At 70.6% G+C, this 56,863-nt stretch carries 51 protein-coding genes, 2 tRNA genes and 1 pseudogene (1 of these 54 cut by a window edge); 19 read left to right on the top strand and 35 right to left on the bottom strand.

The genetic code is table 11. The features are described from left to right. Window positions 1-248: 248 nt before the first annotated feature. Window positions 249-1,310 carry an FAD-dependent monooxygenase gene (locus AB0B66_RS35350; protein ID WP_360538279.1) on the bottom strand — a complete coding sequence of 354 codons (1,062 nt, stop codon included), beginning with the start codon at window positions 1,308-1,310 and terminating at the stop codon, window positions 249-251. A gap of 55 nt (window positions 1,311-1,365) precedes the next feature. Between AB0B66_RS35350 and AB0B66_RS35355 the strand changes: the two genes are divergently transcribed. Next, window positions 1,366-1,923, top strand: coding sequence for a TetR family transcriptional regulator (locus tag AB0B66_RS35355; protein ID WP_360538281.1), 558 nt, complete (start codon window positions 1,366-1,368; stop codon window positions 1,921-1,923). Between the two features lie 52 nt (window positions 1,924-1,975). On the opposite strand, the gene AB0B66_RS35360 is transcribed toward AB0B66_RS35355, so the two are convergent. After that, on the bottom strand, window positions 1,976-2,656 hold the full coding sequence (locus AB0B66_RS35360; protein WP_360538283.1) for a VOC family protein: 681 nt from the start codon (window positions 2,654-2,656) through the stop codon (window positions 1,976-1,978). Between the two features lie 71 nt (window positions 2,657-2,727). Between AB0B66_RS35360 and AB0B66_RS35365 the strand changes: the two genes are divergently transcribed. After that, window positions 2,728-3,654: a site-2 protease family protein gene (locus AB0B66_RS35365; protein ID WP_360538285.1), complete on the top strand. Its 927-nt coding sequence runs from the start codon at window positions 2,728-2,730 to the stop codon at window positions 3,652-3,654. Between the two features lie 149 nt (window positions 3,655-3,803). On the opposite strand, the gene AB0B66_RS35370 is transcribed toward AB0B66_RS35365, so the two are convergent. From AB0B66_RS35370 to AB0B66_RS35420, 11 genes are all read right to left on the bottom strand, one after another. Then, complete coding sequence (locus tag AB0B66_RS35370) at window positions 3,804-4,013, bottom strand: DUF397 domain-containing protein (RefSeq protein WP_360538287.1); 210 nt, start codon at window positions 4,011-4,013, stop codon at window positions 3,804-3,806. 114 nt (window positions 4,014-4,127) lie between these two features. After that, on the bottom strand, window positions 4,128-4,328 hold the full coding sequence (locus AB0B66_RS35375) for a DUF397 domain-containing protein (RefSeq protein ID WP_360538289.1): 201 nt from the start codon (window positions 4,326-4,328) through the stop codon (window positions 4,128-4,130). 48 nt (window positions 4,329-4,376) lie between these two features. Next, window positions 4,377-5,270 carry a helix-turn-helix transcriptional regulator gene (locus AB0B66_RS35380; RefSeq protein ID WP_360538291.1) on the bottom strand — a complete coding sequence of 298 codons (894 nt, stop codon included), beginning with the start codon at window positions 5,268-5,270 and terminating at the stop codon, window positions 4,377-4,379. A 144-nt stretch (window positions 5,271-5,414) separates the two neighbouring features. Continuing rightward, window positions 5,415-5,840: a DUF6232 family protein gene (locus AB0B66_RS35385; RefSeq protein ID WP_360538293.1), complete on the bottom strand. Its 426-nt coding sequence runs from the start codon at window positions 5,838-5,840 to the stop codon at window positions 5,415-5,417. A 316-nt stretch (window positions 5,841-6,156) separates the two neighbouring features. Continuing rightward, window positions 6,157-6,528: a hypothetical protein gene (locus AB0B66_RS35390; protein WP_203698751.1), complete on the bottom strand. Its 372-nt coding sequence runs from the start codon at window positions 6,526-6,528 to the stop codon at window positions 6,157-6,159. Between the two features lie 41 nt (window positions 6,529-6,569). Beyond that, entirely contained in the window at window positions 6,570-6,950 is a 381-nt protein-coding gene (locus AB0B66_RS35395) for a roadblock/LC7 domain-containing protein (protein WP_360538295.1), read from the bottom strand. A 53-nt stretch (window positions 6,951-7,003) separates the two neighbouring features. Continuing rightward, the gene (locus AB0B66_RS35400; protein ID WP_360538297.1) at window positions 7,004-7,969 is read right to left on the bottom strand and encodes an ADAM 12 protein; all 966 of its coding nucleotides are present in this window, start codon (window positions 7,967-7,969) and stop codon (window positions 7,004-7,006) included. A gap of 8 nt (window positions 7,970-7,977) precedes the next feature. Continuing rightward, entirely contained in the window at window positions 7,978-8,355 is a 378-nt protein-coding gene (locus AB0B66_RS35405) for a hypothetical protein (protein WP_360538299.1), read from the bottom strand. A 402-nt stretch (window positions 8,356-8,757) separates the two neighbouring features. Next, window positions 8,758-9,129 (bottom strand): hypothetical protein, encoded by a 372-nt coding sequence (locus AB0B66_RS35410; protein WP_360538301.1) that lies wholly within the window; start codon window positions 9,127-9,129, stop codon window positions 8,758-8,760. Between the two features lie 168 nt (window positions 9,130-9,297). After that, entirely contained in the window at window positions 9,298-10,089 is a 792-nt protein-coding gene (locus tag AB0B66_RS35415; RefSeq protein WP_360538303.1) for a class I SAM-dependent methyltransferase, read from the bottom strand. A 28-nt stretch (window positions 10,090-10,117) separates the two neighbouring features. Beyond that, window positions 10,118-11,302, bottom strand: a complete 1,185-nt coding sequence (locus AB0B66_RS35420; RefSeq protein ID WP_360538305.1) for a branched-chain amino acid ABC transporter substrate-binding protein — start codon at window positions 11,300-11,302, stop codon at window positions 10,118-10,120. 225 nt (window positions 11,303-11,527) lie between these two features. Between AB0B66_RS35420 and AB0B66_RS35425 the strand changes: the two genes are divergently transcribed. Then, window positions 11,528-13,516: a bifunctional diguanylate cyclase/phosphodiesterase gene (locus tag AB0B66_RS35425; RefSeq protein WP_360538307.1), complete on the top strand. Its 1,989-nt coding sequence runs from the start codon at window positions 11,528-11,530 to the stop codon at window positions 13,514-13,516. Between the two features lie 48 nt (window positions 13,517-13,564). Here the strand turns inward: AB0B66_RS35425 and AB0B66_RS35430 are convergent, their stop codons facing one another. After that, window positions 13,565-16,018: a glycosyl hydrolase family 28-related protein gene (locus AB0B66_RS35430; protein WP_360538309.1), complete on the bottom strand. Its 2,454-nt coding sequence runs from the start codon at window positions 16,016-16,018 to the stop codon at window positions 13,565-13,567. Between the two features lie 428 nt (window positions 16,019-16,446). Between AB0B66_RS35430 and AB0B66_RS35435 the strand changes: the two genes are divergently transcribed. The 6 genes from AB0B66_RS35435 to AB0B66_RS35460 all read left to right on the top strand — a co-directional run bounded on the left by AB0B66_RS35435 (window position 16,447) and on the right by AB0B66_RS35460 (window position 22,387). Further along, window positions 16,447-17,331, top strand: a complete 885-nt coding sequence (locus AB0B66_RS35435) for an alpha/beta hydrolase (RefSeq protein ID WP_360538311.1) — start codon at window positions 16,447-16,449, stop codon at window positions 17,329-17,331. A gap of 42 nt (window positions 17,332-17,373) precedes the next feature. Beyond that, entirely contained in the window at window positions 17,374-18,558 is a 1,185-nt protein-coding gene (locus tag AB0B66_RS35440; protein ID WP_360538313.1) for a glycoside hydrolase family 3 N-terminal domain-containing protein, read from the top strand. 144 nt (window positions 18,559-18,702) lie between these two features. After that, window positions 18,703-19,899 carry a serine hydrolase domain-containing protein gene (locus AB0B66_RS35445; protein ID WP_360538315.1) on the top strand — a complete coding sequence of 399 codons (1,197 nt, stop codon included), beginning with the start codon at window positions 18,703-18,705 and terminating at the stop codon, window positions 19,897-19,899. 103 nt (window positions 19,900-20,002) lie between these two features. Continuing rightward, on the top strand, window positions 20,003-20,575 hold the full coding sequence (locus tag AB0B66_RS35450) for a dienelactone hydrolase family protein (RefSeq protein WP_360538317.1): 573 nt from the start codon (window positions 20,003-20,005) through the stop codon (window positions 20,573-20,575). Window positions 20,576-20,708: 133 nt separating this feature from the next. Next, window positions 20,709-21,641 (top strand): ATP-binding cassette domain-containing protein, encoded by a 933-nt coding sequence (locus AB0B66_RS35455; RefSeq protein ID WP_360538319.1) that lies wholly within the window; start codon window positions 20,709-20,711, stop codon window positions 21,639-21,641. Then, the gene (locus tag AB0B66_RS35460) at window positions 21,638-22,387 is read left to right on the top strand and encodes an ABC transporter permease (protein ID WP_360538321.1); all 750 of its coding nucleotides are present in this window, start codon (window positions 21,638-21,640) and stop codon (window positions 22,385-22,387) included. Before AB0B66_RS35455 ends, AB0B66_RS35460 begins: the two co-directional genes overlap by 4 nt. A 133-nt stretch (window positions 22,388-22,520) precedes the next feature. Here AB0B66_RS35460 and AB0B66_RS35465 read toward each other — a convergent pair whose 3' ends face one another. Then, the gene (locus AB0B66_RS35465; RefSeq protein WP_360538323.1) at window positions 22,521-28,703 is read right to left on the bottom strand and encodes a S8 family serine peptidase; all 6,183 of its coding nucleotides are present in this window, start codon (window positions 28,701-28,703) and stop codon (window positions 22,521-22,523) included. 248 nt (window positions 28,704-28,951) lie between these two features. Continuing rightward, a complete protein-coding gene (locus AB0B66_RS35470; protein WP_360538325.1) occupies window positions 28,952-31,906 on the bottom strand; it encodes an AAA family ATPase in 2,955 nt (984 codons plus the stop codon). Between the two features lie 154 nt (window positions 31,907-32,060). Between AB0B66_RS35470 and AB0B66_RS35475 the strand changes: the two genes are divergently transcribed. Continuing rightward, entirely contained in the window at window positions 32,061-32,606 is a 546-nt protein-coding gene (locus AB0B66_RS35475; protein ID WP_360538327.1) for a helix-turn-helix domain-containing protein, read from the top strand. Further along, a complete protein-coding gene (locus tag AB0B66_RS35480; protein WP_360538329.1) occupies window positions 32,603-33,493 on the top strand; it encodes an MBL fold metallo-hydrolase in 891 nt (296 codons plus the stop codon). The genes AB0B66_RS35475 and AB0B66_RS35480 overlap by 4 nt, the downstream gene beginning before the upstream one ends. Before the next feature lie 120 nt (window positions 33,494-33,613). Here the strand turns inward: AB0B66_RS35480 and AB0B66_RS35485 are convergent, their stop codons facing one another. The 4 genes from AB0B66_RS35485 to AB0B66_RS35500 form a co-directional block, all read right to left on the bottom strand. After that, window positions 33,614-34,045, bottom strand: a complete 432-nt coding sequence (locus AB0B66_RS35485; RefSeq protein WP_360538331.1) for a PIN domain nuclease — start codon at window positions 34,043-34,045, stop codon at window positions 33,614-33,616. After that, complete coding sequence (locus tag AB0B66_RS35490) at window positions 34,042-34,248, bottom strand: type II toxin-antitoxin system VapB family antitoxin (RefSeq protein ID WP_360538333.1); 207 nt, start codon at window positions 34,246-34,248, stop codon at window positions 34,042-34,044. The genes AB0B66_RS35485 and AB0B66_RS35490 overlap by 4 nt, the downstream gene beginning before the upstream one ends. 390 nt (window positions 34,249-34,638) lie before the next feature. Next, entirely contained in the window at window positions 34,639-35,313 is a 675-nt protein-coding gene (locus tag AB0B66_RS35495) for an alpha/beta hydrolase (protein WP_360538335.1), read from the bottom strand. Window positions 35,314-35,328: 15 nt separating this feature from the next. Next, a complete protein-coding gene (locus tag AB0B66_RS35500) occupies window positions 35,329-35,688 on the bottom strand; it encodes a DUF1330 domain-containing protein (RefSeq protein WP_360538337.1) in 360 nt (119 codons plus the stop codon). A gap of 171 nt (window positions 35,689-35,859) precedes the next feature. Between AB0B66_RS35500 and AB0B66_RS35505 the strand changes: the two genes are divergently transcribed. Further along, complete coding sequence (locus tag AB0B66_RS35505) at window positions 35,860-36,459, top strand: TetR/AcrR family transcriptional regulator (RefSeq protein ID WP_360538339.1); 600 nt, start codon at window positions 35,860-35,862, stop codon at window positions 36,457-36,459. A gap of 466 nt (window positions 36,460-36,925) precedes the next feature. Next, entirely contained in the window at window positions 36,926-37,855 is a 930-nt protein-coding gene (locus AB0B66_RS35510; RefSeq protein ID WP_360538341.1) for a hypothetical protein, read from the top strand. 111 nt (window positions 37,856-37,966) lie between these two features. Here AB0B66_RS35510 and AB0B66_RS35515 read toward each other — a convergent pair. Next, a tRNA-Ile gene (locus AB0B66_RS35515) sits at window positions 37,967-38,043 on the bottom strand. A 155-nt stretch (window positions 38,044-38,198) separates the two neighbouring features. Between AB0B66_RS35515 and AB0B66_RS35520 the strand changes: the two genes are divergently transcribed. Next, entirely contained in the window at window positions 38,199-39,008 is an 810-nt protein-coding gene (locus tag AB0B66_RS35520) for a serine/threonine protein kinase (protein ID WP_360538343.1), read from the top strand. 57 nt (window positions 39,009-39,065) lie between these two features. Here the strand turns inward: AB0B66_RS35520 and AB0B66_RS35525 are convergent, their stop codons facing one another. Both AB0B66_RS35525 and AB0B66_RS35530 read right to left on the bottom strand, forming a co-directional pair. Next, window positions 39,066-40,523, bottom strand: a complete 1,458-nt coding sequence (locus AB0B66_RS35525) for a hypothetical protein (protein WP_360538345.1) — start codon at window positions 40,521-40,523, stop codon at window positions 39,066-39,068. 173 nt (window positions 40,524-40,696) lie between these two features. Further along, a tRNA-Asn gene (locus AB0B66_RS35530) sits at window positions 40,697-40,772 on the bottom strand. Window positions 40,773-40,940: 168 nt separating this feature from the next. On the opposite strand from AB0B66_RS35530, the pseudogene AB0B66_RS35535 reads away from it, so the two are divergent. Continuing rightward, window positions 40,941-41,138: pseudogene (locus tag AB0B66_RS35535) on the top strand (hypothetical protein); the annotation flags it as partial. Between the two features lie 28 nt (window positions 41,139-41,166). Here AB0B66_RS35535 and AB0B66_RS35540 read toward each other — a convergent pair. From AB0B66_RS35540 to dnaG, 6 genes are all read right to left on the bottom strand, one after another. Further along, window positions 41,167-42,090, bottom strand: a complete 924-nt coding sequence (locus AB0B66_RS35540) for a hypothetical protein (protein WP_360538347.1) — start codon at window positions 42,088-42,090, stop codon at window positions 41,167-41,169. A gap of 163 nt (window positions 42,091-42,253) precedes the next feature. Continuing rightward, on the bottom strand, window positions 42,254-43,075 hold the full coding sequence (locus tag AB0B66_RS35545; RefSeq protein ID WP_360538349.1) for an ABC transporter permease: 822 nt from the start codon (window positions 43,073-43,075) through the stop codon (window positions 42,254-42,256). A gap of 11 nt (window positions 43,076-43,086) precedes the next feature. Continuing rightward, the gene (locus AB0B66_RS35550; protein WP_360538351.1) at window positions 43,087-43,842 is read right to left on the bottom strand and encodes an ABC transporter permease; all 756 of its coding nucleotides are present in this window, start codon (window positions 43,840-43,842) and stop codon (window positions 43,087-43,089) included. After that, window positions 43,842-44,756: an ABC transporter ATP-binding protein gene (locus AB0B66_RS35555; protein ID WP_360538417.1), complete on the bottom strand. Its 915-nt coding sequence runs from the start codon at window positions 44,754-44,756 to the stop codon at window positions 43,842-43,844. Before AB0B66_RS35555 ends, AB0B66_RS35550 begins: the two co-directional genes overlap by 1 nt. Window positions 44,757-45,068: 312 nt before the next feature. Next, the gene (locus tag AB0B66_RS35560) at window positions 45,069-45,578 is read right to left on the bottom strand and encodes a hypothetical protein (RefSeq protein ID WP_360538353.1); all 510 of its coding nucleotides are present in this window, start codon (window positions 45,576-45,578) and stop codon (window positions 45,069-45,071) included. Beyond that, window positions 45,578-47,422 carry a DNA primase gene (gene dnaG, locus AB0B66_RS35565; protein WP_360538355.1) on the bottom strand — a complete coding sequence of 615 codons (1,845 nt, stop codon included), beginning with the start codon at window positions 47,420-47,422 and terminating at the stop codon, window positions 45,578-45,580. Before dnaG ends, AB0B66_RS35560 begins: the two co-directional genes overlap by 1 nt. Window positions 47,423-47,477: 55 nt before the next feature. On the opposite strand from dnaG, the gene AB0B66_RS35570 reads away from it, so the two are divergent. Further along, window positions 47,478-48,302: a hypothetical protein gene (locus AB0B66_RS35570; protein ID WP_360538357.1), complete on the top strand. Its 825-nt coding sequence runs from the start codon at window positions 47,478-47,480 to the stop codon at window positions 48,300-48,302. A gap of 55 nt (window positions 48,303-48,357) precedes the next feature. Here the strand turns inward: AB0B66_RS35570 and AB0B66_RS35575 are convergent, their stop codons facing one another. The 3 genes from AB0B66_RS35575 to AB0B66_RS35585 form a co-directional block, all read right to left on the bottom strand. Beyond that, complete coding sequence (locus AB0B66_RS35575) at window positions 48,358-49,575, bottom strand: deoxyguanosinetriphosphate triphosphohydrolase (protein ID WP_360538359.1); 1,218 nt, start codon at window positions 49,573-49,575, stop codon at window positions 48,358-48,360. 74 nt (window positions 49,576-49,649) lie between these two features. Further along, window positions 49,650-50,405, bottom strand: coding sequence for a hypothetical protein (locus tag AB0B66_RS35580; protein ID WP_360538361.1), 756 nt, complete (start codon window positions 50,403-50,405; stop codon window positions 49,650-49,652). A 3-nt stretch (window positions 50,406-50,408) separates the two neighbouring features. Further along, complete coding sequence (locus AB0B66_RS35585; protein WP_360538363.1) at window positions 50,409-50,672, bottom strand: hypothetical protein; 264 nt, start codon at window positions 50,670-50,672, stop codon at window positions 50,409-50,411. Window positions 50,673-50,885: 213 nt separating this feature from the next. Between AB0B66_RS35585 and AB0B66_RS35590 the strand changes: the two genes are divergently transcribed. Further along, window positions 50,886-52,274, top strand: a complete 1,389-nt coding sequence (locus AB0B66_RS35590; RefSeq protein WP_360538365.1) for a carbohydrate-binding protein — start codon at window positions 50,886-50,888, stop codon at window positions 52,272-52,274. An 86-nt stretch (window positions 52,275-52,360) separates the two neighbouring features. Here AB0B66_RS35590 and AB0B66_RS35595 read toward each other — a convergent pair whose 3' ends face one another. The 3 genes from AB0B66_RS35595 to AB0B66_RS35605 all read right to left on the bottom strand — a co-directional run bounded on the left by AB0B66_RS35595 (window position 52,361) and on the right by AB0B66_RS35605 (window position 55,374). After that, complete coding sequence (locus AB0B66_RS35595; protein ID WP_360538367.1) at window positions 52,361-53,014, bottom strand: hypothetical protein; 654 nt, start codon at window positions 53,012-53,014, stop codon at window positions 52,361-52,363. A 21-nt stretch (window positions 53,015-53,035) separates the two neighbouring features. Beyond that, window positions 53,036-54,295 carry an FAD-dependent oxidoreductase gene (locus tag AB0B66_RS35600; protein ID WP_360538369.1) on the bottom strand — a complete coding sequence of 420 codons (1,260 nt, stop codon included), beginning with the start codon at window positions 54,293-54,295 and terminating at the stop codon, window positions 53,036-53,038. Between the two features lie 71 nt (window positions 54,296-54,366). Further along, window positions 54,367-55,374: a ferric reductase-like transmembrane domain-containing protein gene (locus tag AB0B66_RS35605; protein ID WP_360538371.1), complete on the bottom strand. Its 1,008-nt coding sequence runs from the start codon at window positions 55,372-55,374 to the stop codon at window positions 54,367-54,369. Between the two features lie 291 nt (window positions 55,375-55,665). Between AB0B66_RS35605 and AB0B66_RS35610 the strand changes: the two genes are divergently transcribed. Together AB0B66_RS35610 and AB0B66_RS35615 are read left to right on the top strand one after the other, a co-directional pair. Next, entirely contained in the window at window positions 55,666-56,388 is a 723-nt protein-coding gene (locus tag AB0B66_RS35610; RefSeq protein ID WP_360538373.1) for a DUF4142 domain-containing protein, read from the top strand. Window positions 56,389-56,453: 65 nt separating this feature from the next. Further along, window positions 56,454-56,863: the beginning of a DUF1996 domain-containing protein gene (locus AB0B66_RS35615; RefSeq protein WP_360538375.1), read on the top strand. It continues 724 nt past the right edge of the window; the window shows 410 of its 1,134 coding nt (coding positions 1-410); it begins with the start codon at window positions 56,454-56,456; its stop codon lies beyond the right edge, outside the window.

Here is a 56,863-nt window from a genome sequence, read left to right on the forward strand (position 1 = left end):
GGGCAGCACACACCACCGGCTGAAGCAGCGGCCCAGTCATTCGACCCCTCCCCGCCCCTCCCCGCCCCGCCCCGCCCCGCCCCGCCCCGCCGCGTTGATCATGAACTTAAGGACGTGATGGACGGCGTGTCTCCACCCCCACGCCGTGATCACCAGGGCAGGTCCCGTCGATCACGGCTCTGGGGTAGCGACACACCGGCGAACACGTCCTCAAGTTCATGATCAACGCAGCGGGGCGGGAGGAGGGGTCAGGCGGGGGGGCCGAGGGAGAGGGCGAGGCGGAGGGTGGTGTCGCGGAGGGGGAGGAAGCGGCGGGCCTGGGACATGCGGTTGGTCAGGAGGGAGGCGGTGGCCAGGCGCTGGGTGGGGCGGCGGCGCTCACGGTCGTACGCCCGCAGCCCGGCCGCCACGTCCTCGCCGGACAGGCACCGGGCCAGCGCGACCCCGTCGATGATCGCCTGACACGCGCCCTGCCCCAGGTCGGGTGTCATGGCGTGGGCGGCGTCGCCGAGCAGCGCCACGTTGCCCGCCGTGTACGACGGCAGCGCCGGGGCCAGGTGGTGCAGGTCGTGCCGGATGACGTGCGAGGTGGCGTACCGGTCGAGCACGGCCGGGATGGGATCGTGCCAGTGCCCGAAGACGCGGCGCAGCTCGTCGGGGTCGTCGAGCGCGGGCCGGTAGCCCTCGGGGGCGGTCAGCACGGCGTACCAGTTGGTGCGACCCGGACCCTGCGGCGTGATCCCGAAGCGGGCGCCGACACCCCACGTCTCGCCGCCGAGCTCGATGTCCAGGTCGGCGGTGCCGCGCCAGACGGTCGCGCCCGTGTAGCGCAGGCCGTGCCGCTCGCCGAACAGCGCGGTGCGGATCCGGCTGCCGATGCCGTCGGCCGCCACCACCACGTCGTTGTCGCGGCGCAGCTCGGTGATGTCGCCGACGGCGTGGCCGAAGTGGACCACCCCGTCCGGCAGGGCCTGGCTGAGCACGCCGAGCAGAGCGGGCCGCGCCACCAGGTGGACCGGCTCGCCGTGGCGCTCGCGCACCTTGTCCATGTCGAGGGTGACGATGCGCGACCCGTCGGGCCGGCGGATCGCCCCGTTGCGCTGCGGAAGCCCGGCCGCCCGCACGTCAGCGCCAATGCCGATCTCGTCGAGCGCGCGCAGCGCCGAGGGCCAGATGCCCAGGCCGGTGCCGGTGGTCGGCAGGGTGTCGCTGCGCTCGTACACCTTGACCTGCCAGCCGGCGGCCCGCAGGCCGATGGCGGTCACCAGACCGCCGATGCCGCCACCCACGACGGCTGCTGTTCTCGTCATGCCCCGAACGTACTACAGCTGTAGTAACTCTGACTACAGCTGTAGTATGAATCTCATGTCCGACCGCCGGGAGCAGATCCTCGACGCAGCCATCGCCGTACTCGGCACGAAAGGGCTGCGCGCGCTCACCCATCGCGCGGTCGACGCCCAGGCCGGACTGCCGGAAGGCTCGACGTCGAACAGCTTCCGCACCCGGGAAGCCCTGGTCGGCGGCATCCTCGACCGGCTCGTCGAGATCGAGACAGCGGTGTGGTCACGCCTCGCCGGACAGCGGCCGCCCCGCTCACTGGAGCAGTTCGCCCGGCTCATAGGAGACATGGTCGGCGAGGTGACCGGCCCGGCCAAGGCGTTGACGCTGGCCCGGCACGCGATCTTCCACGAGGCGGCGTTCCATCCAGGGCTGCAGGAGAAGATCCGCGCGGCACGGAATCGGCTGGCGGCGTGGGGCGAGCCATGGCTCGCCCAGTTCGGCTCCACCGCCCCCGCCGCCGACTACCTGACCGTGCTCGCCCTGATCGACGGCCTGGTCGCGATCCAGCTCGCCTGCCCCGAACCCGACTTCGACCCGACCCCGTCCATCCTCACTACACTGCGCGGCATGACCGCCGCCTGACCCGCCGGTCGAACGGCCGCTCGCGGCGCCGACAGCGCGCAAAGGCCGGTCGTCAGTCGCGGCCGAGCCAGGTCGTCACGCAGACCTCGTTGCCCTCGGGATCGGCGAGCACCCGGAACGCGGGGGCTTCGTTGTCGTACACCACCCGCCCACCGGCGGCGACAGCCGCCGCGACACGCCGGTCGGCTTCGTCGTGCGGCACGGAGATGTCGAGGTGGATGCGGTTGCGCTGGACTCGCGGGGAGTCCATCTGCTGGAACCACACCGCCGGACCCTGGCCGTACGGGTCGACGACGGCAGCGCCCGGATCGTCGCCCACCTCGTCGTAACCGAGGACAGCCAGCCAGAACGGGCGCACCGCGGCGATGTCGAGGGCGTCCACCGCGATCTCCAGCAGCTGCACGGCGCGCTTCGGCCCGCCGACCGCGTCGGTGGCGTACCCGGCCTCGGTCAACGCGGCCGACACCCGTACCGCCAACGCGGTCTCCCCGCCGGTCACCCGCATCGCGCCGGGCACCTGCACCGTCACCAGCACCCGGTCACCCCGCAGGTCGAGCAGCAGCCGATCCTCGGCACCGGGGCCCGCGGCCGCGACGGCGAGCGCGGCCACCTCTGCCGCCTGCGCCAGCGACGGCACCGCCACGGCTGTACACAGTGAACCGAGCACGAACCGCCAGCCGTGACCGGTGACCGCCTCGGACGCCTGCTGCCGGGTGAGGACCGTTTCGCTCATGACCCGATGCTGCCAGGGCACGGGGCGCGGGTACAGCGTTCATGGGGTCGGCTCGGGTAGCCTTGCCCGCCATGAGCGCTGGGCACGGGCAACACGACGATCCACTCGACCGGCTCGCGGCCGAGGAGGACTGGAGCAAGCGCGCCAAGGCGATCGAGAACCAGGTCATCCGTCAGCGGCGCATGCCCTCGCTGCGGCCGGCGCGCACGCCCCGGCCCTGGCGCGCGCATGAACCACGGGGCGGGATCTCGCTCATCTTCGTCGCGCTCGTCGTCGTCATGCTGGTCAGCGCCGGCGCGATGTGGACCGGTGTCGGGCACCCGTCCCTGGTCGTGTTCTTCTTCGGGCTGTCGGGCTGGCTGGTCACACTCTGCCTGCACGAGTTCTCCCACGCGCTGACCGCCCACCGGGGTGGCGACCACACCGTCGCCGAGAAGGGCTACCTGCGGCTCGACCCGCGCAAGTACGGCCACCCGGTGCTCACCCTGCTGCTGCCGATGCTGTACCTGCTCATCGGTGGGCTGCCGCTGCCCGGCGGTGCCGTGATGATCGAAAGCCACAGGCTGCGCAACCGCTTCCGCGACGCCCTGGTATCGGCGGCCGGTCCCGCCGTGAACATCGTCGCCTCGGTCGGGCTGCTCACGGTGCTCGCGTTCGCGGGCCCGACGTTCCTCGACTGGGCGGACACCCACCTGGTGTTCTGGTCGGGGCTGGCCTTCCTCGCGTACCTGCAGGTCGCGACGGCGATCCTCAACCTGCTGCCGGTGCCGGGCCTGGACGGGTACGGGATGATCGAGCCCTACCTGTCCTCCAGTGCGCGCCACGCGGGGAGCAAGATCAAGCCCTTCGGCATCCTGATCGTCTTCGCTCTGCTGTACATCCCGCTGGCGCGAGACCTGTTCGGCGAGGCGACCATCTTCTTCTTCGACGTCTCCGGCGTGCCGGGCAGCCTGGCCGGCTACGGCGGCCACCTGTTCCAGTTCTGGAAGAGCTGGTGACCTGCGAGAACTGACCACTCACGAGAACCGGCGGGGTGACCGCGCCGTCACCGCGCCGAGCCCTCAGCGGCTACGCGTGCAGGAGCCAGGAGCCGTCCTGCGTCTCGCCCTGTACAGATGGCATGCACGACCGAAAGCTGGCACGGTCGTCAACTAAGATCAAATTCTCCAGCTCGGGCAGATCTCAGGAATGCCGACCATTCCTCATGCGTGAACATCACAACAGGACTCTCGGAACGAGCTCTGCGCACGAGCACCTCATCAGGTCCTATCCCGATCTCCACGCAGGCTGCGGTGTCACAGAATGAACCTATCCGCCACACGATTTGCTCACCGTCCGATGCCATACATCCTCCCATCGGTGATTGGCCACCAGCGTACAAGGACGCGCGGAGGAGTCCCGAATATTCTGGCAGGATTGGCACAGCAAAGGGCCCGCCCCGGTCGACCGGAGCGGGCCAGTACGGCAACAGTCAGTTGAAAACGAAGTCGCCCGCCTCTACCCCGGCAACGAAGGCGTCCCACTCCTCGCGCGTGAATTGCAGAACAGGCCCTTCGGGGTTTTTGGAATCCCGGAGGGCGATGTTCGAGTCGATCATTGCTACCTCGATGCACGCAGTGGTGTCGCACCTCTTGCTCTTGCGCCAACTGACGGCCGTCTTCGCGGTGGTCACTTGATGTACAGTTCCTTCCTTATTTGAAGTGGCTGTGCCGGCGGTCGTCTACTGCGCGAGCCTGGCGAGGAGAAGAGCCACCCTAGCCTTGACCAGGTGAATCGACTTCTCCTCGGAACAAGTCTGCGCCAAGGTTGTATCGAAGATGTCGCGGTGCCATGCCACGATCTCATCATCCTGCACAATCTCGTCAGTATTCACGATCTCCCGATACAGAATTACGTCATCCTCGGTGTCCAGACTGAGCAGCGTGAACCCACCGATCATCGTCGCCGACACTCCCGCTGTAAAAGGCACGACACGCAGAGTCACCTTGCCGTCAGAAACGCAACGGAGCAGATGCTGGAGCTGCTCCACCGTCACATCCGGACCGCCGACTTCGCGGTGCAGCACCGACTCGTCAAGAATCAGCAGGTACGGCGGTTGCCCAGCATTAAAGATGTGTTCGTGGCGGCGAAGACGCACCTCAAGCCGGACCGCCCGCTGTTCGTGCGTGATGCCGTTGCCACCACGCTGACGATTCCAGTACGCGAGCACCGCCTCCGCATGACGCCGGGTCTGCAGGAGACCTGGAACCAAGCCGGGTGAATAGACTCGAATCGCTGACGCTTGACCCTCGAACTCAAGCAACTTGATCATGGCTGGGGTCAGATTGGCACGATAACGCGCCTCGTCCCATGGACCGCGCCTTCGAGCTGCCTTTGCATCTGCGACGAAACGATCGACGACCGACAGGTCTGCGACAGCGAGCAGCTCCAACAACGCACGCAGGTCAGTGCCGGAGATGGTCACATCGCCGCTCTCGATCCGCTGCACCTTCGACAGCGACCAGTCGAGCGCAGCGGCAACGTCCCCCTGCGTCAGCTCGGCTGCCTCTCGACGGGCCCGGAGTGCGATACGGAGGCGGCGGCGGGCAACTGCGGGCGAATCACCCGAGACCATGGTGGCCCTCCCGACCGCTTCCCGTTTCTGATCGCTTCCGTTCGTGATCTAGCCGTATAGCAGATAGGGATGCCGCTATGTGGCGCAAAGCCCAGACGTTACACGGCGGCATCCCGATAGGACACCATCACCGAGAAGGTGATGTCATTTCGTGTCCGCGTGGTACTCCATCGCTCGCACCAGACCACGCCTGACCTGCTCGAACATCCGCTCGTCGGTCGTCGCGAACAGCAGCTGGTAGATCCCTCGATAGAGCCCGTAGAGCTCGAACGAGTGAGTCCTGGTCCCCCAGCACCCGCGGGCTCCGACCAGGATCGCCGCGGCGACGGTCGCCGCGACCGACATCGCCCCCGTCCCGAGCGCCGGCCAGACGGTCGCCACCGCGACCCCGGCGGTGCCCGTCGCGTACAGCCGCGTGGTGGCTCCGCCACCGCCGCCCCGCCCGGACGGAACGCAGACGATGTGCACCCCGTGCAGTCCGCCCAGAGCGAACCTGCGGGGCTCAGGCTCGAACACCTCGAAGTATCGGTGGTCGATGTGGGCGCAAGGGCCCCGGTAGTAGACGGGCATCCTCTCTCTCCCTCGAACAGCCCTTGCAGGGAGAGAGTTGCATTCGTAAAGTTGACATGAGTCAGTCCTCCTTCCCTGCGCGGGACGAGGCCAAGAACGGCGCTCGGTGCCAGCCGGGCGCTGTTCCTGTTCCAGGAGGCAGTTCTGCTTCCTTACTGCTCAGTATGAGATGGACGCACGTTGATCGCCATACCGCACTCTGCGGTACCGCAGATTTGAACGAACATTAAAGTGAATCACGTCCCATCACGACCGCCCCACCGCCGATGGCCTGACACACAACGGATTCGGCCATCGGCGATGCGTTCGGCGGCGGTCACATCTGCAGGCCCTCCTCGATGGTCTTGAGCTTGTGCCGCGCCATGGCGAGGTTGGCCCGAGACCGTGCGAGCACCAGGTACAGGAACAGCCCCTGCGTATTGCGGCTGGTCAGCGGCCTGATGACGTGATACTGCACGCCGAGCGTGATCAGGATGTCCTCGATGGTGTCCTTGAGCTTGAGCATCTCCAGGGTGCGCAACTTGGCCCGGACCACGTCGGTATTGCCGGCCGCGGCGATGGTCAGGTCCATCTCCTTGGAGCTGCCGAGCGCGCCGAGCGCCATGCCGCTGGTGTAGTCCACGAGCGCGACGCCCACCGCGCCCTCGATCTGCATCGCTTCCTGCAGCGAGCTTTCCATGTCAGCCATGGTGGATCCTCATTTTCGTTCGACGAAGGATGGTCGGTTGTTCAGCGGGTCTCGACGTGCTGGACGAGTTCCCCGATGCGTGCGGCCACGGGCCGTGCCTCGTGGTGCAGTCGGGCGACGTTGAGTTCGCGCCCGGCGATGACGGTGAGCAGCGCCGACGCGCCGGCGGCGAAGATCGCGACGTAACCGTTGCTGGCGGTGGTCACGGTCTCGCGGAACTCCCCCGAGCGCACCGTGGCGATGATCTGCTGCCCCAGGCCGAGCTGCGCGGCGGACATCGCCGCGAACACCTCCGGCTCGACACATTCGGCGTCGTGCGCGATGAGCAGCCCGTCGACGCTCGCGACGAGTACGCCGACCACGTGTGGCAGCCGCAGGCGCAGCTCGCGTATCTCGACGAACACCAGACTGTCTGGGGCCAAAGGGACGACTCCTCTCCTCCTACCGCGTAGGACCGATCTCAGAAGGTCTCGCATCACAGCGCACCCAGCCCCGCGATGAGTCGGGTGAGGATCTGCTCGGACACACGGGTGTCCGACATGCCGGCGAGTTCGGGGCGCGGGGCGGGCTCGTGGCGCAGGGCTCGCCGCGGCAGCGGGACGTGTGGAGCCTGCGCGGCAGGCGGATCGGGAGTGCGCTCGGGTTCGGGTTCGGGCCTCGCGTGTCGTGCCGACTGCACGATGGGCAGCGCGGTCGTGGCCACGTCGGCGGCGGCTTTCGCGCGCACCGTGGCGACGGACTCGGCCGCCGCGGAGCCGCCGGGGCGTCCAGGCTCGACCAGGCCGGTGCGCGCCATCCGGCGCACCTCGAGCATGACCGTGAACGTGTCGCGGCCGAGCAGCCGGGCCAGGTCGATGGGGCTGCGGCGGCGGTCGGCGTTGGCCACCACCTCCCACTGCAGCGCGGTGAGCGCCACACACTGGGAGCGCAGCCGTCGCTGGGGCAGCACGGCGGCGGTGTCGATGGCGGCGTCGGGCCAGGCGTCGGCGAGCAGCCGCTTGCGCCGGTCCACCTCCTGGCAGACCGAGCGCAGGTCGAGGGTTCGCAGGTGGCCGACGGGGTGCCGGGCGCGGTGTTCGAAGTGCGCCGACACCACGAGGTCGAACAGGAAGAACGCCGCGTCGTGCAGGGCGATCACACCGAGGGCTTCCAGCTCCGTCTGGGTGACCAGGCCGGCGTCGACGAGTTCGGGACCGATGCGGTGCTGGGCGCGGCCCGCGGTGACGGCGGCCCGCCAGGCGTCGGCGGGCAGCCGACCGGAGGCGGTGAGCAGCCGTTCCACTCCGGACGCGACGGGGGTCTCGGCGTAGGCGATCCGGCCGTCGACGACGTACACGACACCGCCGGGCGGGTCGAGGACACGCAGCGCGCCCGTCACCCCCGCCGCGCACCACGGTTCCAGGGACTCCCGCAGCAGCGGCGGGCGTGAGCTCTTCGACATGCGCCGGGTCAGTTCGCGCTGAACTGGGACGCGATCGCGCTGAGCTGCCGCTGCGCCATGACCAGGTTGCCGACCGCCCGGTCGAGCCAGACGTAGAGCACCAGGCGCGCTTCGACCTCCGTCGAGAGCAGCCGCATGACGTGGTATCCGTTGCCCGCTGTGATCACGATGTCCTCGACGTGAGCGGGCTGGCCGACCGTCGCGAACGCGGCGGTCTGCATGGTCGCGTGGATCATGCCGACCGCGTCGGCCGGGGTGTCGTCGCGACTGCCCGGCCCGCGCCCGGCCGCGCCGATGACCGAGCCGCTGGGGAAGTCGATGAGACTGGCGCCGTGGACGCCCTGGAGGGCCATCAGACGGTGAAGACATTCGTCGATGTCAAGCACACCCGCTCCCCAGAAGTTCATGACGCCACCCACGATTCACGTCGCCACCGAACACACGAAAACGCCACGGCGGTAACGATTAGCTCGGTGAAGACTACAACAGGTGACCGCGATAAAGGATGGTTCAGGTGAGAAACTATTCGTTCGCAACTTCTGCCCGAAAGGCCATTGAAGTCGTATATAGACAGTCCGACAGCAGGAATGCCGGGAGCCTCACCAACTCCCGACCGCTCGGCAGGTTACGCACGTTCCACCTCGACGAATCGCACAAGCTGTCCGTCACCACGGGGTTGCGTCGCGCAACGGACTGTCCTATGGCGACCAGCGCCGTGCTCCACGCAAACAGCGGGCGGGCCGTGTCCGGTGACACGGCCCGCCCGCCTGGTACGGCACTGCTCGCGATCAGTGAGACCGCTTGGACTTGCGGCCCAGCCACCAGACGGCGGTGACCACCGCCGCGCCGATGAGCCAGGGTCGCGGGTTGCGGCGGACGCTGTGCATCACGTCGCGGCCCATCTCCTCCCACTCCTGCGAGCTGGACGGCATCCGGTCGGCCAGGTCGTGCACGACCTCGCCGGCCCTGTCCTTGGCCAGCACCGCCGTCGCAGCGACCTGGTCCTTGACCTCACCGGCCTGCGCGGCGACGGTGCGGCCCGACTCGGCCAGCGTGTGCCCGACCTCACCGGCCTGCGCGGCGACCGCGCGGCCCGACTCGGCCAGGGTGTGCTTGAGCTGCTCCGCCGAAGCGGCGACTCCGTTGCTGTTCTTAGCCATTGAGCTGCCCTCCTCTGTCGCGCCGAGCACGCCTGAAGGGAACGGCGGCCCGTCGCGAACCGGATACCCGCTCGGCGCGCCGCTAACCTCCGTCCGGAGGGGACATAACGGCGCGCGGCAAGCGGGCGGCTGGGCCCGGACGACCGCCGGGCGGATGGTCCGTCCAGGTCAGCTGGGGCGTACGCCGCTGACGGCCCAGGCCCGTGCGGGCAGTGTGATGGATCCGTCGGCGGCGACGGGCAGCGCGTCGTGGAGCCGGTCGCGCAGCGCGTCCCGGTCGGCCGCGGACAGCGTGGCGACGTGACCGGGTGCGGGACCCTGCCCGCCGAGGAACGGCGTCCACAGGTCCGCGAAGTCGGTGAACACGGCGACCAACTCGACCGGGCGCACCGTCACGGCGGCCAGGCCCGCACGGGTCCACAGGTCCGACAGCGGCTCGGGTCGGCACAGCGGGAAGCGGCGGCCCTCGTCGAGCGGTGCGGCGGCCGGGTCGCCCGCGGTGGCCGCGTCCCAGAAATGCCGCAGCAGCGCCATTCCCTCGGCGTAGTCCCAGACGTAGGCGGCCACCACGCCGCCCGGCGCGGCGGCGCGCACGCACTCGCTCACGGCCTGCTCGGGCTCGGGCACGAAGTTGAGCATCAGGCCGCTGACCACGGCGTCGAAGGAGCCGTCGGGCACCGGCAGCGACCGGGCGTCGCCGCTGTAGAACGTCACCCGCGGATCGGTGACGCGGGTGCGCGCGTGGGCCAGGAAACCCTCCGCGGGATCGACCCCGGTCACCCGGGACGGCTCGGCCCGCGCGAGCACCGCGGCGGTCAGCGCGCCGGTGCCGCAGCCCACGTCCAGCCAGCTGCGCCCGGACGGCACCGCCAGCAGGCGCACGAACGCGTCCGCGATCCGCGCGCTCCACCGGCCCATGTAGACCTCGTACGCAACGCCTGCCGTCCAGAGATCCGCCACGCGATCGAGGATACGACCGCCGTCCGACTCAGCTGACTTCGCGGACCAGTGTGAAGGCCCCGTTCTTGATCTGCAGCAGGACGAAGGTGGGGTTCGGCTGGGTGCCGTTCGCGCTGAACTGCGCCGGCCCGGAGAGCAGTTCGATGTCGCCGGGTTTGGTGTCGGCGATCGCCTTGCGTACGGCCTCGCGGTCGGTCGTGCCCGCGCGCTGGATCGCGTTGGCCGCCAGGCGTACCGCGTCGTAGCCCTGCATGGTGAACGGCCCCGGCTCGTGGCCGTACGAGGCCCGGTACTTCGCCGCCCAGGCGTCGGCCTTGGGCTCGAACTGCGCCAGTGGCAGGGTGATGCCGTAGACGCCCTCGGCCTGCTTGTCGTCGAGCACGTCGAACAGGGTCGGGTCGGTGCCCGCGTCGGACAGCATGATCGTGTCGCGGTAGCCGCCGTCGCGCAGGTCGCGGATCATCCGGCCGGCCTCGGGGTAGTACCCGGTGAAGAACACGAGGTCGGCGTCGACCTCTTTGACCTTCTCCAGCACCCGGGGGTAGCTGGTCGCGCCCTGGCTGACCTTCATCTGCCCGGCCAGGGTCAGCGGTCCGCCGTCCTTCTCGACGCTGGCGACGGCCGCGGCGGCCATGGTCTGCGGGAAGCTGGTGCCGTCGTCGATCACCAGCAGCCGGCGGCGGCCGAGCTTCTCCATCGCGTCGACGGCGCGGTCCGCCTCCATCGTGGTGGTTCCGGCGAGCAGGAAGACGCTGTCATAGCCGGGAGCGAGCAGGTCGGTCGAGTTCGCCGCCGGGATGATCATCGGAATGCCGGCGGTCCGGAAGACCTTGAGCGTCGGCACCGCGGCCACACTGCACCCGCCGCCGACGGAGACGGTGATGTCCCGCCCGATCATCTCGTTCGCCTTCACCACGGCGGTGCCGGGGTCGCAGGCGTCGTCGCCCACAGCCAGCTCGATCTTCCGGCCGAGCACCCCGCCCGCGTCGTTGACGTCCTTGACCGCTATCTGGAACGCCTCCAGCAGGCGCTGCCCGGTGGGCGCGTTGTCGCCGGTCAGCGGGACGAGTGCGCCGAGTCGGATGACTTCGGGCGTTTTGTCCGCTTCCTCGGGCTGGCTGCAGGCGGCCACACCGCCCAGCAGCAGGGTGGCCAGCAGCGCCACCGCCGTACGCAGCCGCCGCGGCATTCGCGGTCCGTGGAGGATGTCCATATCGTGAATTATTATCAGAGTTCGCGGGATAAGCCGGAATTGCCGCGTTGAAGATCGCGTTGACTACCGGACAAGACCCGAACGGAGCGGTCGCCAGGTCGCTCGGAGGAGGACCCCCGAAAAATGCACTGGCCGTCTTGGAGGCGGGCCGTCGAACGGCTCGGCAGGCGAGGCAGGGCCGCCCGCCGGGCCGATCCGGTGCTGCGGCCTCGTCGCAGCCTCGGTATGACCGCCGCGCTCGCCGCGGTGCTCTGCGGGCTGGGCGCCTTCACGCTGTGGGGCACGCTGCAGGCCACCCGAGCCACCGAGGTGCAGAGCCAGGCGCTCGTGCTCGACGCCATCTTCAGCGAGGCCAGCGCCGCCGTGGCAGTGCAGGAGATGCAGGCCCGGCACTACCAGCTCGAACCGTCGGTGGCCAGCCGCGCCCGCTACCTGGAGTCGGCCGCGCAGGCCGACGCCACACTGCGCCGGGCGGTGGAGCTGAGCACGGGGCCCGCGCTGGAGGACGCGCTGCGACTGCAGGCCGAGCAGTCGGCGTACCGGCAGGCCGCGGATGAGTTGATCATCATGGTGACCGACCGCAACCCCGAGGCCGTCCAGCAGGACCGGCTGGAGGTCACTCCGGCGTACTACACACTCCAGCACGACATCACCGAAGTCGCCCGAGACCACCACACACAGGCCCAGAAGCTCGTCGCCGACTTGCGCAAGGTGCAGACCCGGATGTTCGCCGCGACGGTCGTCGGGTTCGCCGTCGGCCTGGGCCTGGTCGCCGCGATCTGGCGGGTCATGCTCGGCTACCAGCGCCGCGTGCTCCAACACGCCGAGGTCAGCCAGTACCAGGCCCTGCACGACCCGCTCACCGGGCTGGCCAACCGCCTGCTGTTCCAGCGCAGGTTGGAGGACGCCCTGGACCCGGCCCGGCCTGACGCCGAACAGCTCGCCGTGATGCTGATCGACATGAACGGGTTCAAAGCCGTCAACGACACCCTCGGCCACCAGGCCGGCGACGACGTGCTGGTGGAGACCGGCCACCGGCTGCGCAAGGTGGTCCGCGACGGGGACACCGTCGCCCGGCTCGGCGGCGACGAGTTCGCCGTGCTGCTGCCCAGCGTCACGTCCGCCGAGGGGGCCGTCGAGATCGCCGAGCGGGCCACCGGCGCGCTGCGCCGCAACTACCTGCTGCCCGCGGGCTCCGCGGCCGTCAGCGGCAGCGTGGGCATGGTGCTGGGCCGCCCCGGCACGTGCGCCGAGGACATGCTGCGCCACGCCGACGCCGCCATGTACCGGGCCAAGACCAGCGGCAAGGGCGTCGCCCTGTACGACCCGGAGGTCGACACGGACCAGCCCGGCCGGATGGCGCTGTTCGGCGACCTGCGCGCACTGCTCACCGACGGCGACCCCGACGGCCAACTGGTGCTGTACTACCAGCCCCAGGTGCGCCTCGCCGACGCCACCGTCAGCGCCACCGAGGCGCTGGTGCGCTGGCGGCACCCGCAGCTCGGGCTGCTGTCGCCGGGCGCGTTCCTCGGCGTCGCGGAGACCGGCGGTCTGGAGATCCCGCTCACCTACCACCTGCTGCGCATCGCGGTGAAGCAGGCCGCGCACTGGTGCGCGCAGGGCCGGCCGATGACCGTGTCCGTCAACGTGTCGCCGAACTGCCTGCTCGACGACGCCTTCGTCGGCGAGGTGCGGTCGGCTCTTGCCGAGCACGGGCTGCCCGCCACGCTGCTGCGTCTGGAGATCACCGAGAGCGGCATGACCACCGACCCCGGGCGGGCCCAGGACGCGCTGCGCCGGGTACGCCGGGACGGGGTGCAGGTCTCGATCGACGACTTCGGCACCGGCTTCAGCTCGCTGAGCCAGCTCAAGCTGCTCGCCGCGGACGAGCTGAAGATCGACCGGACCTTCATCCACGATCTGGCCACCGACCCCGGCGACGCCATCCTGGTGCGCAGCGCCATCGAGCTGGCGCACAACCTCGGCCTGTTCGTGACGGCCGAGGGTGTGGAGGATCTCACCGCGCTGGCGATCCTCGACGACCTGGGCTGCGACCAGGTGCAGGGTTTCGCGCTGGCCTACCCGGTGCCGGCCGACGAGCTGATGGCGGAGATCCGCAAGGCGCAGGACACCGCCCGGACCACGCTCAAACCGCCCACCCGCCGTGGTACCACCACGGTGCAGACGCAGACCGCGGCGGCCCTCAATCCGTGACCGCCGCGCCCGCCGCACCGGTACGGGCACGGCGGACGCGGCGCGCGGTCAGTGCGCGTAGACCTCGAACTCGGAGATCTGCGCCGCCGGCCACCCGGTGTTGGCCGTGAACGTCAGCGTCAACTCCCGGGCCGTGACGGCCGGGAAGGTGATCGTGACGACGTTGCCGGTCTCCGGGGCGAACAGGTGCTCGGCCGCGTCAACCAGCGGTGCGCCGTCGGCCGAGACGGCGATGGTCTGCCACCGGCCGCCCCAGTTGGCGGGCAGTTTCAGCACGATCCGGCTGACCGACACCTGGTGGCCGAGGTCCAGCGTGACGGTCTGCGGGAAGGCCCCGTTGAGGCTCTCGAAGTACGTCGACTGGTCGCCGTCGACCAGGTTCGGCGGCGCGATCCACCAGCCGGCCTGCGAGCTGGACGTGATGTCGCGGCCCAGGGCGAGATTGCCGTCGGGGTCGAACCCGATGCCCTTCAGTCCCACCACGTACGGACCGGCGGGTGAGGTGCTGTGGATGGTCAGCAGCCCCGCGTAGTTGCCCGAGGCCGCGGGCGCGAAGCGCACCTGCAGTGTGCAGGTCGCGCCGACCGCGATCACGGCGCAGCCGCTGTCGACGGCGTACCCGCGCGGCGGCACGACAGCGTCGACCGTGATCGGCAGCGGGCCCGGGTTGGTGATCGCGACGGGCCGCACGGCCTCGGTGCCGATCGGCTGGAAGCCGTACTCGACCCCGGTGGCCTGGGCGATCTCCAGCTGCCCGGCAGGGGCGAAGCCGCAGCGGACGCCGTTCCAGCCGAGGTTGCCCGCGCCGCGGGTCACCGTGAAGCCGGTGGCGCAGTCGTGCACACCGGTGCCGCCCAGTCCGAACGCGACCACCTTCGCGAACGAGGCCGCGCCCGGCGACTGCAACTGCAGGGCGACGGTGCCCGCCCCGGCGACGGTCACCCGCTCCACCGACACGTTCGTGATCGACTTGCCGAAGAACTGCAGCCCGGCGTACGAGCTGTCCAGCAGCGTGGTGTCGCGGACCCGGACGGCCCCGGTCATCGGGGCGTCGGCGGCCCAGAACCAGAGCGCGGCGATCTGCGTCGGCTCGTTGGGCACCAGGCTGCCGGTGCGCGCCAGCAGGTTGCCGCTGATCGTGGTGGTGCCGGCGAGCGGGCTCGCGCCGAAGCGGTTGCCGACGTGCACGCCGCCGCCCTGGGTGACGGTGTCGGCGGCGACGTTGTCGCTGACCGTGTTGTCGCGGCCGCCGTACACCGCGAAGCCGTTGGCCAGCAGCGGCGCCGAGACCGTGTTGCGGGTGAAGGTGTTGCCCGTGTCGGCGTTCGCGGCCGACCACATCGCCATGCCGTCGTCGCCGGTGTTGCGCACGAACAGGTTGGTCACGGTGCTGTGGCTGACCCCGTTGTGCAGGTTGAGGCCGTCGGCCCAGACGTTCTTGACGCGGCCGCCGTCGACCGTCAGGCCCTCGGCCGGGCCGTCGAACCACATGCCCACCTTGACGTGCTCGACCCATACGTTGCGGATCGTCGAGTCGCTCAGCGAGCCGCCGAAGCCGCTGTCGATGGTGGCGTCGTCACGCACCACGGTCTCACCGAAGACGGCGAAGTCGGACAGGTGCACCGCCGTGCTCGGGTTCGGCGCGGCGTTGCCGAACACGCCGACGCCCGCGCCGCGCAGCACGGTGCGCCACGGGCCCGCGCCGCGTACCGTCACCCGGTCCACCTGGAGGTGACGGGTCACGGCGTAGTCGCCCGGCGGGATCCACAGGCCCCGCCGCTGTTCGCGGGCGGCGTCGATCGCCGTCTGCAGCGCCTGACCGGAGTCGGCCGCGCCGCTCGGGTCGGCCCCGAAATCCAGCGCGTTCAGGTAGCCCGCGGGCGCGGCCGGGGCGGGGGCGACGACCTCGAAGTCGGCCAGGTCGACCACGGCGGCCGCGATGGCCTTGAACCGCACCCGGGCCCCTGCGGGCAGCGTGCGGCCGAACATGGTGCGCGCGTCGTCGAAGTAGTGGTGCTGACCCCGGTCGGCTGGGTCGTCGGTGTACGGGAAGTTGCCGTACACGTGCGCGTACTTCGAGGTCAACGCCAGTTTCCCGGCCGGCTTGCCGTCGGCGGTCACGGTCAGCGCCGCCGTCGTGCCGTCGGGCACGGAGTAGCGCACGTCGACCGCGTTGGCGGGCTTGGCAAGGGTGAACTCGACCCACTCCCCCGCGTCGAGGGCGACCGCACGGCGGCCGGACGCCTCCGCGGCGAGCTGAGTGAACGCGCGGGTCGCGGCGAGCACGCGGCCGTCGGTGCGGGCGTGCTCGGCTTCGTACTCGGTGAACGGGACGGCCGCGCCGCGCGCGCCGTGGAGGACGGGCAGCGGCAGGGCGGTGCCGGGCAGGGTGGGGACGGTCGGGACGGCCGGACCGGCGAGCGCCGCCGTCGCGTTCGTGGCGGCCAGGACGCCGGCCGCGGCGAGCGTCGTCGCGGCCAGCAGGGCGGTGCGGAGCTTCATCAATGGCTCCTATCGGGATGATCTGCGCGGATGTGGGCGCACTGAAGGGTTCGGGGGCATGGGAGTCGCGGCCGGCACGCGGAGCGGGCGGTGTTCGGCGGCTGTTTCGGACACGTCGCGAGCGTGTCCGAAGACGTCAGCAGATTAGGGCCGCCACCGCCACCACGTCCAGAGGTCAACGCAAAATTCAAACAAAGGTCCAGCGCGCTCCGGCGGGGCCACCTTGGTGGGCATAGCTCCCCTTATCCCTGATCAGACAATGTATTTGACGCTTGCTCGAAGCATGGCAGGCTGAACGGCGATGCCGAATCGGGCACCGTGACGGCCCGATGACAGCAGCGTTTACGCAATTAACCCGAAGAGTTGTGCAATTCTTTGCACTTCTCGGCCGGTCCACACTGGATCTTCAAGAGGCGGATGATGGCGCAATGACCGAGACGGTGCGCGCAGACGACGAGACGCCGCTGTGGACCCGCCGCACAGGCAGCGGCCCCCCGCTGGTGCTGTGCCACGGCGGGCCCGGACTCTGGGACTACTTCGACGCCCCGGCCGAGCTGCTCGACGAGGAGTTCACGGTCGTGCGGTGGGATCAGCGCGGCTGCGGCCGGTCGCCCTCTCCAGGCCCGTACACGATCGAGCAGAGCGTCGCCGACCTGCACGCCGTCGTCCGCAGCACCGGACCCGCACCGGTCGCCGTGCTCGGCCACTCCTGGGGCGGGCTGCTGGCGCTGCGCTACGCCCTGACCCACCCCGACCACCTCAGCCACCTGGTGTACGTGTCGGGCGTCGGCGTGGACCCGAATGCCACCTGGAAGCCCGACTTCGTGACCAACCTGCGCGCCCGGCTCGGCCCCCGCCTGCCCCGCTTCGACGAGCTGGACGGCCGCGAGCGCACCCCCGCGCAGGAGCGGGAGCTCGCGGTGCTGCAGTGGTCCGCCGACTTCGCCGACCCTGCGACGGCACACGAGCAGGCCGAACGCTTCGCGACCCCGTTCCTCGGGATCAACCGCGACTGCCACGCCGCGCTGGGCCGGCAGACCGGCGAATACGTGGACTCGGGCGCGGCGCTCGCCGCGATCGCGGACATCGGCACGCCCACGCTGATCATCGACGGCATCCGGGACATCCGTCCCCGCCGCAGCGTGGACTCCCTGGCCCGGTCCCTGCGCAACGCCCGCCGTATCAGCCTCGACGCCGGCCACCTGCCCTGGGTCGAACAGCCGGCGGCCTTCACGGCCGCGGTGCGAGACTTCCTCCGCGCCGACCGGGCAGCCCATGACGGCACTGGCGAGCGATCGGCGGAAAGGACCTGATAACAGACCTGAGCAGGCGTGCGGCTCAGTAACGTGGACGGCGTGACAGGCGACGGGATCACCCGACGCGGGCTGCTCACCGGGGCGGGGGCCGCACTGGTCGCCACGGGGCTCGGCGGCTGCGCCAAGCGACCGGGCGCGACGACGCCTGCGGCCGCGGTCACCACGCCCGCCCCCGCGACCAGTCCCGCCCTGGACGAGGCCGCGCTACGCAAGAAGATCGCCCGGATGATGATCGTGGGTTTCCGCGGCGCCCAGGTCGGCCCCGGCGACTGGATCATGAAGGACATCGCCGACCGCGGGCTGGGCGGCGTCATCCTGTTCGACCGGGACCAACTGACCGGCGAGAGCCGCAACATCAACTCCCCGCCGCAGGTCACCGCGCTGATCAAGACGCTGACCGGGGCGGCCCCGCACGGGCTGATCGTCTCCATCGACCAGGAGGGCGGCAAGATCGCTCGGCTCGGTCCGCAGAACGGCTTCCCCGCCACGAAGTCGCAGGCCGAGATCGGCGCGCTCAACTCGCCTCCGGCCACCCGGGCCTGGGCCGGGGGCATGGCGCAGACCCTGGTGCAGATCGGCGTGAACTTCAACTTCGCCCCCGTCGCCGACCTCGCGGTGAACCCGGACAACCCGGCGATCGCCCTGCTCGGCCGCAGCTTCTCGGCGAATCCCGACGTCGTGGTGTCCTGCGCGACCGACACCATCGACACCTACCGCAAGGCGAACGTGCGCACCTCGATCAAGCACTTCCCCGGGCTGGGCAGCGCCACCGGCAACACCGACTTCGAGGCCGTCGACGTGACCGACACCTGGACCCGGGCCGAGATCGTCCCGTTCCAGCGCCTGATCCAGTCCGGCACGGCCGACACCGTGATGGTCACCCACTTCCTGAACCGCAAGCTCGACCCCGATCGGCCGGTGTCGCTGTCCCATGCCGTCGTCACCGACCTGCTCCGCGGGCAGCTGGGCTGGGACGGCGTGGTGGTCACCGACGACATGCAGGCCGTCGCGATCACCAGCCGGTACGCCCGGGACGAGGCGACCACGTACGCCCTGGAGGCCGGGGTGGATCAGCTCGTCTTCTGCAACCAGGCGGTCTACGACCCGGCGATCGTCACCGAGACCGTCGAGCACGTGCTCGGGCTGGTCCGCGCCGGCAAGATCCCCGCGGCGCAGATCGACCGGTCCGTGGCCCGCATCGACGCCCTGTGGCCACCACGCTGAGCTGCCGGAATGATGTCGCGGGCGGCCAGGGACTCGCCGTGGGCAAGGACGCCGTCCGTGGCTGCCCCCGGCTGCTCCGCTGCCTGAACCGGACATCCGGCCAACCGGCATGCCGCGCCCGCGCCGCTGCATAGGGTGGTTGCTGTGCCGAGGAGAGCCGTACCGGCTGTCGTGCTCGCCGCCCTGATGGTCCTGTCGGGGGTGGCCGCGTGCGGCACGCTGACCGCGCGGCCGGCACGTGCACCGTCACCCGACGTCGCCACCGGCCTGACCGCCCGGCTGGACGCGGCCGTGCGGCAGACGATGGGCGAACTCGGCGTGCCCGGTGCGATCGTGGCCGTCGCCGTGCCCGGCGTGATCGACCACACCAGGGCGTACGGGGTCGGCGACAAGGCCACCGGCGCCCCGATGAGCGTCGACGACCACATGCGCGTCGGCAGCGTCACCAAGACCTTCACCGGCACCGCCGTGCTGCAGCTCGTCGAGCGGGGGCGCATCGCGCTGACCGACCCGATCGCCAAGTACGTCGCGGGCGTGCCCGCCGGTGACGACATCACGCTGCGCATGCTCGGCGACATGCACAGCGGGCTCGACTCGTTCGAGCAGGACCCGGAGTTCGCCACCAAGGTCCTGGACGAGCTGCCGAAAGGCCCCGACGCAGGTGCGGTCACCCCGCGGGAGCTGGTCGACATGACCGCCCGCCATCCGCTGAACTTCGCGCCCGGCAGCCGCTTCCAGTACTCGAACGTCAATCTCGTGCTGCTCGGCATGGTGGTCGAGAAGGCCGGCGGGCAGCCGCTCGCCGAGTACTTCCAGCAGCACATCTTCGACCCGCTGCGGCTGTCCCGGACCAGCTACCCGTCCTCGGGGGAACTGCCCTCCCCCTACGCGCACGGTTACACCCTCGGCCCGGGCGGCAAGGAGACCGACGCCTCGCTGTGGAACCCGGCGTGGGCGGGAGCCGCCGGGGCGATGGTGTCCACCGTCGCCGATCTGAAGACCTGGGCACTGGCGCTGGCCAAGGGCACCCTGCTCACTCCGCAGCTGCAGCGGGTGCGGCTGGAACAGGTGGACCGGACCGGCATGGGGGCGCTGTACCGGTTCGCCGTCTTCGAGGTCGCCGGCTGGTGGGGGCACAACGGCAGCATCCCCGGCTACAGCACGGTGGTGGTGGCCATCCCGGAGCGCAACGCCACCCTGGTGGTGCTGGCGAACACCGACATCCCCGCCCAACACGCCGCGGGCCGGATCGCCGAGGTGGTCACCCGGCTCGTCACGCCCGACAACGTGTACGACCTGGCCGCCCCGGCGCCGCAGACCACGCCGACCCCGGGGCGGTGACCGAAGCTCGGAACCTGCGGCGCGCGGCGGTTCCGGACGCAGAACGTCCGCAATGGGTTCTAGGGTGCCACGAGACACTCCCCCGACCGACGAGGAGCTTCCCATGGCCGAAGTGCTGCTGTTCCACCACGCACAAGGGCTGACCGAGGGCCTGCGGGCCTTCGCCGACCGGCTGCGCCAGGCCGGGCACACCGTGCACACGCCGGACTCGTACGACGGCAACGCCTTCGCGACGCTGGACGAAGGGCTGGCCTACGCCCGCGAGACCGGGTTCGGCGAGGTCATGGAGCGGGGGGTACGGGCCGCCGACGGGCTGCCCGCCGAACTGGTCTACCTCGGCTTCTCGCTCGGCGTGATGCCCGCGCAGCGGCTGGCGCAGACCCGGCCCGGCGCTCGCGGTGCGGTGCTGCTGGAGTCCTGCGTGCCGCCGTCGGAGTTCGGCGGAACCTGGCCCGCGGCGGTACCCGTGCAGATCCACGGCATGGACGCGGACCCGTTCTTCGCCGGCGAGGGCGACATCGACGCGGCCCGCGAGCTGGTCAAGGAGGCCGCCGACGGAGAGCTGTTCGTCTACCCGGGTGACCGGCACCTGTTCACCGACAGCTCGCTGCCGACGTACGACACCGAGGCCGCCACGCTCGTCACCGACCGGATCCTCGCTTTCCTGGCCCGCTGACGCGGTCACCACCCGGCGCCGCCGGGCCGCCTGCCGTGGGTCGTCCGGCGAGCGGCCCGGCGGCGCCGTCGTGTCAGGTCGCGTGTCAGGCACGTGTAAGGGGGGTGACAGGCCTGCTCCCGATAGTTGCCGCATGACGAAATCTGCGATCACGGTCTCCGGACTGCGAAAGGCGTACAAGGACAAGGTCGTGCTCGACGGCATCGACTTCGAGGTCGCCGCGGGCACGGTGTTCTCCCTGCTCGGCCCGAACGGGGCCGGCAAGACCACCACGGTCAACGTGCTGACCACGCTGATGCGGGCCGACGGCGGCACGGTCCGCGTCGCCGGCCACGACATCGCCACCGAGGCCAAGGCGGTGCGCGCCGCGATCGGCGTCACCGGCCAGTTCGCCGCCGTGGACGAACTGCTCACCGGGCAGGAGAACCTGCGGCTGATGGTCGACCTCAGCGGGGTGCGTGACGGCGAACGCGTCGTCGCCGAGCTGCTGGAGCGGTTCGAGCTGACGGAGTCGGCGGACAAGCCCGCCTCGACCTACTCCGGGGGTATGCGCCGCAAGCTCGACCTGGCGATGACCCTGGTCGGCAACCCGAGCATCATCTTCCTCGACGAGCCGACCACCGGCCTGGACCCGCGCAGCCGGCACACGATGTGGTCGATCATCCGCGGCCTGGTCGCCGACGGCGTCACCGTCTTCCTCACCACGCAGTACCTGGAGGAGGCCGACCAGCTCGCCGACCGCGTCGCGGTGCTCGACCAGGGCCGCCTGGTCGCCCAGGGCACGCCCGACGAGCTCAAGCGCCAGATCCCCGGCACCCACATCCGCCTGCGGTTCACCACCGCCACCGAACTCGACGCCGCCGCGCGGGCCTTCCCCGACGCCACCCGCGACGACGAGGCCCTGGCCCTGCGCGTGCCCGGCGACGGCGGCACGAAATCGCTGCGGGCCGTGCTGGACCGGCTCGACGAGCACTCCCTCAGCGCCGAGGAGTGCTCGGTGCACACCCCCGATCTCGATGACGTATTCCTCGCCCTGACGGGCCACACCGCGGAGGTCGCGAAATGAGCGCCAAGTCCCACTCGCTGGTCATGCTGCGCCGCAACGCCAAGCACATCGCCCGGAACCCCACCTCGGTGTTCAACGCGGTCATCATGCCGATCGTGATCATGTTGATGTTCGTGTACATGTTCGGCGACGCCTTCAACGTCGGGGTCGACTACATCGACTACGCGACACCAGGCCTGATCCTGCTGGCCGTCTGCTACGGGCTGGGCGGCACCGCGACGTCGGTGAACTCGGACATGACCAAGGGCATCATCAACCGGTTCAAGGTCATGGACGTGTCCCGCGGCGCGGTGCTGACCGGCCACGTCGTGGCCAGCGTGCTGACCAACCTGATCGCCATCGCGGCCCTGGTCGGGGTGGCCTTCCTACTGGGCTTCAGCCCGGCCGCGAGCCCGCTCGACTGGCTCGGCGCGATCGGTGTGATCGTGCTGCTGGCCGTCTCCGCCGGCTGGATCACGGTCGCCCTGGGACTGTCGGCGAAGTCGGCGGAGACCGCGGGCATGGCCGCCGTGCCGCTGGTCATGCTGCCGTTCTTCAGCAGCGCGATCGTCCCTGCCGAGAAGATGGGCCCCGGCCTGCGGCAGTTCGCCGAATACCAGCCCTTCACCCCGATCATCGAGACCCTGCGCGGGTTCCTCGCCGGGGCGCCGTCGGCCGGCGACGTGATCCCCGCTCTCGCCTGGTGCGTCGGCATCGCCGTCGTCGGCTACCTCTGGGCGCGGTCCACGTTCACCAAGCGCGCCTGACTCATACGCCTGCGTTCCCGCTCACCAGAGACCACCACGACCGCCACGGCGCTCGACGCCGCCTGATCCGACACCATGGCGTGCCACGGGATCCGCACCGGATCCCGTGGCACGCCATTTCGGTGCTGCTATCTCATGGGCGCGGGTCCTGCTGGATCTTGAGGGCGTTGAGGATCGGGTCCCACTCGCCCTTGTCGCGGCGAAGCTCGATCTTCAGATCGCCGCCCGCGTGCTCGACGATGACCATGTTCAGGTCCGCGGTCAGCGCACCCGCCTTGGCCTGCACGTCGTGGTCGTAGAGCACGACCTTGCCGTCGATCAGGACATCGAAGGCGCGGCTGCCGGCCTTGACCTTCTCGATCTCCGCGAAGTCCAGGGAGATCCGGTACTTCCCGGCGGGGGCGTTCTTGAACACGTAGCTGAACGTGTCGCCGGTCCGCTGGGTGCGGAACAGCGCGTCGTCCTGGGTGCCGGCGATGCCGGCCTTGGTGACCTGCACCTTGCCGCCGACGTAGCCCCACGGCCGCGAGCCGAGCCCCTGGTCGGGTGCCCAGACGAAGCCGTCGGCGCCGACGTACCCGAATCCGCCGACGTCGACGCCCTTCCAGTAGGCCGAGGTCGCCAGGCGTACCGGCTTGAACTGGGTCTCGCCCTTGCCTGCGTTCGACGCCACGAGCAGGTCGCCGACGAGCACGCCGGGCGCGACGCCGGTGTTGTCGGCCGTCACCGTGACCGTCGTGGACTGGCCGACCGCGAGCTTGACCGGGCCGGTCGCGGCCGCGCCGGTGAGGGTCAGCCACGGAAGGTCGGCGGCCTCGTGCCCGCCGTCGCCGGTGCGCTTCTGCTCGCTGATCTGCACATCGAGCGGGGCCGAGCCCTTGTTGGTCACTGTCACGTCGGCCGTCGCCTTCTGCTTCGGGCCGACGAGCCAGTCGAGGTCACCGCCGGTGACGGTGGCGACGCCGGTGGTCAACGCCGTGTTGAACACCTCCGCCTGATCCTTCTTCGCGATGGTCACGGAGCGGCCGGCGGTGACGTAGTTCGGCGCCGAGACCGCCACCGTGTTCTCGCCGACCAGTGCCTGGGCCTTCCAGCGGCCCAGCTCGTCGGCCGTGATGACCCGTTCCCCGCTCGGTCCGCCGAGCGTGACGATCGCGCCCGCGAGCGGCTTGCCGTCGTTCGCGTCGGTGACCGTGCCCTCGATCGTGCCCGCGGCCGGGATGGCGTACTCCAGTCCCAGGCCGGCCTTCAGGACGGGCTGGTCGAAGGAGTACTGGGCCGCGGGGTTGCGGTTCAGGCTCTCCACGCCGACCGTCGCCGACGACCCGTGGGTGAGCGGGTTGTCGCCGCCGACGCCGTCGCCGTACCCGATCTGGATCCGGCCGTCCGCGATCAGGGTGACCGAGAAGCTCACGCGAGCCGTCTGGTCACTGTAGAAGGTGACGTTGCGCCACTCGACGACCTGCGCCGCCTGCCCGTCCACCTCGGTCGTGCCGAAGTAGATCCCCGCCTCGTCGTCGACGAGGAGGTCGTCCCAGAACGGGTAGACCGCGTCGATCGGGTCCGGCGACGGCAGTGCCGTGTTGTACCCCGACGTGCCGACCCGGTCGAAGGTCAGCGTGCCGTTCGTCGTCACGCACACGCCGTCCCAGGCCGTGTCGTAGAACGGGGCCAGGAAACCGGAGCCGAACCACAGCACGCCGCAGGAGTCGTCGCCGTGCCAGCCGGACTCCTCCGTGCCCTGGCGGTAGAGCCCGTCGGTCACCTTCATCGTGTACGAGCGACCGGCCGGGGCCACCGGCACGGGACCCGGATCCGGCTGCTCGGGCTGGGGCTCCGGCTCCGCCGCGTCCCTGCGCGGGTCGAGCGTCACCCGCAGCGCGGCGATGGTCGGCGCCTTCAGGCCCCTCGCACCCCGCAGCTCCACGGTCAGCGCACCGCCCTCGTGCTGCACGACGGCGGTGCGCCAGTCGGCGGTGTACTGCCCCACGGCCGCGGCCGGGTCGTACGAGTACACCGCCAGCTTCCCGTCCACGACGACGTCGAACACCCGCTTGCCCCGGGCCGCGTGATCGATCTCGGCGAACCCGAGATCGATCACGTAGGTGCCCTGGGGCGCGTTGGGGAAGCGGTAGAACAGCCGCTGGTCCGCCGTGGTGCGCTGGGACTGGAACAGGGCGTCGTCCCTCGTGCCCGCGATCGGAGACTTCGTGGAGGTGACCTTCGTCCGGCCCTCGTAGCCCCACGCCGTCTTGCCGGCGGCCTGGTCGCCGAACCAGGTGTAGCCGGATCCGTCGGTGACCTTCGGGCCACCGGCGTTGACGCCGACCTGGTACTTCGTGGTCGTCAGCGTCACCGGGACGTAGGTCTTGGACTGGCGGCCGGAGTCGGACCGCACCACGATGTTCGCACCGAGGACTCCGGGCTTGGCGCCCTTCGCGGAGATCGAGACCTGGACGGTCGCCGACTTGCCCGGGGCGAGGGTGCCGCCGGTCGAGGAGAGCGACAGCCACGGCAGGTCGGTGATCAGGTCGTCCTCGACGTCGACCAGCACGACGTCGTCGGTGAGCTGGTCCGCCGCCCACAGCGCACCGGTCGAGTCGGTTTCGAGGCCGCCGCCCTGGCCCGGCTTCTGGCCGGGGAACCACCACGCGTTCACCAGCGAGCAGTCGTCGGGGTCGACCTGCAGCAGGCGGCTGAACCGGTTCCAGGTGATGTCGGTGTACCAGATGGTGTCCGACGCCTGGTTGTAGGCCAGGCCCATCACCTCGGGCAGCGGCGGGGCGCAGAAGGACAGCAGCGCACCCGCGTTGTCGTGCGACGTCCCGGCGACGGTGCCGATCATGCCGTTGCGCCGGCCGCCGACGTAGAACACGTCCTCGGCGGGGTTGTAGGCGAGTCCGGTCAGCTGCAGCGTCGACCAGTCACCCTTGATCTGCCGGGTCTCCTTGCCCGTCTTGCGGTCGAAGCAGTGGATGAAGCTGGCCGGGCTGTCCTCCATCTGGCACATGTCGCCGGTCCTGGTGTCGAGCGCCATGTCGAACGCCCGGTAATCCGGGTTCCACGACGCGTCGAAGACCTTCCCGGTCGGCTTGCCCGCCACCGTGAAGGCGGTGTTGGTCCGCGCTTCGTAGTCGTGGACCCAGACGTCGCCGTCGTACCCGATGCCGGTGGTCACCTTGTCCCTGCCGGGAACGGCGATCCGGGTGATGACGTCGCCGCCGGAGGTCGTGCCGACCTTGGCCGCCGCCTGCGCTTCCGCCGCGCTCACCGTCGCCGGCTTGCCGTCGACGTTCGACGGCTTCATGCCGCTCGCCCCGGCCTTCCAGGCGGTGAGGTCGATCGCGCCGGTCGCGCCCTTGCCGGTGCGCGTGGTGGCACCGGCGGCGTCGAGCTCGGGGTGGCGCGCGGCCTCGCCCAGGCTGTACGTGAGCGGGGCGGAACCGTTGTTGGTCAGCGTCAGCTCGCCCATGCCGTTCTGGCCGACGCCCAGCAGCGCTTCGAGGCCGTCGGCCTTCAGACCGGCGACGCCCGTGGTCAGCCTTGCGTCGACCTTGGCGCTCGCGTAGAGCTTGTCGAGGGAGAACGGGTACGCCGCGGTCGTGTAGTTCGGCGCGTCGACCGTCATGGTGTAGTCGCCGACCGGAAGCTGGCGATGTACGAGGCCGGTCCCGTTGGTCGTGACCGTCTCGACGAGCCCGTCCTTGTCCGTGAACGAGACCTTGGCCCCGGCCACCGGCAGCCCGTCGTTCTTGTCGACGACGGTCGCGTCGAGGTACCCGAAGTCAGGCAGGTCGTAGGTGACGATCATGCCGTCGCGCAGCACCGGGGCGTTGTCGGAGAACCGGATGCCGTCGACGCCCGCCCAGCCCTGGATGCCGGTGACGCCGTTCGCGCCGCCGGTCACCGGGTCGTCGGTCCCGATGCCGTCGCCGTAGCCGAGGATCACCGTGCCGGAGCGGGTGAGCGTGGCCGAGAAGCTGACCGGCTCCGTGTACTCCGACCGGATGGGGTACGCCCAGAGCTTGGTGTTGCGGTACTCGATGACGAACGCGTCCTCACCGTTGACCTTGGTGGCCGCCGTGAAGACTCCGCCGCCGGGGGCGAACTCGACCGGGGACTGGATGTAGAACGGGAAGACGCCCGCACCGCCGGTGCCGGGTCCGGGTCCGCTGTCGGGGTCCGGGGAGATCACGCCGCGCAGGCCGACCCCGAGGGTGTCGTGGCTGCCGTTGTAGAGCGCGATCGGGAACGGCAGTTTCACCGTCGCCCAGACTCCGCCGTCGAACGCGACCGGGTCGGTGCCGCGCAGGTACTCGCCGTCGGAGACGGCGCAGCTGTAGCCGCCCTCATCGACGACGAGCCCGACGGGGATCTCCCGCGACTCGTTCTGCGCGCCGACGGTCAGCGGGACCGTCGTCGGCGAGTAGCAGGCGTTGGGCTTGACGCCCAGCTGGTACTCGCCCTCGGGGACGGCGCTGATCGTGAACGCGCCGGAGGCGTCCGTGCGTACCGCCTTCAGCGGCGTGTCCTTGACGGCGACGTCGGCGTTCGGGACGGGCTGCTTCTTGTCGTCGACGACCCGGCCGCTGACGTCGTGCCGCGCGGCGGCCGTGAGCGGCAGCGTGACGGAGGTGTCCTGGCCGAGGGTGATCGTGACGTCGGCGGTCGCGGTCAGGTAGCCGAAGACCTTGGTGCTGAGCCGGTAGTCGCCGACCGGCAGGTTCGTCGTGAACCGGCCGTCGGAGTCGGTGCCGATCGACCGGCTGAACGGGCCGCTGATCGTCACCTCGGCGGCGGGGACCGGAGCACCGTTCGCGGTGACGACACCGGTGAGGGTGCCGCCCTTGCGAGGCGCGAGCTCCAGCAGGCGGACGAGGTCGAGCCGGCCTTCGCCGTACTTGTTGTTGACCTCGGCGGTGCCGCCGCACTCGGTGTCGTCGACGTCGACGGCCGACGCGCCGAGCAGGCGGCGGGTCTGGTCGACCTGCCCGATCAGGGTCGGGTCGTAGCTCCACAGCGCCGCGACGGCGCCGGCGACGTGGGGCGCCGCCATCGAGGTGCCGGACATCTCGGTGTAGCTGTTGTTCGGGTAGGTCGAGTAGACACCCTCGCCCGGGGCGGAGATCTCGGGCTTGATCCGGCCGCCATCGCCCTCGCCCTTGCGGGAGAACAACGCCAGCGTGCCGTCCGGCTTGGTGGCGCCGACGGAGTAGGCGCTCTCGGCGGCACCGGGAGTGGAGACGGTGTCGCAGGCCGCGTACGGCGAGGTGTTGCCCGACGACCAGACGCTGAAGATGCCCGCGGCGGTCCAGGCCTCGTCGACGGCCTGGAAGAAGTCGTGGAAGTCGTGCTCGACGTTCTGACCCCACGAGTTGTTGATGACGTGCGGGCGCTTGGACGGGTCGGGGCTGTTCCCGTTGACGTCGGTCGGGGCCAGCAGCCACCAGCCGGACCGGAGCAGCGACTCGACGCCGGAGCTGTCGCAGCAGCCGTTCGTCGCGATCCACCGCGCGTCCGGCGCGACGCCGACGTGATCGGCTCCGTCGGCGCCGACCATGGTGCCCATGGTGTGCGTGCCGTGTCCGTTGTCGTCACATGGTGCGCCGGTGCAGGTGCCCCGGGTGGCCATCCAGTTGTAGTTGTGGTCGACGGTGCCGTCGGGCTTCGTGCCCCGGTACTGGTGCATCAGCGCGGGGTGGTCGAATTGGACGCCCGAGTCGATGTTGGACACGGTGATGCCCGCACCGGTGCCGCCCATGGCCCATGCCTGGGGAGCGTGGATGGCGTCCAGACCCCACGTGGAGGTGCCTGCCTCGGCGGCCTTCGCAACGGCGGGGCGGGCAGCCCGGTCGGCCGGGCTCTCCTTCTCCACGGGTTCGACCAGCGCGACCTGCGGCGTCGCGTGGATCTCGGCGACCTGCGCCTTCGCGGCCACGTCGAGGGCGAGCTTCTCGCTGCCTCCCTTGACCAGCACGGCGTTGGCGATCGGGTAGGAGGTGTACTTGACGCCCGCCCGGTCGAGTTCGGTGGAGACGGATGCCAGGGAGTTCTTCGCCGCTGCGGTCAGCGCGTCGTAGACGAACCGACCGCGAGCGGTCCAGTCGGTGATCTTCTTCGCCGGGCCGAGGTCGGCGTCGGTGTCGAAGGTGATCCAGAAGTCGGAAGCCGGCTCCGTGCGGAAGCGGTCCGTCAGGCTCGAATCAATCTTGTTGGTGGGGCCTGGATCCGGCACGGCGGCGAACGCCGGTGCTGCCTGGATCATGCTCAGGCCCATCGCCGCGGCCAGCGAAGCCGCGAGGGCTTTGAATTTCACGTGCATCCTTCGGCCTACAGGGGTTGGTAGGGGTCGTGGTTCCGGTGGTCGCCGGCACCGTCGGCGTCGCGGGCGCAGGGGTCACCGACGCACGGCTGACGGGGCGGCTCGGGTGATGGCGGATGCTCGACGGCGGCGTCGTCACGCGCGACAGGTCGCTCAGGCATCGATCGCCCCGGGGCTATGGATCATGGAGCCATGCTCGGGGTGGCCGGGTGACCTTAGCTATCCGGCGGATACGTCAATTTTCACGACGGGTCTTCGAGGGAGTCCTCTTCGGCGAACACTCCGGCCTCCACCGCCTTGACCGCGAGCGCGGTCCGGGAGGTCACCTTCAGTTTGCGCATCGCCGCTCGCAGCTGCTGGTCCACTGTGGCCGGCGACTTGGCCAGGACCCGGCTGATCTCGCGGTTCGTCTTGCCGGCGACGACCAGTTGGACCACGTCGAGCTCCCGGGGTGAGAGCTGGTCGCCGTATCCTCGCCGGCCGCCGCGCCACAGTCGCGGTACCTCGGCGCCGTGTTCACGAAGGCGCTGCGCGACCCGGTCCGCGTCGCCGCGGGCACCGAGCCTGAACAGTTGCTCGTACTGTGCGGCCAGCAGCTCCAGGCCCTGTTCGAGCTCGCCTTGGGCCACGAGCGCCTCGGCTCGACGCTCGCGGGCGAGCATGGCGTCATAGGGGCGCGACAACGCGCTCCAGGCGCACGCCGCTCGCTCGTATGCCGTCGCCGCGCGGGCGTGGTCCCCGGCCGCGTCGGCCAGTAGGGCACGGCACACCGCGAGGGCGGCGCGGGGCGCGGGGGCCGTACGGCCGCGCAGTCCCCGGGCGAACTGGTCGCCCAGACGGGTCGCGGCGTTCAGGTCGCCCGCGGCGAGGTGCGCCTCGATCCGGGCGGGGACGAGGTCCGTCGCCCAGACCCAGATGCCCTTTCGCCGGACGGTGTCCATCGGCTCGTTCGTGATCTGCAGCGCCCGGCCGCTGTTCCCGTCCGTCAGCCACAGCCTGGCCAGCGCGGCAGCGGCCTCCATCGTGTCGTCGGCTGCGCCGAGCCGCGCAGACTCCTCCAGGACCAGCCGGAACTGCTCCTCCGCCGCGCGCCGCCGGCCGGCCGCGGCGGCCAGCCGGGCCGCGAGGCGGACGCTGCCGAGGTAGTGCGCCGGCCGGTCGCGGTCGACGTCGACGAGTGCCGCGCTCAGCTCCGCGAGACCCTCCCACCGGCCGGTGAGCCACGCCAGGTTGGCCTGTTCGAGCCGGACGTTGTGCTGCAACCGGGACGCCTGCTCGGCCTCGGCGAGGCGCATGGCCACGGCGAGGTGTTCCTCCGCGTCGGCGTACCGGCCCCAGATCAGCGCGCCGGTCCCGACGTTGGTGTGGATGCGGGCCACGTCGAGCCGCTCCGCCGAGGTCGCGCCGTCGACGGGCAGGCCGGCGACGACGTCCCAAGCCTCCTCCTCGCCGAGCATGAGCAACGCCGCGGCCCGGTTGCCGGCCAGGTTCAGCCGCTCCGCGGGAGAGTCGCACGCGGCGGTGAGTTCAGCGGCGCGATCCAGCCAGCGCCGATGGGTCGACGCCGGCCACGGCCCCGCATAGGCCCAGCCCAGATAGGTCATCGCCCGGGCCGCCTCGACCGGGTCGTGGTCGAGGTTGGCCACCGCCTGCTCCAGCTCGCTGAGGGCGGCCTGCGCCTCACCCCCGGTGATCAGAAGCCGCCCCAGGGGGTTGCGGATCTCGGCCTGCTGGCGGGCCGAGAGACCCGGCGTCTCCAGCACCGAGCGCAGGGTACGGATCACGCGGTGGTAGACCTCGTCGACCGGTTCCCGACGACCCAGCGCGGCGACTCCGGCGAGCCGCGCGACCCGGGCCCGGTCCGCGGGCGGCAACACGGCCCACGCCAGCAGATCGACGAGCATGTCGACCGCCCTGGTGTGGTCGCCCGACGCCATGGCCAGCTCGGCGCCCTGCTCGGCGTACCGCGCCCAGGACTGCCGCTCCCCCGCCTCCCGGAAGTGGTGGGCGAGGCGTGCGACAGGCAGCGGGTGAATGCTCTCCAAGGCCTGGCCGGCCAGCAGGTGGAGGTGTCTGCGGTCGGTCAACGGGATCGCTTCGTAGACAGCCGTGGCGGCCAGCACGTGCCGGAACCGCCACCGGCCGCGGTCGTCCGCGTCCAGGACGCCGGCGTCGGCCGCTTCCGCGATGGCGGCTCGACACGCATCGGGTGACAGGTCCGCGGTCACCGCGATCGTGGTCGCCGACGACCGCTCGGCCAACGTCGCCGCGGCTCGCAACACCTGCTGCGCCGGCGGCGACAGCCGGCTCACCCGCTCGCGGGTGGAGTCGCGCACCGTCGGCGGCATCCGCAGCTCGCGCAGCTTCAGCCGGACCCACTGCCCGTCGCGGAAAACGAGGTCGGCGCGGTCGCACATGAGGCGAACCGACTCCTCCAGCGCCAGCGGAACACCACCGGTCCGCTCGTGCAGGAACGTCGCGAACTCCCGCGATATCGGGTTGCCGTCCAGCATCGAGGACACCAGCGCAGCGGTGTCGTCGCGTCGCATCGGCGTCAGGGCGATCCTCAGCTGGGTCACCCCGGCGGGCAACCGGGACGTCAACCGCAGCAGCAGCGACCCATCGGCCACCTCCTCCGGCCGGTAGGAGATCACGAGGCTCGGCCCGTCCGTCTGCTGCCGAGAGGCCACGAACAGCAGGAACTCCAAAGTCATCTCGTCGGCCCAGTGGGCGTCCTCCAGCACGAGGACGTCGACCCGCAGCGCCCGCAGCAGCTCGTCCAGGGCGCGGAACAGGCGATGCCGCGCCGCCTTCGCATCGTCCAAGGGCTGCAGTGCGGGCGGCAGGTCCGCGGACCATTCCGGGAACAGGGGCCGCAGCGCACCCGCCAGCGCGGTGAGCGGCAATCCCGACACCGGGCGGTCGATCCCGAGGAACGCGTCGACGATCGGCCCCAAGGTGAGCGACTCGCGAAGTGGCGGGCACACCGAGACCAGGGCGGTGCGCTGGTCCGGCACCGCCAACCACTCCCGCAGCAGTCGGCTCTTGCCGATGCCCGCCTCGCCCTCCACCAGCACGATCGCCGGCGGCCAGGCCAACGCGCCCCGTAGCGCCGCCATCTCCCGATCACGACCTACGAAATCCGGCGTGGAAACCGTCGGTGAATTTCCGTCGTCTTCGAGCGAGGGGTCGAGCATGGGTGATGATCTCGTTTTTCGAAGCTCGGGCGCAAGACATGGCGACGACTTCGCCTCGCGGGATGCTCCACCGAAATGGACGGCGTCCGGCGGGGCCGCCGTCATGCCAAAGAAACCTTTGATATTTGGCATATGCCAAAGTAGTCTTTGGCATATGCGCGTCACCGACCCTCAGGCGATCAAGGCCTTGGCCCACCCGCTACGGCTGGACCTGCTGCAACTGCTCGGCGCCACCGGCCCCGCCACCGCCGCGCAGTGCGGACGGGTGCTCGGCGTCCCGCAGGCGAACTGCTCCTTCCACCTGCGGCAACTGGCGAAGTACGGGTTCGTCGAGGAAGCCGGGCCAGGCGAGGACCGCCGCGAGCGCCAATGGCGGGTCACGGCCCGGCAGCCCACGATGCGGATCGATGCCGGCCCCGACCGCCTGCTGCGCCGACAGCTTGAAGGCACCGTCGTCGACCGGGAGACCGCCGCGATCCGCGGCTACGTCGACCGCGAGCACGACGAGGAGCCGGCCTGGCGGGCCGGGCTCGGCATCACCTCCGGCATCGCCGCACTGACCGCCGAGGAGGCCGCCGACCTCAAAGCGAAGTGGACCGCCCTGCTCGCGCCGTACCTCAACCGCAGCGCGGACACGCCGCCGGACCAGCGGCACATCCGATTCTTCTTCGCCGCCACCCCGATGGGAGAAGACCGATGACCCACGCCACCCCCCACCTCGACGTCTGCTGGAACCACGGCACGCCACGTCGGGCACGCACCGTCGAACCGGCCATCCAGATCCACTGGTACGGCGACCGCACCGCGATCCTGCGTCAGAGCAAGACGGTCAACTACGAGGCTCCGTTCATGTATCTGCTCATCGGCGACCAGCGGGCGCTGCTGCTGGACACCGGCGCCACGGCCGACCCCGAGCTGTTCCCGCTTCGGGCGACCGTCGACGACCTGCTCGCCCAGGCCACCGGCGACCCGGCATACCCCCTGGTGGTCGCGCACTCACATGGCCACGGCGACCATGTCGCCGCCGACCCGCAGTTCGCCGACCGGCCGGACACGACCGTCGTCGGCCGCGACGCCGACAGCGTACGAGAATTCTTCGGGCTGGCCTGGCCGACCGGCACCGCCGACTTCGATCTCGGCGGCCGTGCGCTGACGATCCTGGCCACGCCGGGCCACCACCAGGCGGCGATCACCGTGCACGACCACCTGAGCGGTTTCCTGCTCACCGGCGACACGGTGCTACCGGGACGGCTGTACGCCTTCGACTACCCCGCCTTCCTCGCGAGCCTCGACCGGCTGGTCGCCTACGCCGAGCAGCACCACGTCACGCACGTCCTCGGCTGCCACGTCGAGATGTCCGCCGAACCCGGACGCGACTTCCCGCTCGGCGCGACCTACCAGCCGGGCGAGCGCGCCCCGCAACTGACGGTCGGCCGGCTCAAGGCCGTCCGGGACGCCGCACACGCGGTCGCCGGACGGCGCGGCACGCACCGGTTCGACGACTTCGTCATCGTCAACGAACCCCGCAAACGCGACGTGATCAAATTGCTGGTGCGCGGACTCGCCCACAAGGCGACCGGCCGGTAGCCCGGACACGCTGAGCACGGCAGGCGCACAAGCAGGTCAGGGACCTGCGGAGTCGATGGGGCGGGCGCGGCAGAATCGCCGCAGGCCCGCCCTCCCGCGCAAGGCCGCTGTCCCATGCGCCTAAGGAACGGTGCCGCGGGGCACGACCCATCGGGTTTGCAGCCCGGAGACCGTAGCGATGTGCTCGAAATCGGAGTCGTAGTGGACGACCGTGGCGGCGTAGTGCTCCGCGATGGCCGCGGTGAGGATGTCCGGGCAGCCCGCAGCTCGATGCTGACTTCGCCGAGCGAGCATCGCCTGTATCTCACGTGCGCGACGGGCGATCTCCGGTGTCGGCGGGAGGTCGACGAAGCCGGCTGCTCGCAGAGCCGCCGTGCGCGCGTACTCTTCCGGGCTGCGCGCGGAGTAGAGCACCTCGAGGTCCACGACGACACAGGTGGCGAGCAGGCCGGCCCTGCCCATGCGGGTCAGCTCCGCCCGCACCGGGTCATGCTGAACGCGTGCGATCGCGCTGGTGTCGGCCAGGTACAGCCCCGCAGGGATCGCAGTCACCGGCGGGCTGCCGCCCGGACTTCGGGGTCTGCCAAGTCGGGGCTGCCCCAGACAAACGGGTCGTCGAAGACCTCGGCGCGTCGGCGACGTTCGGCGACGAAGGCGAGCGCCGCATTTACGGTATCGACCTTTGTCTTGGTGCCCAGTTCGCGAGCTGCCGCTTCCAGCTGGGCGTCGTCCAGATCAATTACAGTACGTGCCATGACATCAAGTATGCCTATCTTGATATCAAGATCGCAACGTGCGGCGATCTTGGGCGCGACCGGGCTTGAACCCTCGCCATGTCCCACCCCACCTAGCTATCCGCCCGGCCCATAGGATCGCCGCCCCGGCATGCCGGATGCGCCCACGCCGGCGCCAGCACAGGACCAGATCCGAATGGCCTCGACGGAGAGGTCTGCCAACCATCGGGCACCAGACTCCGGCTCCGCATATCGATCACTGGGGCTCTGACCGGCAAGGGCGGCCGCATACCCGTCTTCACCGCGCAGATCGTTCAGGCAGCTCAGCGTGATGGAGTGGGGCGGGCGCGGCAGAATGCGAAATCGGTGCTGGCCGTCGCGGGTGATCCGCTGATGATGCAGACGGCCAGGTCACGGCGACGCCTGGCATCCCGGGTCAGTGACCGATGACCCGTGCCTCTCGCGACGAGTCACCCACCGAGACGGTTGGCCCGCCTCGCTCGCTCCGGAAGCGGAGCGCCGATCCCGGCGGCGAAGTCGAGGAGGTCGCGGTGCCCGGGCAGGGCACTCCTGGATCAGGATGTGAGCACGGCCGGTGTCGCCGCGGCGGTGGGTGGTCCGTGCCCGCCCGTCCACCTGACACCGGCGCCGATCCGCACCAGCGCGCCGCCGGGTCCGTGCCCCGCCTGCCGAACGGCTGTCCAGCAGGCGGGGGGTTCGTACGGACCGCCGACGGTCACCTGCCTCACGCGGTGAGTTCACCCCGGATAGTGTGGCGAGTTCGGCGGGCCGGGACAGGAACGGCGAGTGTGAGGTGTTGATCCGCAGCACCCGCTCGGCTTGCGTGACGGGCGCACCGCCGTAGGAGTGCGCCACGACGACGACCGGCCCGCTGATCGCGGCGACGGCCGCATTCACCGCGGCAGCGTCGTCGTAGAGATCACCGAGCGTCGCGGGGTCGTCGCCGGACGTGGGAAGCGCGACGGTGTGCACGTCGAGGTCCGACAGCTGATCGATGAGCTGCTGCCAGGCCCAGGGCCCGTGCCAGGCTCCGTGTACAAGAAGGAGCGAGGGCGTTGTGCCCACAGTCCCGACTCGGGCTCAGTTGCCGGATGACGCCGCGATTGCCGCACGGACCTGCTGCGCGAAGCCGACCACGGTGAAGCCGGGGTCGATACCGTCGACAAGGATGATGTCGGAGATCGCATTGTTGGTACGCAGCGGGATGATCGCCTGGTACTCGGGCGAATTGTACCAGTTATCCACGTGTGCCCGGCTGGGGAACTCCATCAGGACCACGGACCCCTGCCAGGCACCCTCGACCACGTCGACGCCGCCCTGCGCCAGCCACTTGCCGCCGTACGGCCGCACCGTGGCCTCGACCTGCTCGAGGTAGCGCAGTCCCTGCTCGTTGGGGACGTTGCCGGGAATCCGCAGGTGATTGATCAGATAGGTGCTCATGAGAACCTCCAGTTCAGATTTTTGGATGACGCCCATAATCTAACAGGGCCACCGGCTTTTGGCTGACGGGTGTAATCTAAATCTCCGGACCGGGTCGACCCTGCGCCCCGGACAGGCAGCGCCACCGCTGGGCGGGGGGCGCGTCGACTCGAGTCGGAGAGGGCGGAGACGATGGCCAAGTCATCACGGGCCGAAGCCATGCGGCATCGCGAGGATGTGGTGAACGCGGCCTCGCGGCTGTTGCGGGAACGAGGCCCGGCAGGGCTCAGCGTGCAGGACCTGATGGCCGCCGCCGGGCTCACCCACGGCGGGTTCTACAAGCACTTCAGCTCGAAGGACCAGCTGATGGGCATCGCCGCCACATCGGCTTTCGGGGAGATCCTGACGCTGATGGTCGCCATCCGCGCCGAGGCGCCCGACGTCGCCCAGGCACGGTCCGCCCTGCTGAGCCGGTACCTGTCGGTCGAGTCCCGAGACGCGCCGGGAGAGGGCTGCGCCAACGCGGCACTGGCGTCCGACGCCGCACGGTCGGCGCCCGATAGCCCCCTGCGGGAGTCGTACGTCGCCGGGGTCGCGCAAACGATCGGGCAACTGGCGGCTTACCAGGATGCGCCGGGACGCGACCCGCAGGAGGCACGTCGCGCGGCGATCACCGATTTCGCGGCCATGGTCGGCGCCCTCGTCCTGTCGCGGGCCACCAGCGGATCCGACCTGTCCGATGAAATTCTCCAGGTCGTGCGGCAAGCTCTGATCGAGTCGCCCCGCGGCTGACCGGCAAGCCCCGACAGATCACCGATTTCGAGGCATATAGGCAGGTCAGAGACCTGCAGAGCCGGTGGGGCGAGCGCGGCAGAATGCGAAATCGGTTCTGGCTGTCGTGGGTGATCCGCTGCCGGTACAGGCAGCCAGGTCACGGCGGACGCCGGGCACCCCCGGACGGTGGCCGATGAGCCGCATCCACGACAGGTCACATGCCGAAACGGGCAGCCCGCCTCGCCCGCTCCGGTAACGGCGCACCGATCTCGGCGGCGTAGTCGCTGCCAGACAACGATCCGATCCGCAGGCGGTCGGCGCATACCCTTGCTTCACGCCGGCCGAAGCCGCGAGCATTAGCACCTGAGCGGGCACCTGCGCTCCGCGAACTTTCTCGGAGCGGATGACAACTCCGCGCATGCCGATAGCCCTCTTGTGTTGCGTACGCCGAAGACGATCGCGTACGACATCACGGGAGGAACCCATGAACCTGAACCTGAAGCGACTTTCGGTGCTCGCGGCGGCAGGCGCGGCCCTGCTCGTAGCGGCCGCCAGCCCGGCGCAGGCCGAGGAGCCGCTCTACCCGGCCGCCCTCACGCACACGCGCCTGGTGCTGGACCCGGCCGAACGCGGATACACCGGCACGATGCAGTTCACCGTCACCCACCGGGGTACGACGGCCAACCCGAACCTGAGCGTCGTCATCGTGGAGCCGACGGCCCACTCGTGGGACAGCATCAGCATCGACACGCCTTGTATGTTCAACTACGGCGAGGACCAGCGCCGGACCATCGGCTGCGGACTGGAGTCGTTCGAGGCTGGACAGACGCGGACCTACACGCTTACCTTCCACGCGTACACGCCGGTGCAGACCGTGCCGATGGTGGCCACGGGCGGCCGGCTCAGCATCGTGGACGGTATCGCCGGCACGGTGAGCAAGGTACGCGACTTCGACGCCACGTTCCGGGGCGCCAACGGCAAGCTGAAGGACCCGGTGCCCTATGTCCAGGACACCCAGACCGACATGACCCTCACCGCAGGCGGCAGCGTGACGCTCGTACGCCAGGCGGACGGCTCGTTCCTGGGCCGCCTGCCGATGACGCTGGCCTGGCATGGCGACGCGCCGAACAACGAGGTGTGGGTCGGCGTGGACGTCCCGGCCGGCTGGTACACGCCGGACACCGAGCCCAGCGCCAACGCGCCGTGCTGGACCGGCTGCTCCGCACCGGGCGGCAACTGGTTCGACGGCGAGGTGCGCTCGTTCGACATGCTCATCCACGCGCCGGAGGACACCGTAATCGGTTCGACCGGCACGATCTCCTCGACCGTGCAGAACGGCTGGGGATTCACGCCCATCACGGACGTGACGCCGGCCGACAACACGGTGACCTTTTCGTACACGGTCGCCGGCTGACCACGAACCCGCGTCGTCTCCATCGCGACCACGACAAACGATCAAGGTCTGGCTCGAGAGCCAGACCTTGATCGACTACCTTCTGACAGCACGGCTCGCGTACTGCCAGATTGGTGGGGCGGGCGGGACTCGAACCCGCGACCGAGGGATTATGAGTCCCCTGCTCTAACCTGCTGAGCTACCGCCCCGCGCCGGATCATCCCGGCGCGCATAGCGTAGCGAATCTGAGCCGCCGCTCACACGCCTGATATCAGCGCGACACTCCTGGCCGGTCGGCCATGGCCCGCGGGCAGCGCCCCGATATCGGATCGCACCGGCGAGCCCGGTCCCCTACCGTCGCGACATGCCGATTCCCTTGACGCCGATCCCCGCCGACGCCGACCTGCCGACCTGGCTCGACGGCCTGGGCACCCGCTTCGCCGCCTTCGAACGGCAGGGCTCCGGCTGCCTGTCGTACGGCATCGCCACGTCTCCTGGGCGGCGCTTCGTGAAGGTGTTCCGGGCCGAGCACGACCGGCTGCTGCACCGCGCACTGTCGGTGCACGCGGCGGTGGCGCACGAGTCGATCGTCGCGCCCCTGGCCGCGTACCGGCTGCGCTCGGGCGAGTCCGTGCTGGTGTACCCGTGGCGGGACGGCGGGGTGCTGTACCCGGCTGATCCGCGCGGGGCTGCGGTGCGCACGGACCCCGACGGTGCGATGGCCCGTTTCCGGGCGCTGCCGGCGGACCGGGTGGAGGCGGCGCTGGACGCGGTGCTCGACGCCCATGTCGCGGTGGCCGCGGCGGGCCTGGTCGCGGTGGACTTCTACGACGGCTGCCTGCTGTACGACTTCGCCGCGTCCCGGATGCACCTCGTCGACGTGGACGAGTACCGGCCGGGGCCGTTCACGCTGGAGGCGGACCGCCTGCCCGGCTCGACCCGGTTCATGGCCCCGGAGGAGTTCCGCCGCGGCGCGGTGATCGACGAGCGGACCACGGTGTTCCACCTGGGCCGGATGCTGCGCCTGCTGCTGGACGCGGGCGACGTCGAGGCCGCGTGGCGCGGCACGGACCGCCAAGCGGCCGTGATCACCACGGCGACCGCCTCGCGCCCCGAAGGCCGCCACGCCACCGTCGCCGAGTTGACCGAGGCCTGGCGGGCCGTGACGGCGTGAGCTGCACAAAGACCGGTGGGCCCGACAGTCGTCGAGCCCACCGGAGGTGTTCGGGAACTACGGGCGCGGCACGCCGCCGTAGGGCGGCTTCTTCTTCACGATGAACTGCTCGGCGGGGTCACCGCACTCGGTGACGACGCCTTCGTTGTTCTCGTCGCCGCTGTACTCGGCGACCCACTGGAAGGCGCCGGGGACGCGGGGCCGGAACTCACCGGACGTGTAGTCGCCGTTGCCGGCGACGTCCACCACGGAGGTGAAGACGGGGGTACGCGAGCAGGTCGCGTCGCCGGGTCCGTACAGGTTGAAGGTGATGGTGCCGGTCGGGTCGTCGCCGCCGGACAGGGTGGCGATGTCGGTGACCGGCTTGCCGATGTAGGTGGTGCCTCGCGACACCCGGGTGGTGAGGACCGGCGTGACCTGGTCGCCGCGAACGACCACGGTCTCGTTCTCATCGCCGCACTGGGTCGCGACCTCTTCGTTGTTGGCGTCACCGCTGTAGGTGGCGATCCACCGGTAGGTGCCGGCCGCGTCGGGGGTGAAGTCGCCCGATTCGTAGGTCGTGCCGTCGGGGGTCACCGTCACCGGGTCCGAGGTGAACACCGGGTCGGTGGCGCAGTCCTCGTCGTTCGGGCCGTACAGGGTGAAGACGATCGAGCCGGTGGCGCGCAGGCCGCCGGTCAGGGTCGCGGTGTCGCTGACGGCCGCGCCCAGGTCCACCTCGGGGTCGGTCACGTTGGTGGCCAGCGTCGGCACGGCGCGGACGGTGACCTGCTCGAGCTCGTCGTTGCAGGCCGTGCCGGCGAGCGCGTTGTTGGCGTCACCGCTGTAGTCGGCACGCCACCGGTAGGTGCCGGCCACGGTCGGCGTGAACGGGTCGGACTGGTAGGGGCCGTTGCCGGTGACCGTCCGGGTCGAGGTGGTGACCGGGGCCTCCTCGCAGACGTCGTCCCCGGGGCCGTACAGGCTGAACGTGAGCGTGCCCGTCGGCTGGTAGCCGCCGGTGAGCCGGGACCGGTCGAAGATCGGTTCGCCCAGCGGGACGTCGTCGGAGGCAAGCGTCCGCACCCGCGGCGTGGCCTGGAGAACGTCCGTGTCCTCGCCCTCGTCGTTGCACCCCGACACGATCGTCTCGGTGCCGGTGCTGAACCGGACGATCCATCGGTACGTCCCCGGTGCCGTCGGGACGAAGTCGCCCGAGCGGAAGTCACCGGATCCGCTGGTCACGACGGTCGGGTTGAAGATGATGTCGCCGGTGCACTCCGCGTCGTCCGGCCCGTACAGCTCGAAGACGAGCGAGCCGGCCACCCCGTCGGCGACCTCGCTCACCGTGGCCGTGTCGAAGATCGCGTTGCCGATGGTCACGTCCGGGGACGCGGCGGTCTCCAGATCCTGCAGTGCCTTGTTCAGGCCGGGCATGCCGGCCGTGGCGGCCGAAGCCGCTCCGGTCACCAGGGCCAGGCTGAGCAGCGCCGTGTGCGCCGCTCGGCGGGCTGTCCGGTGGAGTCGGGTTGTCATACGCAATGCCTCCGCTGCGTGAGATGACGTCTGAGGTGCGAAAACACCGAGACGGAGCATATGACCGACAACAGCAGCAAATGAGGCAAAACCGTCATACACGTCTTTTATTCGCATTATGTGAGCGCGAAGGGCAGCAAAAAACCCCGGCCACAAGGCCGGGGTTTGTCTGCTGGCTCCCCCACTTGGACTCGAACCAAGAACCTGCCGGTTAACAGCCGGCTGCTCTGCCAATTGAGCTACAGGGGAATGTGCTCTTAGCGACCCTGCGGATCTCTCCTCAGCGGCGCGCCTCGACAAGACTACAGGACGCTCCCCCGGGTATGGCAAACGGGTAACCCTGGCCGGTCTGGTGTCGCGGTGTGCCCGCAACAGGCAGGATGGGGCGTACTACGCGATCGAGGCTGAGGAGGCACGATGGGGAAGCTGGTGTGGTTCGCCGCGGGTGCGGCCGTCGGGTTCGTGTTCGGCACCCGCGCCGGACGGCAGACCTACGACGACCTGGTGGCCACCACGCGCAAGGTGATGGAGCACCCCACGGTGCAGGAGGCGGCGGGCCTGGTCCAGGCGCAGGCCGCGAAGCTCTACGACGAGGGCCTGCGCAAGCTGAACCAGCAGGTCTGAAGCCTCTTTTCGCGCAGACCTATCCGGCGCGGCCGACCCCCGGCATCGGGCGGTCCGCCGCGCCGTCGAGTCCCACCGCGCCCAGTTCGTCGCGGGCGGCGTCGAGTTCCTCGATGCCGTCGACCTCCAGGTGGTCGCAGCCGGCGTGCACCCCGCCGAGCACCGCGGCCAGCATCGACCGGGCGACCGCGGCGAGATCGGTGCCGTCGGCGTGGTGCCCCAGCCGCAGCTTCACCACCGACAGCCGGGCGCGGCGCAGCCGGGTGAGCGCCTGGGCCGGGCTCTCCGCGGCATGGGCGAGCTGCTCGGCGCTCAGGCAGGCGCCGATGCGCGCCGGGTCGGCGCGCTCCAGCAGCCGTACGACATCCTGCGAGCCCGTGACCAGTGTGTTCGGCGCGGCCTCGACCGCGACCCGCACGAGCCGACCGGTGTGCCAGGCGATCTCGGTCAGGCCGCCGCTGAGGTCGGCCATCAGCCGGGTCGCCACCTGCCACTCGCGTTCGCGCTGCTCTCGGCGGACCTCGTCGGCCGCGGTGTCGGTCTCGGCGTCGGCCGCGTCACCGGTGAGCGCGGCGACAGCCGAGCGCGGCAGCGTGGTGGAGATGGAGCCGTGAGCGCTGTCCTCGGGCAGCAGGTCGACCAGCACCCGGGCCAGGTCGAGGGTGTGCATCCACCAGGTGCGCCAGCTGCCGTCGGGCGGCGTTACGTCGGGGCCGGTGTCGAGGGTGACCACCTCCAGCCGCCGCACGGCCAGCTCGTGGCGCAGCCGCTGACGCAGCCCGAGCGAGGAGGCGAGGGTGGCGGCGAGGATGGGCCCGAGCCGCAGGCTCACGCTGAGCACGTCGGCGAACAGGCGCTGGCGCTGCGGCACGACGCGGGCGTCCAGCGTCTTCAAGAGCGCGCGCACGTCCTTGACGTTCTCGACGGACACGACGGTCGCCACGTGCACAGTCTGTCCGTCGGGGTGTCGTAGGCGCATCGGTCACCTCCGCCCGGCGGCGTGTTGCCGAGAACGTACCTGCCTGATCCACATCAGACAAATAGAACCTAACAAATGAGCGCATGAGCATGATCTCGCTCATGCGCTCATTCACGCCCGAACAGGTTTAACGGCAGAGCACGGAGGTAAGGCGGCGGCTCGCCACCCACAGGCCGACAGCCAGCATGACCAGCAGGTATGCCACGTTGCCGAGCATCGACCAGGAGAGCATGCCGGTGGTGATGCCCCGGATCAGTTCCACCGCGTGGTACAGCGGAGTGGTCGCGATCAGGATCTCCACCGGCAGCGGGTAGTCCTGCACCGGCGAGAACGTGCCGGAGAACAGGAACAGCGCGAACTGCCCGGTGCTGATCAGGTCGAAGTCCTGCCAGCCGCGGATGAACGTGCTCACCGCCATGCCGACCGCGCCGAACGCCAGGCCCACCAGCCAGGTCGCGGGGAAGGCCAGCAGCGCCCAGCCGGGCGTGGTCAGGCCCAGCGCCACCATGACGACCAGGAAGGCTCCGGTGTACAGCGAACCGCGGATCATCGCCCAGGTCAGCTCGCCGGTCGCGATCTCCATTGGGCGCAGCGGGGTGGCCAGCATGGCGTCGTACGTCTTGACGTACTTGAACTTGAAGAAGAAGTTGAAGGTGGTCTCGGCCAGCGCGCCGGACATCGCCGAGACCGCCAGCATCGCCGGGGCGACGAAGTTGGCGTACGGCAGCACCTCGCCGTTCTTCAAGGTCAGGTCGCCGACGAGCGCGCCGACGCCGACGCCGATGGACAGCAGGTAGAGCACCGGCTCGAAGAAGCCCGAGGCCAGGACCAGCCAGTACGCGGGGCCGGAGCGCAGCGCCCCGACGTTGCGGTTGATGACCGCGCCCACCCGCGCGGGCGAGAGCCGGTTGCCGCGGGCGACCCGCGCGACGGCATACGTGGTGACCATGGTCCGTCCCCTCAGTCCGCGAGCCGGCGGCGGAAAGCGCGCAGCGCCAGCAGATAACCCAGCCCGGCCCAGGCCAGCAGGTAGCCCACGTGCGCGGCGACGGGCCACGGCGGCGCGACGCCCAGCGTGGCCGCCCGGCACAGCTCCACGGCGTGCCACAGCGGCGACGCGTACGCCAGCGGCCGCAGCAGCTCAGGCAGCTGCGACACCGGGAAGAACACCCCGGCGAACAGCGTCGACGGGATCACCAGGAACCGGAACAGCAGCGCGAAGTAGCTGTCGTTCTCGATCGAGGCCGCGAACGCCGAGGTCGGCGCGGAGACCGCGACCCCGAGCAGCGCGCACACTAACGGGGTGAGCACCACCCACGGCGAGTGGATCGCCCCGAACGCGGCGCTGACCCCGAGGAACACCACCGAGGCGATGATCACCCGGAACATGATGTAGAGCTGGTGGCCGCCGATCATGTCGCCGATGCGCACCGGGGTGGCCCGCATGGCGTGGAACCCGCGGGTCCACTTGAAGTCGCCCAGGATCGGGAAGGTCGACTCCCCCACCGCCATCTGGAACGCGGTCGAGGCGAGCACGCCCGGCACGATCCAGTCGAGGTAGCTGACGCCGTCGACACCGCTGATGTAGCCGCCCACCCCGATGCCGATGCTGAGCACGAACAGCACCGGCAGGATGAACGACGAGAAGACCGAGGCCTGCCAGAGCCGCCGGTACGAGACCAGCGCCCGGTTGAACACCGCGAACGTGCCGTCCATCAGTCGACCAGCGTCCGGCCGGTGAGGATCAGGAACACGTCCTCCAGGGTCGAGCGCCGCACCAGCACGCTGGACGGGGTGAAGCCGCGCCGGTGCACCTCGTTCACGGCCGCGTCGCCGTCGGCGCTGTACAGCAGCAGCCGGTCCGGCAGCGGGTCGAGGCGCTCGCCGATGCCCGCGAGCTTCTCCACGTACGTCGCCGGGGCGTCGTCGCCGAAGCGCAGCTCGACGACCTCGCGGGTGGAGTACGTCTCGATGAGGTGGCGCGGCGAACCCTCGGCGACGATCTTGCCCGCGTCCATCACCACGAGCCGGTCGCACAGCTGCTCGGCCTCGTCCATGTAGTGCGTGGTCAGCACCAGCGTGACGCCGCGCTGCTTGAGCCGGAACAGCCGCTCCCACAGCAGGTGGCGGGCCTGCGGGTCGAGGCCGGTGGTGGGCTCGTCGAGCAGCACCAGGTCGGGTTCGTTGATCATCGCGCGGGCGATGGACAGCCGGCGCTTCATGCCGCCCGACAGCGGGTCGACGGTGCTGCCCGACTTCTCCGTGAGCTGCACGAACTCCAGCAGCTCGGTGGCGCGGCGGCGGCCCTCGGCGCGCGGGATGCCGAAGTAGCGCGCGTAGGTGGTCAGGTTCTCGAACACGGTGAGGTCGGGGTCGAGGTTGTCGGTCTGCGGGCACACGCCCAGCCGGGCGCGGATCGCGGGGCCCTCGCGCACCGGGTCCATGCCCAGGATGCGCAGCTCACCGGCGGTCGGCGTCGACACGCAGCCGATCATGCGCATGGTGGAGGACTTGCCCGCGCCGTTGGGGCCCAGGAAGCCGAACGCCTCGCCGGGTGCGACCTCCAGGTCGATGCCGTCCACCGCGGTGAAGTCGCCGAACCGCTTGACCAGTCCGCGGGCATGGATCATCGGGGGTCGTTGGTCACTCACGCGGCGACCCTATCCCCGGCCCCCGACAAACTCGCGCCCTTTTTCCCGATTAATCGATCAACCTGCCTGTGGTCCGGGCCGCGGCGCCGCTGACGAAGATCGCTGTTTCCGGTCAATACGCGCGGTTGGATCGCGCAATTCGACCTGAAACAGCGATCTCCACCCAGCCCCGCGACAGTTCGAGGTTAAGAAGGGCACCTTCCTCTACGCATAGCGATAAGAAGGTGCCCTTCCTTCGCGCGCAGCGCAGCGCAGGGTGGCGCGGGGCGCGCGGGGCGGGGCGGCGGGTGGTCAGAGGTCGCCGCGGGTGGCGGCGATGAGTTGGTCGGTGGCGGCGACGGTGGCGGGGTCGTCGCCGTCGGTGCCGTGGTCGTAGCGCACGGTCCAGGACAGGCCGTTCACGCCGGGGACGCGGCGGGCGAAGATCCAGGCGCCGCCGCCGGGCAGCTCGTGGTGCTGCGGATGCTGCACCGAGCTGGTCACCCGCAGGCGCACCTGGTGCGGCAGGTGGTCGGGGTCGGTGAGCTTGAGGCGCACCGGGGTGCCGTCGGCGACCACCTCGTAGCCGGCGCGCTCGGCGACGACCTCGGCCGGGGTGACCACCAGCGCCTCGCCGTCCCAGACCGCCTTGTCGATGCGGTGCCAGCCGGTGCGCTGCTCGTCCCACCACAGGCCGAGGTTGGTGGCGACGACGGTGTCCTCGCCCATCGGGGCCCAGGCCAGCACCCGCTCGTCGGCGGTCAGCTGCGGGCGGCGCTCCGCGGGCAGCGTACGCCGCCCGCCGAACAGTCGAAACTTCATCAGAGCCCTCCGGCGGCCTTCTCCTTGAGCGCCCGGGAGTGCTGCTCCAGGGCGACGAGTTCGGTGAACCGCGCCCGGTACTCGTCGGACTCGGTGACCGGGTTGATCCGCTGCAGCCGCGACTTCACCTCGCCGATGCGCTGGTTGAGCCCGGCGAGCTGGAGGCGGGCCAGCACGACGTGCAGGTAGCCGGAGTCCGGCTCGCCGTCGTAGCGCACCGGCTCCACGGCCAGCTCCATGACCAGCATCTGCGCGGCCAGGTCGGCGCAGGCGTCGCGCACGCTGTTGACCCAGCCCGCCCCGGCCACCCCGGCGCACGCGCCGCCGGCCGCGGCGATCGCCGCTCGGACGTCGCGGTACGGCGGGTGGGCGTAGAGGGTCTCGTCGACCGCGTCGAACACCGGGCCGGCCAGCACCGGCTGCTGGATCGCCAGCTTGAGCGCCTCGCGCTCGACCACCAGGCGCGGGCTGTCGGGGGTGGCCGCGGCCGGGCGGGGCGCGGGCACCGTCGCGCCGTCGGCGCCGCGGATCGCGGTACGCACCTGGTCGACGTCGACGCCGAGGTCCCCGGCGAGCTTCTGGGCGTACCCGGTGAGCAGTGACCGGTCCTTGATCTTCGCGACCATGGGCGCGGTGGTGCGCAGCGCGGCCACCCGGCCCTCGACCGTGTCCAGGTCGAAGCGGGCCAGCGTCGAGCGCAGCGCGAACGCGATCAGCGGCTCGCGGCGGGCCACCAGGTCGCGCACGGCCAGGTCGCCCCGGGCCAGGCGCAACTCGCAGGGGTCCATGCCGTCCGGACTGACCGCGATGAACGTCTGCCCGACGAAACGCTGGTCGTCGCCGAACGCGCGCAGCGCCGCCTTCTGCCCCGCGGCGTCGCCGTCGAAGGTGAAGATGATCTCTCCGGCGTACGCGTCGGTGTCGAGCAGCAGCCGCCGCAGCACCCCGATGTGGTCCGCGCCGAACGACGTGCCGCACGTCGCCACGGCCGTGGTCACCCCGGCCAGGTGGCACGCCATCACGTCGGTGTACCCCTCGACGATCACCGCCCGGCCCTGCTTGGCGATCTCGCGTTTGGCCTGGTCGATGCCGTAGAGCACGTGCGACTTCTTGTACAGCGGCGTCTCGGGGGTGTTCAGGTACTTCGGGCCGTCGTCGTCGTCGAACAGCTTGCGCGCCCCGAAACCGATCACATCGCCGGAGACGTCCCGGATCGGCCACAGCAGGCGGCGGCGGAACCGGTCGACCAGGCTGCCCGAACGCGCGGGCCGGGCCAGGCCCGCGGTCTCCATCTCGGCGGCGGTGAAGCCGCGCCCGCGCAGGTGCTTGACCAGCAGGTCCCACTCCACCGGCGCGAAGCCGCAGCCGTATCGCTGGGCCGCGTCCCGGTCGAAGCCACGCTCGGCGAGGAACTCCCGGGCCGCTCGCGCCCCCGGCGCGAGCAGCTGCTCGGCGTAGAACTCCTGGGCCGCGGCGTGCGCGGCGACCAGGCGCTGGCGCTGGCCGTGCTGCGGGCGCTCGACCGCCGGGCCGCCCTCGATCCGGCGCAGCTGGATGCCCGCCCGGTCGGCCAGCCGCTCGACGGACTCGATGAAGCTCAGGTGATCGATCTTCTGCACGAAGTTGATCACGTCGCCGCCCTCGCCGCAGCCGTGACAGAACCACACGTTGCGGGCCTGGGACACGGTGAACGACGGGGTCTTCTCGTCGTGGAACGGGCACAGCCCCTTGAGGTTGCCGCCGCCCGCGTTCTTCAGGGTGACCTGCTCACCGGCCACGTCCACGATCGAGCTGCGCTCGCGTACGAGCGCGATGTCCTCATCACGGATGCGACCCCCGGCCATGCGCTACATCCTGCCAGCCGATGCCCGGCGGGCGCACAGCCGATACCGTGCGATCGTGGCCCATCCCACCCTCGCCCCCGACCCTGCCCGCCGCGCCGCCGACGACATCGAGCTCACCGTCGCGCTCACCGAGTACCAGAAGATCATCGAGATGCGCCGGGCGGTGAGCGACCAGGCCCACAACCGGTACAACTTCTTCCTGGTCATCGCCACCGCCGTCGCCGCCGTGTCCGCCGGCCTGGTCGGCAGTGACATCGACGCCGAAGTGCGCCTCGGCGTCATCGCGGCCCTCGGCGCGCTGCTGCTGCTGATGGGCCCGGCCGTGTTCCTGCGGCAGCTGCGCTTCACCGGCACGGCGCACCGCTACGGGCTGGCCGAACAGGCGCTGCGCAGCTACCTGGTGCGCCGCGCCCCGCAGGTCGCCCCATACGTGCTGCTGCCCACACTCGACGACCCCGGCCTGTTCCTGCCGAGCGCGGGACCCGGTCGACAGCGGCAGCGCGAGGCCGTCGGCCTGGCGGCCAGCATCGGCCTGGTCAACAGCGCACTGCTGGCCGCGGGTGGCGGCTACGCCCTGAACGCCCTGGACAACGACGGCTGGGCGCTGTTCCTGCTCGTCGTGGCACTGTTCGCCGCCTCGGCCGCCGTCCACCTCTGGTGGGTCAGCCGGACCGTGCGCCGCGACGCCGCCGAGCGCGAACGCCTGCTCGCCGCCCGCGCCCTGGACGTGCTCGACCTGTTTCCGTCCCGACCGCACCCGCTGCACGACGCGGGCGCACCGGCCGAAGCGCCCGCCACGCTCGCCGAGCCCGCCGTCGCAGAGCACCTGGTCGCCGAGCCCGCCGTCGACGTGCCGTCACCGCGCACGCCAGAGGCGTGACCCTGCCCTCCGGCCAGAACTGCCCAGGTCGCCGATCCGCCCGCAAGCGGGCGGGTCAGGCGCCCGGGGCGGTGAGGTGCTGGTGCCAGGCCTGCGCGGCGGTGTCGGTCAGTGAGGCCACCTGGTCCACCACGACCCGGTGACGCGCCGTGTCGTCGGCGGCGGCCCGCCACAGCGGGGCGAAGACCGGGTCCAACTCGTCCGGGGCCCGGTCGGCCAGCAGCCGCACCAGGTCGCGCAGGATCTGGCGCTGCTCGTCGTACCACGGCTCCATGCCCCGGCGGCGCATCACGTAGCGCAGTGCGATGCCCTTGAGCAGGGCGCAGCGGATCCGGGCGGCGGACGGCACGATCAGATCCGCGTCGTAGCGGCGCAGCCGGCCGTCGCCGTACTTGTCGCGGGTGGCGTCGACCGCGGCGGCGACGAACCGTCCGGTCAGGACACTGGTGCAGCGCTTGAGCGCCAGCTGCGCCTTGAACGAGCCGTCGTATCCGGCCAGCGGCGCGACGACGGGATCGGCGAGCAGCTCGATCAGAGCCTCGTGCAGCACCGCCGGCGACTCCGACGAGTACACCTGCGCCACGTCCGCGCACAGCGCCGCCCGCTCGTCGGCGTCGATCAGCAGCGGCTGCAGCTCGACGAAGCCGGAGTACAGGCCGTCCTCGACGTCGTGCACCGAGTACGCCACGTCGTCGGACCAGTCCATGACCTGCGCCTCCAGGCAGCGCCGGTCGTCGTCAGGGGCACCGAGGCGCACCCAGTCGAAGACGGGGCGGTCGTCGGCGTACACCCCGAACTTGCGGGTGCCCTCCCGGCGCGGCCAGGGATACTTGCAGGTCGCGTCCAGCGAGGCCCGGGTCAGGTTGAGCCCCGCGCCCTCCACCTTGGCCTCCAGCCGGGTCAGCACCCGCAGCGTCTGCGCGTTGCCCTCGAACCCGCCCCAGGCCCGGCTGACCTCGTCGAGCGCGTCCTCGCCGTTATGCCCGAACGGCGGATGTCCCAGGTCATGGGCCAGCCCGGCGACGTCGACGACGTCGGGGTCGCAGCCCAGCCGGGCGCCCATCTCGCGGGCGATCTGCGCCACCTCGATCGAGTGCGTCAACCGCGTCCGCAGGAAGTCGCCGCTGCCCGCGGTGTGCACCTGGGTCTTCGCGGCCAGCCGCCGGAACCCGGCCGAGTGCAGCACCCGCGCCCGGTCGCGCTCGTAGGGGCTGCGCCCGAAACCGGTGTCCTTCGAAGGCTCGGGGATGAACCGCTCGCTGGGATCGACCATCAACCAATGCTACTGACCGCGACCGGCATCCTCACGCACGCAACGATGAACGTCGGGCGGCCGGTCGTCGGTGCTCAGTCGACGTCCAGCAGCTTCGCCGCCACCGCGGTGTCCATGATGTTGGACCAGGCCTGCTCATTGGGGTGCAGAGCCCGGTCCGGCAGCGCCGCTTCCGGATACCAGCCGGTACGGTCACAGCCGGGCACGATGTCGAGGATCACCGGCACGAGGTTCGGCGGCACCGATCCCCGAACGCGGATGGCCACGTAGGTCTCGTGTCCGTGTTCGGCGCGGACTTGAACACCCAGGTCGAACGAGTCGAGTTCGGCTGTTCTCTCATGACCGTCTCGCAGGGACTGCCGCACCAGTTCTGGAACAAGCGCCTCCAGGGCACGGATGAACCGAGTGGCCTGCTCCAGGCGCTGCCGCAACCGGTCGTCATGTGTCGGCAGCAGGTGAGCCGTGTAGGTGTCGGTGGTCAGCGCAGGCCTGGCGTCGGCGTTGTACCGCGCCCGAGCGCTCCGCGCGTCCGCGGCGAGTGCGGCGTAGAAGTCGTCGGTGCTGCCGGACTCACGCCAACCTGCGGCGACCAGCCATGGCAGGTCGGGTTCGACCAAGACCGCTCTGCGCCAGCGCTGCACCTTGACCTTGAACAGGACCCGGTCGTCGACAGCGGCGATGCGTTCGTGGGGGGTGGCCTCATCGGCGAACTGTTCCGACGCCTTGGCCAGCAGTGGGTGGTCGATCTCATCGAGCAGTCGGTCGACCGACGGCAAATCAATCTTCAGGTCGTCGCGTAGGCAGCGCAGGGTTGGCCGGACACGCTCCACGTGCTACTCCCGTATCCCGCCGAGCCGTTCGACGTCGTCCGGAGACACCCCGGCGAGCATGGCGACGCGGGATGAGGTGGTGCCGTCCAGCACCTGCATCGCCTCCGTCATCCGCTGGTGCAGTTCCTCACGCCGAGCCGCAAGGTAATCCTTGACCGCCTCCGCGACAAGGTCCTTCTTCGTCAGCCCGAGGAAATGAGCACCTTGAGAGATCAGCTCGTCGATGTCCGGATCGACTTTCAGCGGCGACTGTCTCTTGGCGTTCATCGCTCCACCTCCGAGGTACTTGGGTACCACGGTACCAGTCGCGAGTCATCGACACACGTTGGCATCGATGGTTATTGACATTCATGTTGCGGGGACGTTAAGTGGTGGAACAAGAGAGCGCTCTCACAACCGTCCCACGGTCCCCGGTTCCGCCGCCCATGCCGAGCCCGGCGGCGTGCGGACCGCCCTCTTCCCCAGGAGGAGAAAGCCCTGATGAGCACGCGATTCTCCCAGCACCGCAAGGCGACCCTGGCCGGCGGACTGGCCGTCCTGGTCGCCGCGGCGGTCGCCACGGTCAACGCCCTGCCCGCACAGGCCTCACTGCCCGCCACGCCCTCGGGCTGGCAGCTGGTCTGGAGCGACGACTTCAACGGCGCGAACAACACGCTGCCGTCCGCCGGCAACTGGATCATCGACACCGGCACGCAGTACCCGGGCGGCCCCGCCAACTGGGGCACCGGCGAGATCCAGACGTACACCAACAGCACGAACAACGTCCGCCACGACGGCGCGGGCAACCTGCTGATCACCCCGATCCGCAACGGCTCGAGCTGGACCTCGTCGCGCATCGAGACGGTCCGCACCGACTTCAAGCCCGCGGCCGGGCGCGTCCTGCGCATCGAGGGCCGCATCCAGATGCCCAACGTCACCGGGGCCGCGGCCGCCGGCTACTGGCCCGCGTTCTGGGCGCTGGGCGCGCCCTACCGGGGCAACTACCAGAACTGGCCGGGTATCGGCGAGTTCGACATCATGGAGAACGTCAACGGCATCAACTCGGTGTGGGGCGTGCTGCACTGCGGCGTGGCGCCCGGCGGGCCGTGCAACGAGTTCAACGGCATCGGCACCAGCCGCGCCTGCCCGGGCAGCACCTGCCAGTCGGCGTTCCACACGTACCGCTTCGAGTGGGACCGCACCAACGAGAACGCCCAGCAGCTGCGCTGGTACGTCGACGGGACGCTGTACCACACCGTGAACCAGAGCCAGGTCGGCTCGTACTGGTCCCAGATGACCTCGCACGCGGGCTACTTCCTGCTGCTCAACGTGGCGATGGGCGGCTCGTTCCCGAACGGTGTGGCGGGGTCCGCGACACCGACCGGCAGCACCGTGTCGGGTCAGCCGATGCGGGTCGACTACGTGGCGGTCTACCAGACCACGGGCGGCACCACGCCGCCGTCGTCGCCGCCGGCCAGCCCGCCGCCGAGCGGCAACCGTGACGCGTACGCCAACATCCAGGCCGAGAGCCGCAACGGCCAGGCCGGCACGACGATCTACGAGGGTTACTACGTCGGCAGCATCGGCAATGGCGACCACCTGCGCTTCGACGGCGTGAACTTCGGCTCGCCGCGGCCGCTGGACTTCGTCACCCGGGCCGCGTCCGGTGCCGCGGGCGGCATCAGCGGCCTGGTCGAGGTGCGGATCGACAGCCTGTCCAACGCGCCGATCGGCAGCTTCGCCATCGCCAACACCGGCGGCTGGACGAGTTGGCGGGAGATCCCCGCGAACGTGGGTTCGGTGACCGGCACCCACACGGTCTACCTGACCTTCAGCAGCGGGCAGCCCAACGACTACGTGAACATCGACTGGTTCCGCTTCCGGCGCTGACCTGATCCGGTGTGGCGCACGGGAGGGCGCGGCAGGCAAGTGCCGCGCCCTCCCGTCGGCGGCGCCCCGGGACCGGGCGGCCGATTTCAGTACGTGTATCCGCCGTCCCCGGACGGCGAGGCAGCGGCGGCGGGCGACGCACCCGCGTCCGGCGAGGCGTCCGCGCCGGGCGGGGGCACCGGCACCGGGGTCGCGGTCGGCAGGCAGGACAGGTTCTTCTTGCCGGTCGGCGCGACGACGAACCAGACTCCGCCGACCGCCTGGCCCTTCCACTGCCCGGCCTTCTTGTCGCCGATGTAGCGGTAGAGCGGCCAGCCGTTCAGGGTGACCTGGGTGGCCCCGTCCTCCCGCTCGATGGTGCCGACGAGTTTGGCGTCCAGTCCGGTCAGCTTGAGGTTCTCGTCGACCAGCACCGGCGGCCACACCGCGGCGCAGTCCCCGGAGCAGTTGCTGGCCGGCGGCTCGGCGGTGTCCTTGTCGAACCGGTAGAGCACGAAGCCGTCGGCGTCGACGACCACCTCGCCCATCTTCGGGATCTTCTTGCCGCGCAGCTCGGCGGTCGGGATGCCGACGGCGGCGACGACCTCGGCGGCGGGCTCGTTCTCGGCCGGACCGAGCGGTGACGGTGCGGGCGCGGTGACCGGGGCCGGGCCGTCGCGCAGGCCCGCACAGGCGGTCATCGCACCCAGCGGGGCCAGCAGCAGCGTGGCCGCCAGTGCGGCGCGAACACTTCGAAGCATCGGAGGTTCCCTTCTCTCGGCTCAGCCGACCAGGCTCAGGCGGCGCTGGTTCGGGACGACGGCGGGCAGCGACACGAGCGGGCGGGCCGGGCCCGCCTCCCGCATCGCGCGGGCGAGCGTGGTGAACTGCTTCGGCGCGTTGACCGCGACCACCCCGGTGGTCACGCCGCCGCGGCGGTGGGCGGCGAGCACGCCGCCGCGGGCGATGTCGCGGCGGCCGGGGCGCAGTTCGCTGACGGCGACCTCCTCGGACTTGTCGAGGCGGCCGATCACCTGGATGCGCAGCCCGAACAGGTCTGACCAGTAACGCGGCAGCACCCCGACGGCGGGCGCGGCACGCGTGCCGGACAGCAGCGTGCGGGCGGCGGCGCGGCCCATCTCCATGGCGGCGATCCACTGGTCGACGCGGCCGGGGGCGTCGCCGTACCAGGCGTTGGGCCAGCGGGCGACCGCACCGGCCGCGACGACCCGGTCCACGCCCTGCACGCGCAGGCTCTCGTCGCAGAGCAGCCCGTCGGTGGTGTCGGCGTGGCGGGCGGTGAACCAGCCGGTGTCGGGCCGTTCGCCGAGCGTGGCGATGACGAGGTCGGCGTCGACGTGCGAGCCGTCGTCGAGGTCCAGCCGCCAGCCGCGGCGGCCCCGGGACAGGTGCTTGACCCGGCGGCCGAGGCGCATGCGTACGCCTTCGTGGCGCATCGTGTCGGCGATCAGCCCACCCGTCACAGACCCGACCGCACGGGTCATGACCTGCGCGTTCGAGTCGATCATGGTGCATTCACGGGCAAGTGAGCGGACCACGTAGGCGGCCTCGCACCCGGTGAGCCCGGCGCCGATGACCGCCACCCGCTGCGCTCGGCGCAGGTCGGCGGCCAGGCCGAGCGCGTCGTCGATGCTGTGCAGGCTGTGCAGGCCGGGCTCGCCGACCGGCCAGCCGTCCGGGATGACCGGGCGGGCGCCGGTGGCGACGATGAGCGCGTCGTACTCGTACATCTCGCCGGTCTCGCCGTAGACGATCTGGCGCTTGGCGTCGAGTTCGGCCGCGACCCGCCCGGTCAGCCAGCGCGCGGAGGCCTCGGTGGACAGCTGCACGTCAGCGGGCCGCTGGCCGGTGAGCAGCCCTTTCGAGCACGCGGGCCGATGGTACGGCGGATACGACTCACCGGCCAGCACGGTGACCACACCGCTGAACCCGAGCCGGTCCAGTTCCTCCACCGCCGCCACCGCGGCCCGCCCACCCCCGACCACCAGAATCCGATCAAGGTCCGAGATCCGGTGCCTCATGCCCGCCCCTCGCTCCGCTCGTCACCGGCATCGCAGAGCCCGTCGATTCGCTCGCAAAGCTCGCTCATGTTTCAGTCCTCGCTCAAATCGCCGACGTGGAAGCGGTCGCGGGCGCCGGCGGCGCGGTGCGAAGCCCGGCTGTGCCGCCGGGACTGCCGGAACTCGTCGAGTTCCGTGGCTGGTTCGAAAGTGGAGCGTCCCGCCGGGCGGGTCTGCTCGACCTCGTCCTCGACGGACGGCGCGGCGGGGCGCTCACGCTGGCGCACGATGAGCGGGGTCACCGGGGTCGGCGGCGGAGTCGGCGCACTGCCTGCCGGACGCCGGACCCTGATGGCGCGGGCCGGGCACACCTCGACCGCCCGGACCACCTCGTCCAGCCGGTACGCGGGCGGGGCCGCGGTGTAGTCGAGCCGGCCGTCACTGCGCAGGCTGAACACGCTGGGCGACTCCTGCTCGCAGAAGCCGAACCGAGCGCAGCGCACCGGGTCCACATCGACGACCAGGCTGTCGCGCGGCTGCTCCGGGCGTACGACGGCCAGCACGTTGTCGGACTCGACCCGGCGGGAGCGGCGCGGCCAGGTGGTGAACCACAGCGCGACCGTGGCCAGCCAGGCGGTGTACACCGGCCCCCAGACCCAGCTCGGGCCGGTGTCCGTGCCGGAGATCAGCACGTGCGCGGAGACCAGCGAGAACCCGACGTACGTGGCCATGTGCACGGCGCGCCAGCGGCTGAACCCGAGTTTGCGCTGGATCACGATCGAGATCGCGCCGGCGATGACCAGTTCCAGGCCCAGCACGCCGGCGCCGACGCCGACGGGGTCGTGGGTGTCCACGAACGGCACGATGACGTCGATCACGCTGATGGTGCCGTTCGGCACGGCGAGCTGGGCGATGCCGTGCACCAGGCCGAGCGTCAGCCCGACCAGGGCGATGCCCTGATGCGCGGCGTACGCCACGGGCCGGCGGATGCGGCTCAGGCCCCATCCGTTGCGCAACGCGACGCCGCCGAGAACTGCCAGCCACAGCAGCCCGAACGACGTGAATCCCACCGTCGCGGCGATGACATGAGCACTCTCCATAACCGTCCCGCTACTCTGCTCTAATAAGCGCCAATGGCATCGCGAATGAAGTCCGCAATCCCTTTGGGACGACACCTTCAACCCTTTGCGGCACAATGTCAATGCCTACGACCACATCGCGGAAGACTCCCGTGAACAGGGCACACTTTTTTAGGTACGTCCTATGCGGACCCTAAAAGCGGCTTAACAATGTCTTCGGGGATTGACTTCACAGCGGACTCCGAGCTTAGGCTCCTGGCGCTGCCAATAGGCAGCGCATCATGTATTCGGGCGAACACGGAAAGGCGTCGGATGGACATTCGCCTCGCCCGGACCGCTGCGCTCGCAGCGGTCGCGGTCCTCGCCGCGGCGGTGGCGCTCACCTCGCCGCCGGCCGCCCATGCCGAAGAAACCGACCCCGGCTGGACCGTCACCGAGTTCGGGCCGCTCGGCCCCGCCGATCGGGACCTGCTGGTCCGGGTGCGCCTCGCCGGGCTCTGGGAGTCCCCCGCCGGCAAGCAGGCCCAGGACCGGGCACGCAGCGAGAAGGTCAGGGAGATCGGCCACCACATCAGTACCGAGCACATCGCGCTGGACGCCGAGGTACTCAAGGTCGCGGCGCAGCTGCAGGTGGCGGTGCCCGACCGGCCCAATGCCGAGCAGCAGGGCTGGCTCGACGAACTGAACGGGCTGCGCGGCGAGGCGTGGGACAACGTTTTCATCGCCCGCCTGCGCGTCGCGCACGGCAAGGTCTTCAGCATCGTCGCGGCGGTCCGCGCGGGCACCCGCAACGAGGTGATCCGCGAGTTCGCCCAGAAGGCCGTGACAATCGTGATGCGGCACATGACGTACCTGGAGAGCACCGGACTGGTCGACTACGGCGCGCTGCCCGCACCCCCCACCCCGGCCGCCGCGCCGAACTCCGCCGCAGGTCCACGTACCGGCGGCACACCGGAGCCGATGATCTGGCTGATCCTGGCGACCTCGCTGGGCGTCGGCGCGGTGACGGCCGCCCGCGTCCGGCACCCTCGCTGACCTCGGGTGCGGCCGCCGCCCCCGTCGGCCGCACCCGGCACCCACCTCCCGGAAGGACAACCCCCATGGCACGCACTCACTCCCCCCGGCACCGGATGGAACCCCGCGAGCGGCGATTACTGGCCGCGGTGATCGTACTGATCGCCGCGACGGTGCTGGCCACCATCAGCCAGGTCTCGCAGGCCGCGACCGGTGACGGCGCCGGTGCCACCCCCGCCGCGGAGGTCTCGGCGGAGCTCGCCGCGGCCGCCCGCATCCCGAACGATCAGGGCCCCGACGCCGAGTGCACCAAGCCGCGCTCGCCCGCGCGCTGCCATGCCCCGACTGGCCCGCCGGTGGTCGGCGACTTCGTCGACATCCGCTCGGTCGCGCCCAACGTGCGCGAGCGGCGGGCGACCGCGGAGGGTTCGGCCGGCACGTTCACCTCGCTGTGCGGCCGCAACCTCAACGACCACCGCAACCCCGACAACTTCAT

The organism is Catellatospora sp. NPDC049111 (assembly GCF_040648615.1).
GTDB classification, from domain to species: Bacteria; Actinomycetota; Actinomycetes; order Mycobacteriales; family Micromonosporaceae; genus Catellatospora; species Catellatospora aurea.

Excerpts from the sequence above, each read along its gene's own strand:
- AB0B66_RS35350 (WP_360538279.1), bottom strand. The coding sequence starts at position 1,310 with ATGACGAGAACAGCAGCCGTCGTGGGTGGCGGCATCGGCGGTCTGGTG.
- AB0B66_RS35355 (WP_360538281.1), top strand. The coding sequence starts at position 1,366 with ATGTCCGACCGCCGGGAGCAGATCCTCGACGCAGCCATCGCCGTACTC.
- AB0B66_RS35360 (WP_360538283.1), bottom strand. The coding sequence starts at position 2,656 with ATGAGCGAAACGGTCCTCACCCGGCAGCAGGCGTCCGAGGCGGTCACC.
- AB0B66_RS35365 (WP_360538285.1), top strand. The coding sequence starts at position 2,728 with ATGAGCGCTGGGCACGGGCAACACGACGATCCACTCGACCGGCTCGCG.
- AB0B66_RS35370 (WP_360538287.1), bottom strand. The coding sequence starts at position 4,013 with ATGGGAGGATGTATGGCATCGGACGGTGAGCAAATCGTGTGGCGGATA.
- AB0B66_RS35380 (WP_360538291.1), bottom strand. The coding sequence starts at position 5,270 with ATGGTCTCGGGTGATTCGCCCGCAGTTGCCCGCCGCCGCCTCCGTATC.
- AB0B66_RS35385 (WP_360538293.1), bottom strand. The coding sequence starts at position 5,840 with ATGCCCGTCTACTACCGGGGCCCTTGCGCCCACATCGACCACCGATAC.
- AB0B66_RS35390 (WP_203698751.1), bottom strand. The coding sequence starts at position 6,528 with ATGGCTGACATGGAAAGCTCGCTGCAGGAAGCGATGCAGATCGAGGGC.
- AB0B66_RS35400 (WP_360538297.1), bottom strand. The coding sequence starts at position 7,969 with ATGTCGAAGAGCTCACGCCCGCCGCTGCTGCGGGAGTCCCTGGAACCG.
- AB0B66_RS35410 (WP_360538301.1), bottom strand. The coding sequence starts at position 9,129 with ATGGCTAAGAACAGCAACGGAGTCGCCGCTTCGGCGGAGCAGCTCAAG.
- AB0B66_RS35420 (WP_360538305.1), bottom strand. The coding sequence starts at position 11,302 with ATGGACATCCTCCACGGACCGCGAATGCCGCGGCGGCTGCGTACGGCG.
- AB0B66_RS35425 (WP_360538307.1), top strand. The coding sequence starts at position 11,528 with ATGACCGCCGCGCTCGCCGCGGTGCTCTGCGGGCTGGGCGCCTTCACG.
- AB0B66_RS35430 (WP_360538309.1), bottom strand. The coding sequence starts at position 16,018 with ATGAAGCTCCGCACCGCCCTGCTGGCCGCGACGACGCTCGCCGCGGCC.
- AB0B66_RS35435 (WP_360538311.1), top strand. The coding sequence starts at position 16,447 with ATGACCGAGACGGTGCGCGCAGACGACGAGACGCCGCTGTGGACCCGC.
- AB0B66_RS35450 (WP_360538317.1), top strand. The coding sequence starts at position 20,003 with ATGGCCGAAGTGCTGCTGTTCCACCACGCACAAGGGCTGACCGAGGGC.
- AB0B66_RS35455 (WP_360538319.1), top strand. The coding sequence starts at position 20,709 with ATGACGAAATCTGCGATCACGGTCTCCGGACTGCGAAAGGCGTACAAG.
- AB0B66_RS35460 (WP_360538321.1), top strand. The coding sequence starts at position 21,638 with ATGAGCGCCAAGTCCCACTCGCTGGTCATGCTGCGCCGCAACGCCAAG.
- AB0B66_RS35470 (WP_360538325.1), bottom strand. The coding sequence starts at position 31,906 with ATGCTCGACCCCTCGCTCGAAGACGACGGAAATTCACCGACGGTTTCC.
- AB0B66_RS35475 (WP_360538327.1), top strand. The coding sequence starts at position 32,061 with ATGCGCGTCACCGACCCTCAGGCGATCAAGGCCTTGGCCCACCCGCTA.
- AB0B66_RS35480 (WP_360538329.1), top strand. The coding sequence starts at position 32,603 with ATGACCCACGCCACCCCCCACCTCGACGTCTGCTGGAACCACGGCACG.
- AB0B66_RS35490 (WP_360538333.1), bottom strand. The coding sequence starts at position 34,248 with ATGGCACGTACTGTAATTGATCTGGACGACGCCCAGCTGGAAGCGGCA.
- AB0B66_RS35500 (WP_360538337.1), bottom strand. The coding sequence starts at position 35,688 with ATGAGCACCTATCTGATCAATCACCTGCGGATTCCCGGCAACGTCCCC.
- AB0B66_RS35505 (WP_360538339.1), top strand. The coding sequence starts at position 35,860 with ATGGCCAAGTCATCACGGGCCGAAGCCATGCGGCATCGCGAGGATGTG.
- AB0B66_RS35510 (WP_360538341.1), top strand. The coding sequence starts at position 36,926 with ATGAACCTGAACCTGAAGCGACTTTCGGTGCTCGCGGCGGCAGGCGCG.
- AB0B66_RS35520 (WP_360538343.1), top strand. The coding sequence starts at position 38,199 with ATGCCGATTCCCTTGACGCCGATCCCCGCCGACGCCGACCTGCCGACC.
- AB0B66_RS35525 (WP_360538345.1), bottom strand. The coding sequence starts at position 40,523 with ATGACAACCCGACTCCACCGGACAGCCCGCCGAGCGGCGCACACGGCG.
- AB0B66_RS35545 (WP_360538349.1), bottom strand. The coding sequence starts at position 43,075 with ATGGTCACCACGTATGCCGTCGCGCGGGTCGCCCGCGGCAACCGGCTC.
- AB0B66_RS35550 (WP_360538351.1), bottom strand. The coding sequence starts at position 43,842 with ATGGACGGCACGTTCGCGGTGTTCAACCGGGCGCTGGTCTCGTACCGG.
- AB0B66_RS35555 (WP_360538417.1), bottom strand. The coding sequence starts at position 44,756 with ATGATCCATGCCCGCGGACTGGTCAAGCGGTTCGGCGACTTCACCGCG.
- AB0B66_RS35560 (WP_360538353.1), bottom strand. The coding sequence starts at position 45,578 with ATGAAGTTTCGACTGTTCGGCGGGCGGCGTACGCTGCCCGCGGAGCGC.
- dnaG (WP_360538355.1), bottom strand. The coding sequence starts at position 47,422 with ATGGCCGGGGGTCGCATCCGTGATGAGGACATCGCGCTCGTACGCGAG.
- AB0B66_RS35575 (WP_360538359.1), bottom strand. The coding sequence starts at position 49,575 with ATGGTCGATCCCAGCGAGCGGTTCATCCCCGAGCCTTCGAAGGACACC.
- AB0B66_RS35585 (WP_360538363.1), bottom strand. The coding sequence starts at position 50,672 with ATGAACGCCAAGAGACAGTCGCCGCTGAAAGTCGATCCGGACATCGAC.
- AB0B66_RS35590 (WP_360538365.1), top strand. The coding sequence starts at position 50,886 with ATGAGCACGCGATTCTCCCAGCACCGCAAGGCGACCCTGGCCGGCGGA.
- AB0B66_RS35595 (WP_360538367.1), bottom strand. The coding sequence starts at position 53,014 with ATGCTTCGAAGTGTTCGCGCCGCACTGGCGGCCACGCTGCTGCTGGCC.
- AB0B66_RS35600 (WP_360538369.1), bottom strand. The coding sequence starts at position 54,295 with ATGAGGCACCGGATCTCGGACCTTGATCGGATTCTGGTGGTCGGGGGT.
- AB0B66_RS35605 (WP_360538371.1), bottom strand. The coding sequence starts at position 55,374 with ATGGAGAGTGCTCATGTCATCGCCGCGACGGTGGGATTCACGTCGTTC.
- AB0B66_RS35610 (WP_360538373.1), top strand. The coding sequence starts at position 55,666 with ATGGACATTCGCCTCGCCCGGACCGCTGCGCTCGCAGCGGTCGCGGTC.